General features: G+C 71.4%; 50 protein-coding genes and 2 tRNA genes (1 of these 52 cut by a window edge). 43 read left to right on the top strand and 9 right to left on the bottom strand.

Features of this window, described 5'->3' with window-relative positions:
- Positions 1–313 precede the first annotated feature (313 nt).
- Complete coding sequence (locus AC0VYM_RS26475) at positions 314–1,891, bottom strand: alpha/beta hydrolase (RefSeq protein WP_475456571.1); 1,578 nt, start codon at positions 1,889–1,891, stop codon at positions 314–316.
- Between the two features lie 124 nt (positions 1,892–2,015).
- On the bottom strand, positions 2,016–2,723 hold the full coding sequence (locus tag AC0VYM_RS26470) for a hypothetical protein (protein WP_475456569.1): 708 nt from the start codon (positions 2,721–2,723) through the stop codon (positions 2,016–2,018).
- A gap of 113 nt (positions 2,724–2,836) precedes the next feature.
- On the opposite strand from AC0VYM_RS26470, the gene AC0VYM_RS26465 reads away from it, so the two are divergent.
- The gene (locus AC0VYM_RS26465) at positions 2,837–3,469 is read left to right on the top strand and encodes a TetR/AcrR family transcriptional regulator (RefSeq protein WP_475456567.1); all 633 of its coding nucleotides are present in this window, start codon (positions 2,837–2,839) and stop codon (positions 3,467–3,469) included.
- A 481-nt stretch (positions 3,470–3,950) separates the two neighbouring features.
- On the opposite strand, the gene AC0VYM_RS26460 is transcribed toward AC0VYM_RS26465, so the two are convergent.
- Positions 3,951–4,035 (bottom strand) — tRNA-Leu (locus tag AC0VYM_RS26460).
- A 136-nt stretch (positions 4,036–4,171) separates the two neighbouring features.
- On the opposite strand from AC0VYM_RS26460, the gene AC0VYM_RS26455 reads away from it, so the two are divergent.
- The 6 genes from AC0VYM_RS26455 to tmk all read left to right on the top strand — a co-directional run bounded on the left by AC0VYM_RS26455 (position 4,172) and on the right by tmk (position 15,109).
- A complete protein-coding gene (locus tag AC0VYM_RS26455) occupies positions 4,172–5,494 on the top strand; it encodes a M20/M25/M40 family metallo-hydrolase (protein ID WP_475456565.1) in 1,323 nt (440 codons plus the stop codon).
- A 207-nt stretch (positions 5,495–5,701) separates the two neighbouring features.
- Positions 5,702–6,709 carry a hypothetical protein gene (locus AC0VYM_RS26450; RefSeq protein WP_475456563.1) on the top strand — a complete coding sequence of 336 codons (1,008 nt, stop codon included), beginning with the start codon at positions 5,702–5,704 and terminating at the stop codon, positions 6,707–6,709.
- A 158-nt stretch (positions 6,710–6,867) separates the two neighbouring features.
- Positions 6,868–7,539, top strand: a complete 672-nt coding sequence (locus tag AC0VYM_RS26445) for a chaplin family protein (protein ID WP_475456561.1) — start codon at positions 6,868–6,870, stop codon at positions 7,537–7,539.
- 321 nt (positions 7,540–7,860) lie between these two features.
- On the top strand, positions 7,861–9,162 hold the full coding sequence (locus AC0VYM_RS26440) for a hypothetical protein (RefSeq protein ID WP_475456559.1): 1,302 nt from the start codon (positions 7,861–7,863) through the stop codon (positions 9,160–9,162).
- 716 nt (positions 9,163–9,878) lie between these two features.
- Positions 9,879–12,722, top strand: coding sequence for a type I DNA topoisomerase (gene topA / locus AC0VYM_RS26435; protein ID WP_475456557.1), 2,844 nt, complete (start codon positions 9,879–9,881; stop codon positions 12,720–12,722).
- A 278-nt stretch (positions 12,723–13,000) separates the two neighbouring features.
- A complete protein-coding gene (gene tmk / locus AC0VYM_RS26430; RefSeq protein WP_475456555.1) occupies positions 13,001–15,109 on the top strand; it encodes a dTMP kinase in 2,109 nt (702 codons plus the stop codon).
- 115 nt (positions 15,110–15,224) lie between these two features.
- Here the strand turns inward: tmk and AC0VYM_RS26425 are convergent, their stop codons facing one another.
- A complete protein-coding gene (locus AC0VYM_RS26425; RefSeq protein ID WP_475456553.1) occupies positions 15,225–15,746 on the bottom strand; it encodes a pyridoxamine 5'-phosphate oxidase family protein in 522 nt (173 codons plus the stop codon).
- Between the two features lie 181 nt (positions 15,747–15,927).
- On the opposite strand from AC0VYM_RS26425, the gene AC0VYM_RS26420 reads away from it, so the two are divergent.
- The 6 genes from AC0VYM_RS26420 to AC0VYM_RS26395 all read left to right on the top strand — a co-directional run bounded on the left by AC0VYM_RS26420 (position 15,928) and on the right by AC0VYM_RS26395 (position 24,621).
- On the top strand, positions 15,928–17,100 hold the full coding sequence (locus AC0VYM_RS26420) for a DNA polymerase III subunit delta' (protein ID WP_475456551.1): 1,173 nt from the start codon (positions 15,928–15,930) through the stop codon (positions 17,098–17,100).
- A 144-nt stretch (positions 17,101–17,244) separates the two neighbouring features.
- Positions 17,245–18,795: an alpha/beta hydrolase gene (locus AC0VYM_RS26415; RefSeq protein WP_475463257.1), complete on the top strand. Its 1,551-nt coding sequence runs from the start codon at positions 17,245–17,247 to the stop codon at positions 18,793–18,795.
- Positions 18,796–18,871: 76 nt separating this feature from the next.
- Positions 18,872–18,944: transfer RNA gene (locus AC0VYM_RS26410), tRNA-Thr, on the top strand.
- Between the two features lie 111 nt (positions 18,945–19,055).
- On the top strand, positions 19,056–20,696 hold the full coding sequence (locus AC0VYM_RS26405; protein ID WP_475456549.1) for a right-handed parallel beta-helix repeat-containing protein: 1,641 nt from the start codon (positions 19,056–19,058) through the stop codon (positions 20,694–20,696).
- Positions 20,697–20,872: 176 nt separating this feature from the next.
- Positions 20,873–24,205, top strand: a complete 3,333-nt coding sequence (locus AC0VYM_RS26400) for a right-handed parallel beta-helix repeat-containing protein (RefSeq protein WP_475456547.1) — start codon at positions 20,873–20,875, stop codon at positions 24,203–24,205.
- Between the two features lie 59 nt (positions 24,206–24,264).
- Positions 24,265–24,621 carry a hypothetical protein gene (locus AC0VYM_RS26395; protein ID WP_475456546.1) on the top strand — a complete coding sequence of 119 codons (357 nt, stop codon included), beginning with the start codon at positions 24,265–24,267 and terminating at the stop codon, positions 24,619–24,621.
- Positions 24,622–24,626: 5 nt separating this feature from the next.
- On the opposite strand, the gene AC0VYM_RS26390 is transcribed toward AC0VYM_RS26395, so the two are convergent.
- Both AC0VYM_RS26390 and AC0VYM_RS26385 read right to left on the bottom strand, forming a co-directional pair.
- On the bottom strand, positions 24,627–24,818 hold the full coding sequence (locus AC0VYM_RS26390) for a hypothetical protein (RefSeq protein WP_475463311.1): 192 nt from the start codon (positions 24,816–24,818) through the stop codon (positions 24,627–24,629).
- A 38-nt stretch (positions 24,819–24,856) separates the two neighbouring features.
- On the bottom strand, positions 24,857–25,690 hold the full coding sequence (locus AC0VYM_RS26385; RefSeq protein ID WP_475456544.1) for an exonuclease domain-containing protein: 834 nt from the start codon (positions 25,688–25,690) through the stop codon (positions 24,857–24,859).
- Between the two features lie 172 nt (positions 25,691–25,862).
- On the opposite strand from AC0VYM_RS26385, the gene AC0VYM_RS26380 reads away from it, so the two are divergent.
- Both AC0VYM_RS26380 and AC0VYM_RS26375 read left to right on the top strand, forming a co-directional pair.
- Positions 25,863–26,069, top strand: coding sequence for a hypothetical protein (locus AC0VYM_RS26380; RefSeq protein ID WP_378738801.1), 207 nt, complete (start codon positions 25,863–25,865; stop codon positions 26,067–26,069).
- Positions 26,070–26,127: 58 nt separating this feature from the next.
- A complete protein-coding gene (locus tag AC0VYM_RS26375) occupies positions 26,128–26,517 on the top strand; it encodes a hypothetical protein (RefSeq protein ID WP_026128957.1) in 390 nt (129 codons plus the stop codon).
- A 109-nt stretch (positions 26,518–26,626) separates the two neighbouring features.
- Here the strand turns inward: AC0VYM_RS26375 and AC0VYM_RS26370 are convergent, their stop codons facing one another.
- Entirely contained in the window at positions 26,627–27,166 is a 540-nt protein-coding gene (locus AC0VYM_RS26370; RefSeq protein ID WP_475456541.1) for a hypothetical protein, read from the bottom strand.
- Positions 27,167–27,717: 551 nt separating this feature from the next.
- Here AC0VYM_RS26370 and AC0VYM_RS26365 point away from each other — a divergent pair.
- Together AC0VYM_RS26365 and AC0VYM_RS26360 are read left to right on the top strand one after the other, a co-directional pair.
- On the top strand, positions 27,718–27,957 hold the full coding sequence (locus tag AC0VYM_RS26365; protein WP_475456539.1) for a hypothetical protein: 240 nt from the start codon (positions 27,718–27,720) through the stop codon (positions 27,955–27,957).
- Positions 27,958–28,083: 126 nt separating this feature from the next.
- On the top strand, positions 28,084–28,677 hold the full coding sequence (locus AC0VYM_RS26360; RefSeq protein ID WP_475456537.1) for an RNA polymerase sigma factor: 594 nt from the start codon (positions 28,084–28,086) through the stop codon (positions 28,675–28,677).
- Between the two features lie 64 nt (positions 28,678–28,741).
- On the opposite strand, the gene AC0VYM_RS26355 is transcribed toward AC0VYM_RS26360, so the two are convergent.
- Positions 28,742–29,266, bottom strand: a complete 525-nt coding sequence (locus tag AC0VYM_RS26355; protein ID WP_475456535.1) for an inorganic diphosphatase — start codon at positions 29,264–29,266, stop codon at positions 28,742–28,744.
- Positions 29,267–29,349: 83 nt separating this feature from the next.
- Between AC0VYM_RS26355 and dacB the strand changes: the two genes are divergently transcribed.
- From dacB to AC0VYM_RS26225, 26 genes are all read left to right on the top strand, one after another.
- The gene (gene dacB, locus AC0VYM_RS26350; RefSeq protein ID WP_475456533.1) at positions 29,350–30,696 is read left to right on the top strand and encodes a D-alanyl-D-alanine carboxypeptidase/D-alanyl-D-alanine endopeptidase; all 1,347 of its coding nucleotides are present in this window, start codon (positions 29,350–29,352) and stop codon (positions 30,694–30,696) included.
- A gap of 120 nt (positions 30,697–30,816) precedes the next feature.
- Entirely contained in the window at positions 30,817–31,896 is a 1,080-nt protein-coding gene (locus AC0VYM_RS26345; protein WP_017542895.1) for a zinc-dependent metalloprotease, read from the top strand.
- Entirely contained in the window at positions 31,893–32,861 is a 969-nt protein-coding gene (tilS, locus tag AC0VYM_RS26340; RefSeq protein ID WP_475456531.1) for a tRNA lysidine(34) synthetase TilS, read from the top strand. Before AC0VYM_RS26345 ends, tilS begins: the two co-directional genes overlap by 4 nt.
- Before the next feature lie 109 nt (positions 32,862–32,970).
- Complete coding sequence (gene hpt / locus AC0VYM_RS26335; protein ID WP_475456529.1) at positions 32,971–33,525, top strand: hypoxanthine phosphoribosyltransferase; 555 nt, start codon at positions 32,971–32,973, stop codon at positions 33,523–33,525.
- Positions 33,526–33,772: 247 nt separating this feature from the next.
- On the top strand, positions 33,773–35,776 hold the full coding sequence (gene ftsH, locus AC0VYM_RS26330; RefSeq protein WP_475456527.1) for an ATP-dependent zinc metalloprotease FtsH: 2,004 nt from the start codon (positions 33,773–33,775) through the stop codon (positions 35,774–35,776).
- Positions 35,773–36,366 carry a GTP cyclohydrolase I FolE gene (gene folE, locus AC0VYM_RS26325; RefSeq protein WP_017542899.1) on the top strand — a complete coding sequence of 198 codons (594 nt, stop codon included), beginning with the start codon at positions 35,773–35,775 and terminating at the stop codon, positions 36,364–36,366. The genes ftsH and folE overlap by 4 nt, the downstream gene beginning before the upstream one ends.
- Before the next feature lie 100 nt (positions 36,367–36,466).
- Positions 36,467–37,372, top strand: coding sequence for a dihydropteroate synthase (gene folP, locus AC0VYM_RS26320; RefSeq protein ID WP_475456524.1), 906 nt, complete (start codon positions 36,467–36,469; stop codon positions 37,370–37,372).
- Positions 37,369–37,815, top strand: coding sequence for a nuclear transport factor 2 family protein (locus AC0VYM_RS26315; protein WP_475456522.1), 447 nt, complete (start codon positions 37,369–37,371; stop codon positions 37,813–37,815). Before folP ends, AC0VYM_RS26315 begins: the two co-directional genes overlap by 4 nt.
- Entirely contained in the window at positions 37,815–38,186 is a 372-nt protein-coding gene (gene folB, locus AC0VYM_RS26310) for a dihydroneopterin aldolase (RefSeq protein ID WP_475456520.1), read from the top strand. The genes AC0VYM_RS26315 and folB overlap by 1 nt, the downstream gene beginning before the upstream one ends.
- 53 nt (positions 38,187–38,239) lie before the next feature.
- Positions 38,240–38,734 (top strand): 2-amino-4-hydroxy-6-hydroxymethyldihydropteridine diphosphokinase, encoded by a 495-nt coding sequence (gene folK, locus AC0VYM_RS26305; RefSeq protein WP_475463256.1) that lies wholly within the window; start codon positions 38,240–38,242, stop codon positions 38,732–38,734.
- Positions 38,724–39,215 (top strand): DUF3180 domain-containing protein, encoded by a 492-nt coding sequence (locus tag AC0VYM_RS26300; RefSeq protein WP_475456518.1) that lies wholly within the window; start codon positions 38,724–38,726, stop codon positions 39,213–39,215. The genes folK and AC0VYM_RS26300 overlap by 11 nt, the downstream gene beginning before the upstream one ends.
- Before the next feature lie 175 nt (positions 39,216–39,390).
- Entirely contained in the window at positions 39,391–39,882 is a 492-nt protein-coding gene (locus tag AC0VYM_RS26295; protein WP_475463254.1) for a PH domain-containing protein, read from the top strand.
- Positions 39,883–39,966: 84 nt separating this feature from the next.
- Positions 39,967–41,376 (top strand): PH domain-containing protein, encoded by a 1,410-nt coding sequence (locus tag AC0VYM_RS26290; protein ID WP_475456516.1) that lies wholly within the window; start codon positions 39,967–39,969, stop codon positions 41,374–41,376.
- A 238-nt stretch (positions 41,377–41,614) separates the two neighbouring features.
- Positions 41,615–41,854, top strand: coding sequence for a chaplin family protein (locus AC0VYM_RS26285; RefSeq protein ID WP_352388334.1), 240 nt, complete (start codon positions 41,615–41,617; stop codon positions 41,852–41,854).
- Positions 41,855–42,297: 443 nt separating this feature from the next.
- Positions 42,298–42,534 carry a hypothetical protein gene (locus AC0VYM_RS26280; RefSeq protein WP_475456513.1) on the top strand — a complete coding sequence of 79 codons (237 nt, stop codon included), beginning with the start codon at positions 42,298–42,300 and terminating at the stop codon, positions 42,532–42,534.
- A gap of 164 nt (positions 42,535–42,698) precedes the next feature.
- Positions 42,699–43,583, top strand: a complete 885-nt coding sequence (locus AC0VYM_RS26275) for a Rossmann-like and DUF2520 domain-containing protein (RefSeq protein ID WP_475456511.1) — start codon at positions 42,699–42,701, stop codon at positions 43,581–43,583.
- A 90-nt stretch (positions 43,584–43,673) separates the two neighbouring features.
- Positions 43,674–44,555: a pantoate--beta-alanine ligase gene (gene panC / locus AC0VYM_RS26270; RefSeq protein WP_475456510.1), complete on the top strand. Its 882-nt coding sequence runs from the start codon at positions 43,674–43,676 to the stop codon at positions 44,553–44,555.
- Between the two features lie 43 nt (positions 44,556–44,598).
- The gene (locus AC0VYM_RS26265) at positions 44,599–47,190 is read left to right on the top strand and encodes an L-aspartate oxidase (protein ID WP_475456508.1); all 2,592 of its coding nucleotides are present in this window, start codon (positions 44,599–44,601) and stop codon (positions 47,188–47,190) included.
- A gap of 61 nt (positions 47,191–47,251) precedes the next feature.
- Entirely contained in the window at positions 47,252–48,034 is a 783-nt protein-coding gene (locus AC0VYM_RS26260; RefSeq protein WP_475456506.1) for a type III pantothenate kinase, read from the top strand.
- A gap of 111 nt (positions 48,035–48,145) precedes the next feature.
- A complete protein-coding gene (gene lysX / locus AC0VYM_RS26255) occupies positions 48,146–49,645 on the top strand; it encodes a bifunctional lysylphosphatidylglycerol synthetase/lysine--tRNA ligase LysX (RefSeq protein ID WP_475456504.1) in 1,500 nt (499 codons plus the stop codon).
- Between the two features lie 646 nt (positions 49,646–50,291).
- Positions 50,292–50,615 (top strand): LuxR C-terminal-related transcriptional regulator, encoded by a 324-nt coding sequence (locus tag AC0VYM_RS26250; protein WP_475456502.1) that lies wholly within the window; start codon positions 50,292–50,294, stop codon positions 50,613–50,615.
- 122 nt (positions 50,616–50,737) lie between these two features.
- Positions 50,738–51,319, top strand: a complete 582-nt coding sequence (locus AC0VYM_RS26245) for an amino-acid N-acetyltransferase (RefSeq protein WP_475456500.1) — start codon at positions 50,738–50,740, stop codon at positions 51,317–51,319.
- Positions 51,320–51,768: 449 nt separating this feature from the next.
- Complete coding sequence (locus tag AC0VYM_RS26240) at positions 51,769–52,050, top strand: hypothetical protein (RefSeq protein WP_475456498.1); 282 nt, start codon at positions 51,769–51,771, stop codon at positions 52,048–52,050.
- Positions 52,051–52,266: 216 nt separating this feature from the next.
- On the top strand, positions 52,267–52,605 hold the full coding sequence (locus AC0VYM_RS26235) for a histone-like nucleoid-structuring protein Lsr2 (RefSeq protein ID WP_017542917.1): 339 nt from the start codon (positions 52,267–52,269) through the stop codon (positions 52,603–52,605).
- A gap of 790 nt (positions 52,606–53,395) precedes the next feature.
- Complete coding sequence (locus AC0VYM_RS26230) at positions 53,396–55,900, top strand: ATP-dependent Clp protease ATP-binding subunit (protein ID WP_083927449.1); 2,505 nt, start codon at positions 53,396–53,398, stop codon at positions 55,898–55,900.
- 117 nt (positions 55,901–56,017) lie between these two features.
- Entirely contained in the window at positions 56,018–57,013 is a 996-nt protein-coding gene (locus AC0VYM_RS26225; protein WP_475456495.1) for a DUF3105 domain-containing protein, read from the top strand.
- A 43-nt stretch (positions 57,014–57,056) separates the two neighbouring features.
- Here the strand turns inward: AC0VYM_RS26225 and AC0VYM_RS26220 are convergent, their stop codons facing one another.
- Positions 57,057–57,671 carry the 3' portion of an HhH-GPD family protein gene (locus tag AC0VYM_RS26220; protein ID WP_475456493.1) on the bottom strand. The gene runs 261 nt beyond the window's last position, so the window shows 615 of its 876 coding nt (coding positions 262–876); its start codon lies beyond the right edge, outside the window — the gene reads right to left on this strand; the stop codon is at positions 57,057–57,059.

Raw genomic sequence — 57,671 nt, 5'->3', positions numbered from 1 at the left:
CCTCACACGGACCGAGTCCTCTGGTCTTGAGCACCGACCTGTCCCTGGACGGGCGGTGGCCTGCGATGGATTCTTCCCGTTGGTCCCGCTGGACCACCATCGCGCTGCCCTGGTGTGACGCGACCCGCGTTGACCGGCAGACCACAGCAGCCAGGAGCCGAGGTACTCCGGGACGATCGCACGCCGCCCGGAGCCCGAACCGCCGAGGCTTCGATCGCATGAGGAAACCTTGACCGACGCTTCGATCTGTAGCGTTTGAGCGGCAGAGCGCAGATATGCCTCCGAGGCGGCATCGTTGCCGGAGTCGAGCGTGTCAAAGGCTGCAGCGGGCGTCGGCGGGTGGGGATTCGAGGTCGAGGAGATAGGTGTTGACCACGTCGTCGACGCACTCGCTGCCGCCGAGGAGGTAGGCGCCGTGCTGCTTGCCATCGACGGTGAGCAGGCTTCCGTCGAGGGCTCGCGCCATCGCGACGCCACCCTGGTGCGGCGTCGCGGGGTCGCCGGTGACCGACACGACGAGCGTCTCAGGGAGGCCTTCGACATCGGCGAGCCAGGGCTCGTCGCTCGTGGGCGGTGCGGGCCACGCCTCGCATTCGCTGTGGTAGTTCCCCGCTGTGAACACGTCGAGGTCGAACATCGGCGCGGCCTCTCCGAGCTCGCGTGCGAGCGCGGTCTGTTCCTCCGGCGTCAGGCGGGGCCAGTCCATGCAGCGCACGGCGAGGTTCGTGTCGGTGTCCAGGCCGTAGGCGCCGTCCGGCGTGCGGGCGTAGAAGGCGTCGCGCAGGGCGAGCATCTCGTCGGGGTTCCCTGCCTCGAGCGCGGTCAGGGCGGAGATGACGTCGGGCCAGCTCGCCTCCGAGTACAGGCCGCCGGAGATGGCGAGGTAGACGTCCCAGACGTTGAGGGCTCGGCCATCGGCGGTCGCCGCTGGTGTCTCGATGATCGGCTGGACGATCTCGTGCAGGCGATCGTTCGCAGTCGCGGGATCGGCACCGAGTACGCAGCCGGGTGATTCGGCGCAGAGCGCGGCGAGGTCGTCGAACCGGGCCTGCATGCCGGTGAACTGGGAGATGCGGAACTCGCTCGCCGTCAGGTCGGGCGGGACGGCGCCGTCGAGCACGATCGCACGGACCTTCTCCGGGTAGGTCGCGGCGTACATGGCGCCGAGCTCGGAGCCGTAGCTGTAGCCGAGGTAGGTGAGCTTCTCGTCGCCGAGCACCTCGCGTATGAGGTCCATGTCGCGCACGACATTCGTCGACCCGGCGTTGACGAGGTTCTCGACGCCGCCGGAGCCGTCGGCGCAGCGCTGCGCGATCTCGGCCGCTTGCTCGGCGCTCGTGACCTCGTACACCGCGCCGAACCGCAGCGCGTCGCCCGCGTCGTACTCCTCGTCGGTGTAGCAGTCGAGGGCGGGGGTGGACGACCCGACCCCGCGCGGGTCGAAGCCGACGATGTCGAAACGCTCGGCGACGGGGCTGGCCTGCCACAGCGGCAGGGTGGACGCGACGAGGGTGGTGCCGGAACCTCCGGGGCCTCCCGGGTTGATCAGCAACGAGCCCTCGGCCTCGCCCGTGGCGGGCAGGCGCAGGAGCGCGACCCGCGCCCTCTCCCCGTCCGGCTCGTCGTGGTCGAGTGGAACCTCGACCGAGGCGCATTCGAGCTCCGGGTTCGCGAACAGCTCGGCGTCGGCCGCGCTCGTCGCGGTGTCCTCGCATCCGCCCCAGTCGAGCTCTTGTTCCAGGTAGGAGCCGAGGTCCGTGTCCGCTCCGGAGTCCGGTGGGGGAGAGGCGGACGCGCATCCGGCGAGCGGGAGGAGTACGGCCGTGGCGGCCGCCGCGAGCGCGGTCTCCAGGCGTCGGGATCGATGTGGGCGTGGAAGACGTGATCGCATGCGTATCTCCTTTGTCGAGCCGCAGTCATGTACGAGGGTGCGGCGACGGTTGGCCTGGTGTTCTTGGTCGGACGCACTGAGCTGCTCGATCAGGCAGCGACCCTGACCGGCTGGTGCGGGGATGTCAGCTCCCGATCCCGTCGGTCTCGGCGTCCAGGAGCCGGTGATGGCGGAAGGTGAGTGCTCGTTCGATCCCCGCGAGGCCCGCGGTGATGGTGAGCGCCGTGTTCGCCCATGTCGGCAGGTCGACGGGCGAGACGAACGGGGTGAAGCGATTCGCCCAGAGCGGCAGGTGGGTGACCAGTTCGAGTAGCTGCGGCGCGAGGAGGATCAGATTGACCGTCAGCACGATGACGGCGCCGGCGGCCAGGGCGCGCCCGACCCTGGGGTGCTGCCGGGAAAGTTGAGCGCGCCGGTGCTCGGGCGTCCCCGGTACGGGATCGAGGCGGCGCTGGCCGCCGTCCGCGCTGATCAGGTGGATCCGCTGCATGCCGTACCTGCTCGCGGCGACCTCGATGCTGTCCGATCCGAGCGGGAACCGGACCGGCATGTCGCAGGTCCGCACGTGCCGGGCGCCCCTGTAGAGCGAGGCGCGGCCCGACAGGTGATCGACATCGACCGTCGCCGTCGACGCATCGGGAAGGTCGATCGCGAATCGTGTGCGCTGCAGTGAGAGGGAGGGGCGGAACGGTGGCAACGGCGCTCCCGGATCCGGAGCGGGTGTCGACCATGCTCCCGCGTCGCCGTCGAGCCCGTCGAAGCCGTCGATCCGGCCGTCGCCGTGAGGCCTCTTCCGCGCCGCGCCGGTCCAGGGGTCGTGCCAGTCGCTCACGTCTGGTCCCGTCCCGGGTCGGGGCGGGAGGGAACACCACCACGAAGTCTTTTTGGCATGCTCATGCTAGATAAAGTAGCACAGGCATGCCAAAAAATGGCTAGGATGGTGTCATGCCTAAGAGAGTCGACCCGGAGGTCCGCCGGGAGCAGGTCGCCGATGCCGTGATCGACGAGATCGCCGAGCACGGGATCCGCTCGGTGACCCTCACCCGGATCTCCGCACGCACCGGCCTGGCCATCGGGAGCATCCGGCACTACTTCGGCGACAACGTCCGCGAGGTCATGCGCTTCACGCTGGGCGTCCTCATGCAGCGCGCCGCGCGCCGCGACGCGAGGATGTCAGACGACCCGGTGGCGCGAATCGCGGATGTGATCGTCTTCGCCACGCCGACCGACGAACAGGAGCACCGGGAGAACATCGCCCTGGTCGAATACCGTGTCATGGCGCGCACGGACCCGGAGCTCGCGGCCGACATCGCCGCGACGTCCCTCGCGGCCGAGGAGCTGATCCGCTCGCTGCTGCGCGAAGCGCTGGCCGACCGTGTTGTCGACGAGGAGGCGCTGCACCGCGAGGCGCTCCTGCTGTTCGCCCTGATCGAGGGTCTCTCGTTCAGTTCGGCGCTGTTCTCCGCCCCGTTGCAGGAGACGGACGTCCGCGCCGTCGTGACGGCGACCATGCAACGTCTACGCGACGCCTATCCGCCTTCCGAGAAAGCCGTCGGGGGAGCGGCTGGAGAATCCTGAGGCCGCCGAGGAGTCACGGAACTACGGCTGGCACGTCATGGACACAACGCTCATGTCCGAGCGGAACCGCGTGAGGATCGCCCGGAGGGGGGAGTGTCCTCGCGCAGGAGCAGGTGCTGCGGACGGCAGTTCCTAGCCTCGCTGTTCGAAGCCGATCTGGTCCGCAACCGCGGGCCCTGGAGGAACCTGGCCACTTGGAGATCGCGGTGGCCGAGTACGTGGGCTGGTTCAACCACCGCCGCCCGCACGGTGAGATCGGCCTGGTCCCGTTGGCGTACCCGGTGCTGTCCGCCCGGTGCTCAGCGGCTGCCCTGATCGTTCATCGCGTGACGCCCCGGCCTGCGTTGCGGGGATATCGGGAGCGTCCGAGGGGGCCGGGGGAGTCGAATCCCCGAGCCCGTGACCCGCGGACCCTCGTGGAGGCTCTTCCGCGGGCATGAGAAAACCCCTGCTCGTGGCAGGGGTTTCACTGGTGATCCGGTGTCCGAGGGGGGACTTGAACCCCCACAGCCTTAACGGCCACTAGCACCTCAAGCTAGCGCGTCTACCTATTCCGCCACCCGGACTGGGCTGTTCGGCGTGTGTCGCTCCGAACAGGTTTAACCATAGCAAAGGTCTGGGGCCGCCCGAACCAGTTTTCCGGCGGGGGGTCACCGTGACAGGCTCTAGGCCAAAAGGTGCGTCCTGAGATGGGAGAACCAGATGGTGGAACCAGGCAGGGAACCGAGCGCGGGCGAGGTCGAGGTCGTCGACCTGTGCCGGGAGCTCATCGAGATCGACACCTCCAACTACGGTGACCACTCCGGGCCGGGCGAGCGCAAGGCGGCGGAGTACGTGGCGGCCAGGCTCGACGAGGTCGGGGTGGAGTCGCGGATCTACGAGAAGCACCCCGGGCGCAGCAACGTCGTGGCGCGGATCTCGGGAGAGGACTCCTCTCGTCCGCCCCTCCTCATCCACGGCCACCTGGACGTCGTCCCCGCCGCCCCCGAGGACTGGACCCACCACCCCTTCGCCGGTGAGGTCACCGACGGCTGCGTGTGGGGGCGCGGCGCCGTCGACATGAAGAACATGAACGCGATGGTGCTGGCGATGCTGCGCCAGCGGCTGCGCGAGGGGCGCAGGCCCCCGCGCGACATCGTGCTGGCCTTCCTCGCGGACGAGGAGGCGGGCGGCACCTGGGGCGCCCAGTACCTGGTGGACGAGCACCCCGAGCTGTTCGCCGACTGCGACTCCGCGATCAGCGAGGTCGGCGGCTTCTCCTTCACGGTCAACGAGAACCGGCGCCTCTATCTCGTGGAGACGGCGGAGAAGGGCATCGCGTGGATGAAGCTGACCGCGCGCGGCACCGCCGGGCACGGTTCGATGACCAACAGGGACAACGCCGTCACCGAACTGGCGGCGGCCGTCGCCCGGCTGGGACAGCACGAGTTCCCCGTGCAGCTGACCCCGACCGTGCGGACCTTCCTGGAGGAGATCTGCGAGGAGTTCGGCATCCCCTTCGACGAGAGGGACGTGGACGCCACGGTGGCCCGGCTGGGTCCCATCGCCAAGATGATCGGCGCCACCCTGCGCAACACCCTCAACCCCACGGTGCTCGGCGGCGGCTACAAGGCCAACGTCATCCCCGGTGAGGCCACCGCGCAGGTGGACGGGCGCTTCCTGCCCGGGACCGAGGACGCGTACTTCGCGAAGATCGACGAACTGCTGGGCCCGAAGGTCAGCCGCGACTTCATCCACCACCTGCCCGCCGTGGAGACGCCCTTCGACGGCGGCCTGGTGAACGCCATGTCGGAGTCGCTGCTGGCCGAGGACCCGGGCGCCAAGGCCGTGCCCTACTGCCTCTCAGGCGGCACGGACGCCAAGAGCTTCTCCCGGCTGGGCGTGCGCAACTACGGTTTCGCGCCGCTCAAGCTCCCCCCGGAGCTGGACTTCGCGGGCATGTTCCACGGGGTGGACGAGCGCGTTCCCGTGGACGGCCTCCAGTTCGGCGTGCGGGTGCTGGACCGGTTCGTCGGCATGAGCTGACCTGCAAAACCGCCCATAGCGGGACGGGACGAAAGGCCGCGCCGAGAAGTTCTCGGCGCGGTTCTCTTTTTCGCCCATGGTCACTCACGGTGATGCTAGTGTTGCTTTCAGTTCAGCGGGGCCTCTGTTTACCGGGGCTTCGCGGTGCGACCGTCAGCGGCGTCGCCGCGCGGGACCGTCCAGCAGCAATGACACGAAGGGGCATCCATGGTGCTCGCGAGCCGAGGGTGGCTGGTTTCCTCCAGTCGCGCTGCTCGCAACGCCCGTGGTGCCTACGCTCGGTTGCTGCTCCTGTCCGGCATCGTCGCCGTCGCCTGGCTGGCCGGAGGAATGGGTGTCGCGCACAGCGAGACCGCCTCCGAGTCCGGCGGGCTCGGCGGAAGTGTCCTGGGCGTCGGTGAGCTCACTGACCGCACCGGTCAGGCCGCCGACGAGCTCCGGGACTCCAAGCTCTCCGACACCGCGAGCCGGGCGGCCTCCTCCACGGAGGCCCTCACCGGCGGCGTCGTCCCCCAGGCCTCCTCGCTTTCGAGGAACGCGCTGCGGGAGACCGGCGCGGCGCTGGAGGAGAGCTCGGTGGGCGCCGTCGTCCACGACACCGGTCAGGCCGTCGACGACACCGCTCGCGGGGCCACCGGCCTCGTCGCCGGGGTCGCTCGCACCGGTCAGGGGGTCGTCGACTCCACGGACCAGTCGTTGCGCGAGTCCGCGCTGGTCGACAGTGTGGCCACCAGCCTGAACGACACGGTCGGGCGCGGTGGGATCGACTCCGTGACCGAACCCGGCGGTCCCCTGGGACTGCCGATCCTGGGCTCCGAGGAGGAGCCCGCCGTCTCCGCGCCCACCGCCGAGCGTTCCGACGCCGAGAAGCGGGAGCGCGAGGAGCGGGTGGCGCGCGTCAAGGACGAGGTCGCCGCCCACGTCGCCCAGACCTCGTGGCGTGTGGCCAACGAGGTCGCGGGGAACGCCGGTGACACGGCCTCCGACGACGACTCCGCAGAGCGCATCCGCCTCATCGGCGGTGGCTCCCACCACCAGGTCGGGCCGGACACCACCGGTGCCTCCGCCCCGTCCTTCCCGGCACCCGGTGCCGCTGGTTTCCTCATGGCCCGCGCCGGTCACATGGCGCTTCGGGCCCAGCGGGTCGCCCTTCCCGGCGACCCCACCCTGGTCGTTCGCGATGCCGCGGACGACCCCTCGTACTCCCCCGACTAGCCGCGCTCCCAGACCGCGGCCGGTCCGTGCGCCCTGCGCACAGCCGCCCAGCCGATTCCCGGTGGGCGTGCTCCCTTCCCAAGGCTCCATAGCCGGGAACTCCGTCCGCGGTCACACGAGTAGCCAGCAGGACCTCCTCGTCGACCAAAGGACAGCCGATGACCCAGTCAACCCACCTCCGTTTCGCGGCCCTCGTGGCCACCGGATTCTTCGTCGCCGCCAGCGGCATCGCCCACGCCGACACCACGACCAGCGGTAACGGATCGCTCGGCGGCGGCAACCAGCTCGTCGTCGACGGTGACCTTCCGATCAACCTCTGCGGGAACGCCATCGCGGTCCTGGGCGTCGCCGGTGCCAACTGCACCGACGGCGGGGCCAGCGTCACCGAGACCGGCACCCCGAAGAACCCGCACCCCGGCTACGACGGCCACGAGCCCGGGGAGCCGGGCAAGCCCGGTGAGCCCGAGGAGCCGGGCAAGCCCGGAGAGCCCGGCCAGCCCGGTGAGCCGGAGGAGGACAAGCACGAGCAGCAGAACCCCGACGACGACCCCGTCGTGGGGGACCCCGAGGAGCCCGCGGGGGAGCAGGACAAGGGGCGGGGCGAGGACGGGCAGTCGCCGTCCGAGGAGCCCTCGCCCGCCGCCCCGGGGACCCCCGAGCGGCCCGCCGACGCCGCCTCGCCCTCCGCTCCGTCCGCCGACGAGCAGCGCCTCGCCGTGACCGGCACGGACCAGAGCGGCCTCGCCGCGCTGCTCGCGGGGGCGGTCCTCACGGTCGCCGCGGGCATCGGGCTCCTGCTCTTCGGCAAGCGCCGCAGGGCCCGGGCCTGATCAGCTCCCCGGGCCCCCGGGCCCGGGGGTTGACGCGAGTCCCGCAGCACCGGCCGAGGCCATGTGCTCGGGGTTCACGTCAGCCGCCGCTCAACCAGAGCGGAGCTGATCGACGGGGTGTGGACGTCCGCACGCAGCCAGCGCAGACGGACGCCGCCCACACCCACCAGACCGGCAGACCACGCACCGCCCAGGTGCGGAGCCGACCGGATGATCCCCGGCCTCAGCCAAAGGCCCGCATCCCACCCAGGGGTGTGGAACGGCCTGTGGGCCCGCACAGACACCTTCTCATCAACTCGTTATCTCGAAAGGACTTCCCACATGCGTAAGTGGGCTAGCACCTCCGCGAAGTCCGTGCTCCTCGCGGCCGGCTTCGTCGCTCTGGGCACCGGCGTGGCCTTCGCCGACAGCGACGTCGCCACCAGTGGCAACGGCTCGGTTCTCGGTGGCAACCAGGCCGTCCTGAACGCGGACGTCCCCGTCAACCTCACCGGTAACGCCGTCGGCGCCGTCGCCGGCATCGCGGGTGCCTCCAGCACCGGCAGTGACGCGAAGGTGATCGACCACCACCACAACGAGGTCCACACCTCGGGCAACGGCTCGATCCTGGGCGGCAACCAGCTGGTCGTCGACGGCGACGTGCCGATCAACGTCACCGGCAACGCGATCGGCGCCGTCGGCGGCGTCGCGGGTGCCTCCAGCACCGGCAGCGACTCCAAGGTCCTCCAGGGCGGGCACGGCCACAAGCACAAGCACGGCGAGCCCGACGTCGCCACTTCCGGCAACGGCTCCCTCATCGGCGGCAACCAGATCGTCGGTGACCTGGACGTCCCCGTGAACATCTCCGGCAACGCGATCGGCGCCGTCGGCGGCGTCGCGGGTGCGGCCGCCACGGACGCGGACGCGATCGTCCGCCAGAGCCACGAGGCCCCCGGCGTCGAGCACCAGTCCGCTCCGCTGACCACGGCCGACCTGCTCAGCGAGGCCGTCGGCAACGCGCAGATCCTGCCCGACACCTCCGGCATCGACGCCGGTGTCCTGCGTCAGTCCGCCCCGGTCCGTGAGCACCAGTCGATCGCCACCTCCGGCAACGGCTCCGTGCTCGGCGGCAACCAGGCCGTCGTGGACCTGGACGTCCCCGTGAACGTCGCGGGCAACGCGATCGGCGCCGTCGGCGGTGTCGCGGGTGCGGCCGCCACCGACAGCGACGCCGTCGTCAAGGAGGCCCACCGCGACATCGCGACCTCCGGCAACGGCTCCGTGCTCGGCGGCAACCAGCTGGTCGCCGACGCCGACGTCCCGGTGAACGTCGCGGGCAACTCCGTGGCCGCCGTCGCGGGTATCGCGGGCGCCAGCGCCACCGACGCCGACTCCAAGGTCGTGCACCAGAGCGCGGAGACCGAGCCGCAGGCCTCCGCCCTGGACAGCGTCCCGCTGGTGGACCAGCTGCCCGAGGTTCCCGTCTCCGAGATGCTGCCGGTCGGCTACGACCTGAGCGAGACCGCCGCGCAGTCGGTCGAGGAGCACGCCCCGGAGCGCGCCTCCGAGCTGCCCGACGCCTCCGAGATCCCGTCCGTCGACCCGATCGGTGACCTGCTGGGCGCCGCCGGCATCGGCCTGTAGCTGACAGAACAGGTTCCAGGGTCCGTACGGCGGACGCCTCCGGGCGTTCCTCCGGACACGGTCCGAAGGACCTGCGTGGGGGGTGAGCCCGTACACGGCCACCCGCCGGACCAGGGGGAGTGCGGCCTCCCGTTCCGTTATGGAACGCGGTGGACTGCGGGAAGCCGGACCTCCCTGGCACGGCGGAGGCGGTGCTGCGGGCGGTGTCCCCGCGACCGGCGCCGAAAGAGGTGCCGTGCACGTCCGAAGTGAAGTGGTGGTGAGTCGCCTCCGCGCTCCCATTCCGTTATGGAACGCGGTGGACTGCGGGAGGGTGGGGGTGACGACCGCCGAGCTCAGGACGTGAGCCGAGTCCTCCCGGGAATATCCGGGAGGACTCGCCGCATTCTGGGGGCGGGGACACCCTGAAGCCCCGAAGTGTGATGCAAGTCACTTTGGTGGGGTGTTCCAGGTGCTCGCCAGAGCAGGAGAAGACGTGAGGGAGAGCGGCGCCACGGCCGGTAGTGCAGGTTACGGGCCGGTACCGGCCCGTGTTGCGCTTATTCTGCGGGTGCCGGTGGGAGACGGCCCGACGTCCATGGAGGGCGAGCCCCGAACGAGGGACCAGGCCCGCTCACCGACGGGGGAGAGCCTGTAGTTCGGTTACTGTCGGTTCCCACGGGAACCGAAGGACCGCGGCCGACAGAACACGTAAGGCTAGACGTAGGGGAAACAGCGTGCCACCCACGAAGGGCAGCGCCGGCAAGAACGGCTCGAAGGACAAGGCAAGCCAGGGGGCGGGTACCGCTCTCGTCATCGTCGAGTCACCAGCCAAGGCGAAGACCATCGCCGGATACCTGGGGCGCGGCTACGTCGTGGAGTCCAGCATCGGTCACATCCGTGACCTGCCCACCAAGGCCGCGGAGATCCCCACCAAGTACCGGGGACAGCCCTGGGCACGGCTCGGTGTCGACGTGGACAGCGACTTCGAACCGCTCTATGTCGTCAACTCCGACAAGAAGGCGCACGTCAAGAAGCTCAAGGAGCTCATGGCGGACGCTGACGAACTCCTCCTGGCCACAGATGAGGACCGCGAGGGCGAGGCCATCGCCTGGCACCTGCGCGAGGAACTCAACCCCAGGATCCCCGTCCGCCGGATGGTCTTCAACGAGATCACCAAGGACGCCATCCAGCACGCCGCGAACAACACGCGGGACCTGAACACCCGCCTGGTCAGCGCGCAGGAGACCCGACGCATCCTGGACCGCCTCTACGGCTACGAGGTCTCACCCGTGCTGTGGAAGAAGGTCATGCCGAAGCTCTCGGCGGGCCGCGTACAGTCCGTGGCCACCCGTCTCGTGGTCGAGCGCGAGCGCGAGCGCATGGCGTTCACCTCCGCCGAGTACTGGGACCTCAAGGCGCTCTTCGACGCCACCGAGGCCGGTGTCCCCGACGGCCCCTCCACCTTCCCCGCCACGCTCTTCTCCGTGGACGGCAAGCGGATCGCCTCCGGGCGCGACTTCACCCCCCAGGGCACCATCCGCTCCGACCGCGACGTGCGCCAGCTGGACGAGGCCACCGCCCGCGGTCTGGCCGAGCGCCTGGCCGGTGCCGGGTTCGCCGTGCGGTCGGTGGAGCGCAAGCCCTACCGCCGTTCGCCGTACGCCCCCTTCCGCACCACCACCCTCCAGCAGGAGGCCTCCCGCAAGCTCAACCTGTCCGCGAAGCAGACCATGCAGGTCGCCCAGCGGCTGTACGAGAACGGGTACATCACCTACATGCGTACCGACAGCACCACGCTGTCGGACAGCGCGATCAAGGCCGCCCGCAACCAGGTGCGGCGCCTGTACGGCGGCGACTACCTGCCGGACAAGCCGCGTGTGTACGCCAAGAAGGTCAAGAACGCGCAGGAGGCCCACGAGGCCATCCGCCCCGCGGGCGACACCTTCCGCACACCCAACGAGACCCCGCTGTCCGGTCCCGAACTGCGCCTGTACGACCTCATCTGGAAGCGCACCGTCGCCTGCCAGATGAAGGACGCGGTGGGTGAGTCCGTGTCCGTGCGGATCGAGGGGACCTCCGCCGATGGCGAGGTCGCGGAGTTCGCCGCCAGCGGCAAGGTCATCACCTTCCACGGCTTCCTCAAGGCCTACGTGGAGGGCTCCGACGACCCGGCCGCCGACCTGGACGACCGCGAGCGCCGCCTGCCCGCGATGTCCGAGGAGGACCCGGTCAAGGCGCAGAACCTGGAGGCCGAGGGGCACAGCACCCGGCCGCCCGCGCGCTACACCGAGGCGACCCTGGTCAAGGAGCTGGAGGAGCGGGAGATCGGCCGCCCCTCCACCTACGCCTCGATCATCGGCACGATCCTGGACCGCGGCTACGTGTTCAAGAAGGGCACGGCGCTCGTGCCGTCCTTCCTGGCCTTCGCCGTCGTCCAGCTGCTGGAGCGCCACTTCGGCAACCTGGTGGACTACGAGTTCACCGCGCGCCTGGAGGAGAGCCTCGACGACATCGCCCGGGGCGAGGCCGAGAGCCTGCCGTGGCTGCGCCGGTTCTACTTCGGCGGCGAGGACGCCGAGGGCAACCAGGAGACGGGGCTCAAGGAGCTGGTGGGCGACCACCTCTCCGAGATCGACCCCAAGGAGGTCAGCTCCCTCCCGCTGCCCGGGACCGACATCATGCTGCGGGTGGGGCGCTACGGCCCCTACCTGGACCGCGAGGGCGTCCGGGTCAACGTGCCGGAGGACCTGGCCCCGGACGAGCTGACCGAGGAGAAGGCGGAGGAGCTCTTCGCCCAGCCCAGCGGGGACCGCGAGCTCGGACCCGACCCGGAGACCGGCCGCATGATCGTGGCCAAGACCGGGCGCTACGGCCCCTACGTCACCGAGGTCTTCCCGGAGCCGGAGGAGCCCGAGGGCGAGACCAAGCCCAAGGCGAAGAAGGCCGCCAAGGTCAAGCCGCGCACCAGCTCCCTGCTGAAGGACATGGACCTGGACACGGTCACCCTGGAGGACGCGCTGCGTCTGCTGTCCCTGCCCCGCGTGGTGGGTCAGCTCGACGGCGAGGACGTCACCGCCCAGAACGGCCGCTTCGGTCCCTACCTCAAGAAGGGCACCGACAGCCGCTCCCTGGAGACCGAGGAGCAGATGTTCACGGTCACCCTGGAGGAGGCGCAGGCGATCTTCGCCCAGCCCAAGCAGCGCGGTCGCCGGGCGGCGGCCCCGCCCCTGCGCGAGCTCGGGGAGGACCCGGCCTCGGGCGCCAAGATGGTGGTCAAGGACGGCCGGTTCGGCCCCTACGTCACCGACGGGGAGGTCAACGCCTCCCTGCGCAAGGGCGACGAGGTCGAGTCGATCACCGACGAGCGCGCCGCCGAGCTGCTGGCCGAGCGCCGGGCCAAGGCCCCCGCCAAGAAGAAGGCACCGGCCAAGAAGCCCGCCGCCAAGAAGGCACCGGCGAAGAAGCCCGCCGCGAAGAAGACCACGACCACCACGGTCAAGAAGGCGGCGGCGAAGAAGCCCGCGGCCAAGAAGACCGGTGAGCCGAGGACGACCACGAAGAAGGCCTCCGACGAGTAGTCCCGTCCGGACCCGACCGCGCACGCCCGGGTGCTCCCTCAGGGGGCGCCCGGGCGCGCGGCCTTCCGGCGGCGCCTCCGCCCGTCGCGGGGCCGCCGGAGAGACGTGACGGATACGCGACGCGGGATCCCTGTTCGGGGATGATCTTCCGTACTACGCTGTGCGTGACGGATGGGGACACGAAAACGTGTGTGAACCCTGAACGTTCCCCCCGAATCACCTGGACAGGCGAGCACGCCTGTCAGTTCCTATCCCCCTCGTAGATAATCTTGAGCGCTATGAGCAGATCTGCACCCCTGGGAGCGCCGGCCGAGGCGCAGAACGTCCTCGCGATCACACCCTTCAGAAGGCTGTGGATCTCGCTTTCCCTGTCCAGCCTGGGTGACTGGCTGAGCCTGCTGGCGTTGGTGTCCCTCGCGGCCATCTTCACCGCCGACGGCTCCCCCCTGGCCCAGTACCTCGCCGTCAGCGGCGTCGTCGCCATCAAGCTCGCCCCGGCACTCCTGCTCAGCCCCCTGGCCGGGGCCGTCGCGGACCGCCTGGACCGGCGGTGGACGATGGTCGGCGGCGACGTCCTGCGCGGCCTCCTGTACGTGTCGATCCCCGTGGTCGGCCTGCTGTCCTCCGGTTTCACGCTGCAGTGGCTGCTGATCGCGAGCCTCCTCGCGGAGATCGTCGCGCTCCTGTGGACCCCGGCCCGGGACGCCACCATTCCGACGCTCGTCCCCAAGCGGATGCTCGGCCAGGCCAACAAGCTGACCCTGCTGGCGACCTACGGAGCCGCCCCGGTCGCGGCCCTGCTGTTCGCGGTCCTGGCGTCGATCAGCAACCTGCTGGGCGCGCTCGTGCCGTCCATGGCCAACCCCGAGGCGGACGTCGCCCTCTACCTGAACGCCCTCACCTTCTTCGTCGCGGCGATCGTCGTCGCCGGTCTGCCGCTGCCCAGGCACGCGGTGTCCAAGGGGTCGCTGAGCCCCAACCGGGACGCGAACGTCCTCCACGCGGTCGTCTCCGGCCGCGCGGCGGTCGGCGGCGGTTCGCTCGTGCGCGGTGTGGTGGTCGGACTGGCCGTCACGGCCGCCGCCGGTGGTCTGGTCGTCGGTGTGGGCCGGGCGCACGTGGAGAACCTCGGCGCGGGCAACGCCGGGTTCGGTGTCCTGGTCGCCGCGCTCTTCCTGGGCCTCGGGCTGGGGCTCGTCTCCGGTCCGCGCGTCCTCAAGCAGTTCAGCCGACGCCGCCTGCTCGGGCTGGCCGTCGGCCTGGCCGCCCTGGCACTGCTCTTCACCGGCGCCATCGGTGACATGGTGCTCTCCGCCGTCCTGGCCCTGGTCCTGGGGACCGGCGCGGGGCTGGCGTGGGTGACCGGGACGTCCCTGGTCGGCGTGGAGGTCGAGGAGGAGCAGCGGGGCGCCGCGTTCGCCCTCCTGCACGGCACGGGCAGGCTGGCCCTGCTCGCTGGCGCCGTCCTGGCTCCGCTGGTCGCCGGGTTCGCCGGGGACCACGTGATCCCGCTCGGCGGCCCGCTCAGCTACGACCTGCACGGCAGCGGCCTGGTCCTGATGGCGGGCGGCCTGCTCGCGGTTATCGGCGCGGTTGTCGCGTACCAGCAGGTCAACCGGGACGACCCGGAGGCCGGGGCCGGCCTGGTCCCCGAACTCTTCGCGGCCCTGCGCGGGATCACGCCCACCGCCGACGAGGAGGAGGACGCCCGGATCACGGGAGCCTTCATCGTCCTGGAGGGCGGCGAGGGCGCGGGCAAGTCCACCCAGGTGCGCGAGCTGACGGTGTGGCTGCGCGACCAGGGCTTCGAGGTGGTGGGCACCCGCCAGCCGGGAGCCACCAAGCTCGGCATGCGGCTGCGCGGCATCCTGCTCGACCGCGAGAACTCGCACATCACCAACCGGGCCGAGGTGCTGCTCTACGCGGCGGACAAGGCGGACCACGTCGAGCAGGAGATCCTGCCCGCGCTGCGCCGGGGCGCCGTGGTGATCAGCGACCGCTACGTGGACTCCCTGCTCGCCTACCAGGGCGCCGGGCGCGACCTGGAGGTCGGGGACGTCGGCCGGATCAGTTCGTGGGCCACCCAGGACCTGGTCCCGGACCTGACGGTGCTGCTCGACGTGCGCCCGGAGGACGGGCTGTCGCGTCTGGGCGGACCGGCCGACCGCATCGAGTCGGAGTCGGTGGAGTTCCACGCGCGGGTTCGCAAGGGCTTCCGTGAGCTGGCCGAGCAGGACCCGGACCGCTACCTGGTGCTCGACGCCCGTGAGCCGCAGGAGAAGATCACCCGGGAGATCCAGCGCCGGATGCGTCCGCTGCTGCCCGACCCGGTCGACTCCAGCTCCGAGGCGGTCACCGGGATGATCCCGGTGATCCGTCCCGAGTAGGACCCGGCTCCCGGACGTGTGTGGGCCCCTCCCCGACGGGAGGGGCCCCTTCTCTGTCCGGGGCGGCTGGCGGTGGGCGACGCCAGCCGCCCCGGGAGCGGGTGCCGCCCCGGGCTCAGGGGAACGCGTAGCGGGTCTGGCTGAACACGGGCGCCTTGCCGAAGGCGAAGGCCTTCACCGGGGTGACCCGGACGGTCAGGATCACGGCCCCGCGCACCGCGTCGGGGAGCCCGAACCAGGTGCCGGTCTCGGAGGTGACGGCGGGGCCGTACTTGTCCTCGTAGGCGGTGGCGACCCGGTCCAGCTCGGCCGGGTCGTCCACCGGGGCGCCGGTGCCCTCGACGATCACGTCCGGGCCGCCCTCCAGCGCGTTGTCGCCCGTGCTCATGGCGCAGTGCGGGTTCGCGGCCAGGTTGAGGGCTTTCCGTTCCTCCCGTCCGGTGCAGAAGTACGGGGCGCCGTCCGCCCACACGCCCAGCAGGGGGGTCGCGTGGGGGCGGCCGTCGGGGCGCACGGTCGTCACCCAGTACAGGGGCGCCCCGGCCAGGACGGCGCGGGCCCGCTCCCAGGGAACCGGTGGCGCGTCGGGGCTGCCGAACTCCGGGCAGACCTCGGTCAGGGGTGTTCGTTCGTTCACGGAGACCACCTTCTTCCTCTCACCGGAACAGACTCTCCGAGGAGCGGGGACTCATCGGGGTGCCCCGCCGGTGCGCGGCGCCGGGGCCCGACCGCGGAGGAGGGCCTGTGGAAAACGGCCACGGCGTCGGTGGGGACTCCTATTCTGGAACCAGACATTCCATGTGCTCCGGGGGGCAAGCTTGACGGTCTTCGACGACCTCGTCGGCCAGGAGGCGGCGAGCGCACAGCTGGGCCGGGCGGTCGCGGGCGCGGCCGACCTCCTCGCCGGGGGACGCGGCGCCGGGATGACCCACGCCTGGCTGTTCACCGGCCCGCCGGGGTCCGGTCGGGAGGAGGCGGCCCGCGCCTTCGCCGCCGCCCTCCAGTGCCGGGACGGCGGGTGCGGGCACTGCGACTCCTGCCACCAGGTGCTGACCGGGACCCACCCGGACGTGCTGTACGTGCGGCCCAGCGGGTTGAGCTTCGGTGTGGCCGCCACCCGCGACCTCGTACTCCGCGCCGGGTCCAAGCCCTCCGGCGGGAACTTCCGGATCGTGCTCTTCGAGGACGCCGACCGCGCCACCGAGGCCGCCTCCAACGCCCTCCTCAAGGCGGTGGAGGAGCCCTCCCCGCGCACGGTGTGGCTGCTGTGCACGCCCACCCCGGACGACCTCCTCATCACCATCCGCTCCCGGTGCCGCCTGGTGACGCTGGCCACCCCCGGCACCCGCCAGATCGTTGACGCCCTCGTCCAGCGCGACGGGGTGGATCGGGCGGCCGCCGAATCGGCCGCCCGGGCGGCCGCGGGCCGGGTCGACCGGGCCCGGCAACTGGCCACCGACCCGGAGGCGCGGCGCAGACGGGCGGAGGTCCTGTCCATCCCCGCCGGGCTCGACGGGCTCGGGGCCTGTGTCACCGCCGCCGCGCGCCTGTTCGAGATCGCGGAGGAGGAGTCCAAGGCGCTCACCACGTCCCTCAACGAGAAGGAGAAGGACGAGCTCAAGGCGGCCTTCGGCGAGGGTTCCACCGGCAAGGGCGTGGCCAAGGCGGTCCGTGGCGCGGCGGGGGCCCTCAAGGACCTGGACGAGCGGCAGAAGCGCAGGGCCACCCGGATCAAGCGGGACTCCTACGACAGGGCCCTGCTCGACCTGGCCGCCTTCTACCGGGACGTGCTCACCCTCCAGTTGGGCGCGGCGGTGGAGCGGTCCACGGCCGAGCGCTCGGGGGACCTGGAACGGATCGCCCGCTCCGGCACCCCCGAGTCCACCCTGCGGAGGATCGACGCGATCATGGTCTGCCGTGAGCGGATCGCGGCCAACGTGCACCCGCAGATCGCCATGGAGGCCATGACCTCCGCGCTCCTGGCCGGATAGGGCCGGGGGCCGGGCCGCCGCGGCGACCGGGAGAATGGTTCGGTCACGTGTCGGCGCGACCGTGCACGGTGACGGCGCCGTCCAGGGGCGGGCGCGGGATTCGAGTGAAGGCGGTTACGGGTGGGCACGAGGTATCGGGGTCCGTTGGCGGCGCTGCTCGCCGGGACGGTGCTGGTCTCCGGTTGTACGAGCGACGGCGACGGTGACGCGTCCGGTGACGGCGACGCCACCCGGGTGGAGGTCACCGAGCAGGAACTGGCCTGGGGCGAGTGCGAGAGCGGCCTGCCCGACAGCGAGTGCGCCGTCTTCGAGGTGCCGCTGGACTACGACGAGCCCGACGGCGAACGGATCGAGATCGCCGTCAAGCGCCTGCCCGCCACCGGTGACGACGTCACCGGGTCGCTGCTGGTCAACCCCGGCGGCCCCGGCGGCTCCGGGCACGACTTCGTGGACCACGCCCCCTACACCGTCAGCGAGTCGGTGCGCGCGAGCTTCGACGTGGTCGGCTTCGACCCGCGCGGTGTGGGCCGCAGCACCCCGTTGACCTGCCTGGACGCCGAGGAGATCGACGTCTTCCTGGGCACGGACTACGGGGACGGCGAGGGGGCGGACGACCTCGCGGACCTCGGCCCCGAGGGGCTGGCCGAGATCGAGGCCAACAGCCGGGCGTTCGTCGAGGCCTGCGAGGAGAACGACCCGGAGCTGATGCGCAACATCGGCACCGCCGACGTGGCCCGCGACATGGACGTGCTGCGCGGCCTGCTCGGGGACGAGCGGCTCACCTACCTGGGCGCCTCCTACGGCACCCACATCGGCGCGCAGTACGCCGAGCAGTTCCCCGAGCGCGTGCGGGCCCTGGTGCTCGACGGCGCCGTCGACCCGAGCCAGGACCAGCTCAGCGTGAGCGTGGAGCAGGCCACCGGTTTCGAGACGGCGCTGCGCTCCTTCGTCGAGGACTGCCTCACCCTGCCCGACTGCCCGCTCGGTGCCCGGGGCAGCACCGTGGACGAGGGCATCGCCACGCTGGACTCCTTCCTGGCCGAGGCGGCCGAGGAACCCCTGTCCAACAGCACCGGCGACGGCCGGGAGGTCAACCGGGCCCGCGCCGAACTGGGCGTGCTCGCCGCCCTGTACACGGAGAACTGGTGGCCGCGCGTGCGCGAGGCGCTCACCGACGCGATGGAGGACGGCGACGGCACCGGCCTGCTGCTGCTCGGGGACGACCTGTACGGGCGCGGGGACCTGGCCGAGTACGAGAACTCCACGGCCGCGCTCACCGCGGTCAACTGTTCGGACTCGGTCGCGCCCCGCGAGGTGGAGGCCTACGCCGAGGCGGCGGCCGAAGCGGCCGAGGAGTCTCCGATGTTCGGGCCGATGCTCGCCTGGGGTGCTCTGACCTGCGCGTTCTGGCCAGAGGAGGCGGTGGCGCCGCTCGGGGAGCTCAACGCCGTCGGCGCCGACCCGATCATGGTGGTGGGCACCACGCGTGACTCCGCCACCCCCTACGCCTGGGCCGAGGCGCTCGCGGGCCAGCTGGACTCGGGCTTCCTGGTGACCCGTGACGGCGACGGACACACCGGCTACCGGATGGGCGACACCTGCGTGGACACGGTCGTCGACGAGTACCTGCTGGACCTGGCCGTGCCCGAGGACGGGATGGCCTGTGCCAGCCATCTGGCGGACGACGCCGGATAGCGGGGACCGGTTCGCGCCACTCGCCGGAGGCGCTAGACTGGTTTCTGCTTCGCCACGCGCACAGTCGTGGCGGTGTGCCGCCTTAGCTCAGTCGGCAGAGCGATTCACTCGTAATGAATAGGTCATCGGTTCGATTCCGATAGGCGGCTCCGGCCAGAACGCCACCCCGAACGGGGTGGCGTTTCTCGTTGGTGGGGTCTGACGGTGCGGGGCGTTACGGTACGTGTCAGCCACCCACCCCCCACACCGGGAGCCCTCGGATGTACACCGCCCGGATCTCACCGTCCGACCCGCACGCCTTCGCCTCGTTCGGGGCGGTGCTGCACGACCCGCGCCATGCGCACACGGACCTTTACCTGCACGCGGAGCCGGGCGTCTACACGGAGCCCCGCTGCCTGGAGATCACCACCAGGGTCACGGTCGTCCCCGTCGCCGGTCCCGGCAGCGTGGAGATCGTCGCCGAGGGGGGCGACAGCGTGTTCGCCGTGACCGGCGAGCGGGCGGCACTGGAGCTCTACGGCGTCCAGGTCCGCGGCGCGTCGGGGCATCCCGGGGTCCGCACAGGGCCGGGGACCCGGTTCAGGGCGATCGACACCGTGTTCTCGTCGGGCTCCCAGTTGAGGATCCACGGGGACGGCACGGAGATCGTCAACTGCCGGTTCGAGGGCGGAGGGCTCCACTGGTTGGGCGGGGCGGGCGGTGTCCTGAGGGACACCCACTTCCGGAACGCGTACCTCGCCTTCAAGGACGCCGACGGCCCGGCCGTCAGCTCGGTCGCGTTCTCCAACCTCGTGATCGGTGCCTTCGGCATCGTCGGGTCCACGGTCACGGTCACCGACTGCACCATGGTCAACGCCGAGGTGGACGCGGACTTCACCCTGGGGATCACGCGGGGGTCCGACGTCCGCGTCACCGGTCTCTCGATCAGCGGGGGCGGCAGTTCCGGGGTCATGGTCACGGGCGAGGGCACCCGAGCCGTCCTCACCGACTTCCGGGTGAGCGACTGGGGTGAGGACCGCTACGGGATCGCCGTCGGCACGGGGTCCGTGGCGCACCTCTCCTCCGGCCGGATCTCCGACTCGGCCTCCACCGGCATGGCGGTGAAGGGAACGGTCACCGCCGACCGCCTGGGCTTCGAGAACGTCCGGAGCACCAACGTCCTCGTCCAGGGCGGCCACCTCACGGGGCGGGGACTGCGCTTCGAGGGGATGGGGCAGGCCGCGATCCTGGCCTTCGAGAGCCGGGTCGAGCTGTCCGACGTCGAGTTCGCGGACGCCCACCCGGACTCCTACCTCCCCGCCTCCGAGTCCAGCCTGTACGGGCGCGGGGTGCACGTGCGGGGGAGCCGCCTGGAGGCCGACGGGCTCAGGGGTACCGACCTGGCCGGGCCGGTGGCCACCGTGACCGGCTCCGAGGCGGTCCTGGCCTCGGTGTCCTCCGAACGCACGAGGGGCACGGTCCTGGCCGAGGAGGGCAGCACGGTCACGGTGCGCGGCCTGGAGGCCGCCGGGGACCACGGCGCCGCGGTCCGGTCGCGGACGGGCTCGACCGTGGAGGTCGTCGACGCCCGTGTCTCCGACGTCTCCGGCGTGGCCCTGGCCGCGCACGAGGCGTCGCTCTCCCTGACCTCGGGCGAGGTGAGCGGGGCGAAGGGGGCCGGAGCGCTGGCCGACGACGGCGGCACGGTCACGCTGGAGGACGTGGTGATCAGGGACGGCCGCCACGCCGGGCTGGGCGCCGCCGACGCCACGAGCCGGGTGGCGGCGGCGCGGTGCCGGATCACGGGGAACGCGGGAGCGGGAGTGCGCGCCCATCCGGACGCCGTGGTCGAGACGCGGGACGTCACCTTCCAGGACAACGGCGGAGGGGACCGGGAGCACGTCTCCGGACCCAAGGGGTGACCCCGGATGGATTCGGTCGGGGAGGCCTCCGCTGACCTGCGGTCCGGGGGTTTCTGACCGACCCTGGCCACAGGTGTGTGCGTCGTCCCGGGTTCCCGGCGTCCCAGGTGGATACGGTACCTATCGCAGACCCTCCGGCGCGGCGCCGGGGCCGAAACCCCCATGGGAGTCGATGGATGATCACGGTCCGCGTCTCGAAGACAGATCCCGCCGCCACTTCCTCGCTCGGGAAGGCGGTCCGGGACCACCGTTACGCCGGGGAGGACCTGCACCTGCGCGTCGCACCGGGTGAGTACGTGGAACCCCTCGTCATAGGCGTGCGGGGGCGGGTGGTCGTGACGCCCGACGAGGGCGCCGGGACGGTGACGGTGGCCGCGACCGGTGAGACCAACGTGTTCAACGTGCACGAGGGCGGCAGCCTGGAGCTGCACGGGATCTCCGTACGGAGCGCCTCGGAGGAGTACCCGCCGCTGTACGTCCAGAAGGACGCCCGTCTCCGTGCGGTGGACTGCGTCTTCACCTCGCCCCGGCGGGTCAACGTGGTGGGCGCCCGCGCGGAGATCGTCGGCTGCCGGTTCGAGGAGAGCGGGCTGCTGTGGGACGGCAGCGAGGGCAGCGTGAGCGAGTGCTACTTCGCCGGGGCGGTGATCGCGGTCCAGGGCCGGTGCAGCCCGAAGATCAGCGGGACGGTCTTCACCGGCGCCCACGAGGACTGGCACACGCTGTACGTGGCCAACGCGTCCCCGGAGTTCACCGACTGCGCGCTGGTCGACGGCGGCGGGGTGTACGTGCGGGACCGGGCGCGGGCGGAGTTCACGGACCTGCGGGTCACCGGCTCCTACGACTGGCCCGTGCGGGTCTACGAGCGTTCCAAGGCCACCTTCACCCGCATGGTGGTGGAGGGCGCCCGCAAGGAGGACACCGACGCGTTCTTCGTCCACGGCGACTCCGAGGGAACGCTGAACGACTGCGAGATCACCGACGCCACCCGGACCGGGGTCGCGATCGAGGGCGGCAGACTCACCGTCCGGGGACTGACGGTGACCGGTACCGCCACGGACGCGGTGCTGGTGGACGGTGGCCAGGCCGACGTCACCGACCTGCGGTGCACGCGGATCGGCAAGGCCGCGCTGCTCATCGCGGACGGGGCCCGGGTCACCGTCGCGGGGATGTCCGTGGCCGAGAGCGGCGTGGAGGAGCGCGGCGCCATCGCCTCGGTGCGTTCCCGGTTCGAGGTGAGCGACCTCAGGGTGAGCCGCTGGCACGGCCCGATGGCGATCGTGGTGGGCGGTCGGGGGGACTTCGAGGACATCGTCGGGCACGACGTGGGCTCGGGTATCCACAGCCGCGAGGACGCCACGCTCAAGGTGCGCGGCATGGTGCTGCGCGACGCCCGCGAGGACGGGCTCAACATCCTCGACGGCACCGAGGTCCAGCTCCACCAGGCCGACCTGTCCGACTGCGGTGAGGACGCCGTCTACGTCCAGGGCGGGCACGTCACGGTGCGCTCCTCGACCCTGTCCGGCAGCGGAGAACGCGGGATCAGGGTGGGTGAGGGCGGTGTGGCCGCCCTGGAGGACACCTCGATCCGCGACGGGCGCGGGGACGGGGTCATGGTGGAGGAGGGCGGCCGGGTGCGGTTGGTGCGGTGCACCGTGACCGGCAACGACGAGGAGGGCCTGTGGGCCGCCGACAGCGCCTCGGTGTACCTGGAGGAGAGCACCTTCAGCGACAACGGGGGCGGCGACCTCGACCAGGGCGGCAACGGTGACCGGGCCGCGGCCCGGGTGGCGGGTACGGGGGCGACCCGGCCCGACGAGGGCGGGGCGGCCGCCCAGGAGTCCGGTGACGCGACCGTGCGGGACCGGGCCCGCCCGTTGGAGATCCTGCTCGCCGAACTGGAGGGGCTGGTGGGGTTGGAGCGGGTCAAGAAGGAGGTCCGCGCCCTCGTCAACATCCAGATGGTCAGCGCCAAACGGGTGGAGGCGGGGTTCCCGCCGCTCAACGTGAGCCGCCACCTGGTGCTCTCGGGGCCCTCCGGGGCGGGCAAGGCGACCGTGGCCCGGTTGTACGGGGAGATCCTGCGCTCGCTCGGGCTGCTCAGCCAGGGGCAGTTCGTGACGGCCGGACGGGAGGACCTGGTGGGCGACGGCGCCCAGGGGGCGGCGGACCTGGTGGAGCGGGCCCGGGGCGGTGTGCTGTTCGTGGCCGGGGCGCACGCTCTGGGCCGGGAGCAGGAGGCGGTCGACACCCTGTCCGATCTCATGAAGGAGCTCCGGGACGAGGTGGTGGTGGTCCTCTCCGGCCCCACCGGCGCGATGCGCGCCCTCCTCGACACGAACCCGGCGCTGCGCTCGCGGGTGGCGCGCACGGTGGAGTTCGAGGGCTACTCACCGGAGCAGCTGGGCGGGATCTTCGAGGGCATGGCGCAGGCGCGCGGCTACACCCTGGGGAAGGGGGCGCGCGACCTCCTGCTCCAGCACTTCCGGGGACGGCTCGCGGAGGGTTCCTTCGGCCACGGGCGGGAGGCGCGGGCCGTGTTCGAGGAGGCGCTCCGGGTCCAGGCCGCACGCGTCACGGCGGGCGGCTACCAGACCGTCGCGGACCTCACCCAGATCCGGACCGACGACCTGGAGAGCGTGGTGGCCGAGGGCCTCACGACAGTGGACGGGCCGGTCGACGGCGTCCGGGTGAACGCCCTGCTGGCCGGTCTGGACGGCATGGTGGGGCTCGGGGAGGCCAAACGCCAGGTGAGGGGGCTCACGGAGCTCCTGCGCCGGGCGCGTTCGGAGGGGGATCGGTCCCCGTCCGTGCGGCACCTGGTGTTCCTGGGGGATCCGGGAACCGGGAAGAGCACGGTGGCGCGGCTCTACGGGGAGCTGCTGGCAGCCCTGGGGGTCCTGTCGCGCGGGCACGTGGTGGAGGCCTCGCCGGGGAGCCTGGTGGGCCCGCCGGGACAGCGGGGTCCCGGAAGGGTGGCGCGGCGGACGCGTGCGCTGTTCGAGCGGGCGCGCGGCGGCCTGCTGTTCCTGTCCGACGCGGACGTGCTGAACAGGGACTTCTCCGGTGGGCGCGGGGTCGGTCAGGACGTGGTCGACACCCTGCTGCGGCTCATGGAGGAGCACCGGGACGAGGTCGTGGTGGTCGTGTCCGGCCGGGCGCGGGAGACGACCGGGTTCCTCGCGGACCACCCCGGACTGGCCGCACGGTTCTCCCGGACGGTGGAGTTCCCCTCCTACGACCGGGAGGAGCTGGCCGCCGTCTTCGTGGGGATGGCCGAGCGGGCCGACCTCCTGGTGCCGGAGGCGACCCGGCGGGCGCTCACGGAGGTGGTGGGGGGCGCCGAGGGCAACGGGCACGGGGTGCGCGCGCTGTTCGAGGCCAGCCTGACCAGACAGGCGGGGCGGATCGAGGCGGCGGCGCTGGCGGGGGGCAACCCCGACGTGTCCGAACTCCGGACCCTGCTGCCCGAGGACCTTCCGGACGGGGACCGCGGCTTGGCGGAATGATTACTCCGCGTGAAGGGGTGTTGTGCCTGCTGTGTCCGAAGTATGGGTAGGTGGGCGTTATGAGTCTGATGTTCATGCTGTTCGCCCTGATGGGCGCCGTGGTCGTCGTCGGCGGCGGCTCCTACGCCCTGCGCCGCGTCCTCGCCCACATGGACGCGCGCCTGGAGACCGCGGAACCGGAACCGCCCCCGAGCGTCGAGCCCGACCCGCAGCACGTGGGCGGGTACGTCCCGGTCCAGGGAGACCCGGGCGACCTGCCCGCCGAACTCCGCGCGCGGGTGCGCAACCTGATCGCGCTGGGCCGCACCGACGACGCGGTCCGCGTGGTGCGCACCCGCCTCGGCGGTGACGAGGCGGGTGCGCGCGGGGTCGTGCGGCGCCTGGGCGGCGAGGAACGACCCGCGCTGGAGCCCTGACCGGCTCAGATCCTCTGGCGGTTCTGGAACCAGCCCCACACGGCGGTCGCGACGAAGAGCAGGCCGCCGATCACGGCGAGCCAGAACAGCCCCTTGATCACGACACCGATGATGGCGAGGAGCAGCCAGACGGCGAGCAGGACGAGGACGAGGTAGACCATGTGGACCCCCAGGTGGTCGGCGTTTTCGGTGACCACCTACCCCGGCGCCCCGCCTCCGAAGCGGCCCCGCCCCCTCAGGGCCAGGTGCCGTCGACCACGGTCCCGTGGTCGGGTTTCTCCCGGTCCAGCCACTCCTGCCGCCCGCGGGCGTACTCCAGGGCCCACTCCACCTGGCGCCGGTGCAGTTCGGGCAGGAGCAGGGCGGCGGTCTCGGGGCGGCGGGCCCCGATCTCCACGGCCAGGGCCAGCGCGGCCCGGGCGTCTCCCTCGGCGGTGTGCGCGTCGGTCACCGGCACCCCGTAGTACTCGCACAGGATGCCGAGGGTGCGCCTGCCGCGACGGTAGGGCTCCACGGCGCGGTCGATCACCAGCGGGTCCACGATCGGCCCCGGCGGGCGCCCGAGGGCCGCGGCGAGCGGACTCAGGCCGTGCCGGCGGCGCTCCGCGTCGAGCAGGGTGAGGTCGAAGGGCGCGTTGAAGACGACCAGCCCGTGCCCCCGACCCAGGTGTTCGGCCAGTGCCCCGGTGATCTCCTCCAGGCACTCCGCCGCCGGTCGGCCCTCGGCGCGCGCCCGTTCGGTGGTGACGCCGTGGACGGCCACCGCCCCGGCGGGGATCTCCTTCTCGCCGGGATCGACCAGCCAGGTGCGTGCGCCGCCCCTCCCGTCGGTCAGCGCGGCCGACACCAGGAAGGCGGTGGTCGGGTCGGGGGAGGAGGTCTCGGTGTCGAACCCGAGCAGGTCGGAGGTGTGCCAGCCGGGGTGGTCGCCGCGCGGGGGCGGGACCGGGCGCGGCTCGTGCCCGGCACAGTAGGTGCGCCAGCGCGCGTCCTCCTTGACGACGTGCCCCTCTCCGGTCCCCACCCGGGCCGCGCAGGTGGAACAGGTGCCGGGGTAGCGGTTGCGCATGGATTCCTCTCCGACCGGGCGGTCTCCCGGTGCCTGCCTCGGCGTCCCCGCCGTGAACAGCGACGACACCGGGTTCATCGTAGGCGCGGCGGGTGACGTTCCCGGGCGGAGGAGTGACGGGGCCCATGGGGCGAGTGTGTGCGGACGTCCAATTCTGGGGAAGGGAAGGAGCATGAGTCTGGAAGAGGCATCACGTCAGCTGGAAGCCACCATCCACGACGCGCGGGTCGCGTTCGACTGCATCCTGCTGGAGGAACTGGACCGGGCGCACACCAACGCGATCACCGCCAGGGCCGCCGTGGACGCGGCGGAACAGGCCATCCGGGTGGAACTGGAGAAGCGCACGGCCGAGAAGGAAGAGGCCGACACCCCCGACTGATCGGAGGGCTCCGCGATCTCGGAGCCGTGGACATCGAACATACTTTCGAACAACGGGTATGCTGTGTGGTATGCCCGATCAGTCCCTGACATCGGACTGGCCCGCGAGTGTGCACCCACCCGGGTCGGACTCCTTCGAGCAGACGGCCCTGGAGTGGCTGTTCGACCACGTGCCCGCCGACTACCGGCTGCACGGGGTCCTGCGACGTCATCCCGTGGCCCTCTCCCGCCTGGCCCGCCAGTACGTCTCCGCGACGCTGGACGCGGCCCGGGAGGGGTACCGCACGGCCCGCGTGGACCTACGCGGCCAGCTCCCTCCGCACGCGCTGGACCAGGTGATGAACGCCTACCTCGCGGAGGGGCGGCGGACCGCCGAGGTCCTGCGCGCCGTCGAGGCCGTGGACGGTGCCCTGCGCGCCGCGGCCCCGGACCGGGGCCGCGATGAGTGAGCCCCCGAGTCAGTGCCCCGTACCGGTGTCGTCCGGACCGTTCCGGGGCGCTCCGCTGGCTCCGTGCCGGGCACGGACGCCCCGCCCCGTTCGGTCGGGGAGGGGGTGCTCAGACGCTCACACGGACCAGGACGGCGACCTCGTCGCCGGTGTTCACCAGGTGGTGGTGGCCCTGGTCGGAGCCGCCGACACCGCCCACCACGCGGGTCCGGCCGGGGGCCAGCTCCGCGGCCGAACGCATCTGGCCGTCGGCGCCGGAGGTGATCAGGTGGGCCCGCCCGCTGACCAGGTGCAGGACCTCCATGCCGTGCGGGCGGTCGGAGCGCCGGGCCGGGCCGGGCACGAAGCTGTTCGGTTCGAGGGCCACCGTGGTCACCCGCAGACGGCCCCCCGCATGGCGGCGGGCACTGCGCGGGGCGGGCTGCCAGTGCCCCCTGCGGGTCGGCCACAGGGTCGGCCGACGCAGCGAGGCGGCGGCGCCGCGGGCCGCGGTGACCAGCTGGCCCACGGTGGGCAGACGGCGTTCCGCCAGGTGGGCGTAGCCGGAGGTCCGTCCGGCGTCGACCACGTCACCGATCCCGTCGAGGGAGACCGACGCGGCGCGCGGGCGGGGAGTGTGCTCGGTCGTGGCCAGGACCTGCTGGGGCATCGTGGGAGGATCCTTCACGTGTACGCGGCCGGGTCCGGTGACCGGGGCCGCGAGGATGTCGTCAATGGGCCCCGGAAGACGCGGGGCGGCAGGGGCGCCCGCACCGAACGCACGTTCGGAGAGGACAATCACCCTGGTGGAGTTCGTTCGCGGACCGGTCACACCGGAAGGCGGAGGCCGCTCACGGACTGGTCGGGCGGGGTCGGTCGACTCAGACCCCTCGGCGACGACTCAGCGACGACAACACGGACACGCCGCACGGGCCAGGTGGCAGGAGACCCAGGGGGTCGTGCGAGCCGTGGCGTCGGTGCGGGTGCGCGGATACATGAAGGTAAGGAGACCAGCAAAGTCGGTGGCGCGTCAAGCGAACGCCGGGAATCGTGCGTGTCGGACCACTTACCGGTCTGCCCGGAACGTGTTGCGGGCGGCGTCCCGTGGTGGTGACATGTGGAGCCCGAGAACACGGCGCGTCCGTCGAACCGGAGTCCATCCCCCAGTACAGCCGTAGTGACAGGAGTGGCCGTGCAGCCGTCCGTCCCCAGAGGGCAGCCTTGACCCCCGAGGCTCAGGGACTGTGGGCGCGTGTCCTGGTGCGTGCCCTCGTGGTGGTCGCCGCCGGTGTGATGGCGCTCGGTTTCCTGGGCCCCGGGGCGGCACTGCTGGTCGCCTTCCTGACCGCGCTCACCCACGTGCTGCTGTGGGCCCGCTCCCGCTACGCGGGCTTCCTGTTCGTCGACTCGGGGGACGACCCCCGCGAGGACCGCGACGACCCGCGAGACGCTTCGGACTGAGGTCACACTCGCCCCCGCCGGAAACCCTCCCGGGCAGGTCGGAGCCGGTCCGGAGCCGAGAGAGGGCGGAGACCGCCCCGGCGAGCCGTGGGGCGGCGCGCCGCGCGCGGCGTAGATTCTAGGTCTATGACGGACCGGGACCTCCTGCACGCCCTGCGCTTCGACCGGGCCGACACCGCGGACGCCTACGCGAGGCTCCTCGACGCCTACGGGGACGAGCTGTACCGGCGCTGCATCCTGGTCCTGCGTGACCGGGACGCCGCGCACGTCGTCCTCCGGGACACCCTCATCGCCGCCCGCGCGCACATCGAACACCTGCCGGACGCCGAGCGCCTGGGCGAGTGGCTGCACGCCCTCACGGAGGCGGAGTGCTCCCGCTACCTGGAGAGCCACCGCGCGTGCCGGGCCTGGGACGCGCACCCCCTGGCCCTGCCCGCGCGGACGGACCTCGTCCCGGCGCGGGTCCTCAACGGCATCGGCAGACCGGAACTGGCCGGATACCGCACCCACGTCGCGGCCCGGGCCGACCGCTTCGGCCGCGACGGCTTCCCGCTGCCCCCGGGCGCCGGTCCCCTCGCGGACGGGCCGCTGCCCCGGCTGTCCTTCGTCATCGCCGTGCTGTGCGCGCTGCTGGTCCTCATCCTGGCCGGGTACGCGCTGACCCGTGACCCCGGCCGTGAACTGGGCACGGACGCGCCGCAGATCGCCAAGGCCACCTGACCCCGGGCACGACGAAGGCCCGGCGGGAAACCCCGGCCGGGCCTGACAGACACCGGAACTCCGGTTACTGGGCCTCGTTGGTGATGTGCGAGGAGTCGCCGTGCACACCGGCCTCCTCCGCGCGCTTCACCGACGCGATGATCTCCTGCTCGGCCTCGTGGCGGCCGACCCAGCTGGCGCCCTCGACGGACTTGCCGGGCTCCAGGTCCTTGTACACGGTGAAGAAGTGCTCGATCTCGAGGCGCTCGAACTCGTTCACGTGGTGAATGTCACGCAGGTGCTCCTGGCGCGGGTCCGTCGCCGGGACGCACAGCAGCTTGTCGTCACCGCCGGCCTCGTCGCGCATCCGGAACATGCCGATGGCGCGCGCCCGGATCAGGCAGCCCGGGAACGTCGGGGCCTTGAGCAGGACAAGGGCGTCCAGGGGGTCGCCGTCCTCGCCGAGAGTCCCCTCCACGAAGCCGTAGTCGGCGGGGTAGGTGGTGGAGGTGAACAGCATGCGGTCGAGACGGATACGACCGGTCTCGTGGTCCACCTCGTACTTGTTGCGCTCCCCCTTGGGGATCTCGATCGTAACGTCGAATTCCATGCTGATCTCGGCTCCCAATGCGACTAATGTCGCCGTATAACTACAACGTCAGGCCGCGACACCGACGGAAGGCAGGTCCCCGGGTGCGACGGGTACGAGGCGAGGCGTTCCTCGCGCTGGCCCTGCTCAACATATTCGTGCTGATCACCGGGTTCGTCGCCCTGGACGTGATCGAGGCACGACCGCTGTCGGCGGTGCCCAACCCCGTCACGCGCGCCGACGGCGTGGCGGCGGTTGCACCCACGACCCCGACCCCGGCGGACCCGGCTCGGATCGCGGACATTCTTGATGATCCCATGTCATCGTCCGGGCTCGATGAGGGCCTCTCCGGTTACGTCGTGGACGGTGTGACCGGAGAGACGCTCTTCGAACGCGACGCGGACACCCCCGTGACCCCGGCGTCGACGACGAAGATCGCCACGGCCGTCGCCGTCCTGGACACCGTCGGCCCCGACCACGTGCTGCGGACCGAGGCCTACCTCGACGCCGAGGAGAACCGCGTGGTGCTGCGTGGTGGGGGCGACGTGACACTGACCACGACCGCCGACTCCGCAGACTACCCGCAGGTAGCCACACTGGAGGATCTGGCGGAGGAGACCGCCGCCGCCCTCGACGACCTGGGCCTGGACACCGTGGCCGTCGGCTACGACGACTCGTTGTTCACCGGCCCGGACACCGCACCCGGGTGGAAGCCCAACTACGTCACCGAGGGCAGCACGGCCACCATCCACGCCCTGATGATCGACGGCGGCCGGGTGGACCCCGACATGTCCACCCGCTCCCCGAACCCCCCGCTGGCCGCCGCCGAGGCCTTCGCGGACCAGCTGGAGAAGGCCGGGCTGACCGTCGAGGGCCCGCCCGCCGAGGCCGGTGTCTCCGGTGACCCCGTCGCCTCCGTGGACTCCGTGCCGATGAGCGCCCTGGTCGAGTTCATGATGCTCGCGAGCGACAACAACATGGCCGAGTCCCTGGGCCGGATCACCGCCCTGGAGATGGGTGAGGAGCCCGACCACGCCGGGGCCGCCGCCGCCACCCACCGGGTCATGGACGGCCTGGGCATCGAGGGGGTCCGGCTCTCCGACAACAGCGGCCTGAGCACCAAGAACCGCATCACGCCGCGCGCCCTGGTCCAGCTGGTCAAGACCGCCGCCGACGACCCGCGCCTCAACGCCACCATCACCGGACTGCCCACGGCCCACTCCACCGGGACCCTCGCCGGGCGCTACTCGGAGCACAGCAGCTCCCACGCGGCGGCGGGCCTCGTCCGCGGCAAGACCGGCACCCTGGACGGCGTCAGCACCCTGGCCGGGACCATCCACGACCAGGAGGGCAACGTCTTCGTGTTCGCCCTGATGGCCAACAGCCCCGGCGCGACCGGCCCCCAGATGGACACGTTGGCCGCGGCGCTCAGCCAGTGCGGGTGCGGCTAGAGGACCGGGGACCGGGGAGAGTGATTCGGGCGGGCTCAGGGGTAACCCGGGGTCTGCCCTGAAATAGCTCCCTGATCCCCGTGCTCCCCCGCGTCGCGTGGGTAGGCTGGCGGTGTGACTGTGATCGACTGGGACGTAGCCGTCAACACCGGTGTCCGCCTCGTGCGCCCTGGGCCGCAGGTGGACCTGTCCGACGCACGGCAGGCCGTGGTGCAGTTGCGCGAGCTGTCCACCGTGGCGGCCGGGCACGTGCGTGACTTCACCGGAATGAACCCCCTCGAACCCTCAGGGCCCGCGGTCATCGTCGACCGTCCGGGATGGATTCGAGCCAACGTCGACGGGTTTCGGGTCGTACTCGAACCCGTACTCGAACAGATGGGCGCCGACCGGCTGAACAACAGCCCGGCCGGGAACCTGACCAGCGCGGTCGGTTCGCGGATCACCGGGGTGCAGCTGGGTGCGGTCCTGTCCTACCTGGCCGGGCGGGTCCTCGGCCAGTACGAACTCTTCCTGCCACCGGACCCCGACGGCCACTCGCCGACCGGGCGCCTGACCCTGGTGGCGCCCAACATCGTCAACACCGAGCGGGAGCTGGGCGTCGACCCGCGCGACTTCCGCCTGTGGGTCTGCCTGCACGAGGAGACCCACCGGATGCAGTTCACGGCCACACCGTGGCTGCGCGGGCACGTCCAGGACCTCATGCGGGAACTCCTGCTGTCCACGGAGATGGACGCCTCCGACCTCATCGACCGGCTGCGGCAGGCGGGCGAGGCCGTGGCGGACGCCGTGCGGGGCGGCGAGGGCAACCTCCTCACCGCGTTCCAGACCCCGGAGCAGAGCGCTCTGATGGACCGCGTCACCGCCGTCATGAGCCTGGCCGAGGGCCACGGCGACTACGTGATGGACGCCGTGGGGCCGGACGTCGTCCCCTCGGTGGAGACCATCCGCTCCCGCTTCCAGAAGCGGCGCGAGTCACCCAACCCCCTCGACCGGATCATGCGCCAGCTGCTGGGCATGGACCTCAAGATGAAGCAGTACGAGGAGGGGGCCGCCTTCGTCCGGCAGGTCGTCGCTCAGGTCGGGATGGCCGACTTCAACCGGGTGTGGACCTCGCCCGAGACGCTGCCCACCCTGGAGGAGATCCGCGCCCCGTCGCAGTGGATCGAACGGGTCGTGCGCCCCGCCGCCATCACCGAGTGAGCGGGCCGCCCCCCGCCGTGGCCGCCGTCCGATCGGCGGTCCGGCGGGCGCTGTCCGAGCTGCCCGAGGGGACGACCGCCCTGGTGGCGTGCAGCGGTGGTGCCGACTCCCTGGCCCTGGCCGGCGCACTCGCCTTCGAGGCCCCCCGGATGGGGGTGCGCGCGGGCGGCGTCACCGTCGACCACGGGCTCCAGGAGGGTTCGGACGAACGGGCCGGGGCCGTGGCCGAGGTCATGGCCGGGCTGGGGCTGGACCCCGTGCGGGCGGTCAGCGTACGGGTCGGAGGCTCGGGGGGTCCCGAGGCGGCGGCCCGGCGGGCCCGCTACGACGCTCTGGACGGGGTGGTCGACCAGCTGCGTCCGGCGGTGGTCCTGCTCGGCCACACCCTGGACGACCAGGCGGAGACGGTCCTGCTCGGGCTGGCCCGGGGTTCGGGGGCCCGGTCCCTGGCCGGGATGGCCCGGCGCACCGGCGCCTACCTGCGCCCCCTGCTGGACCTGGACCGCGCCACCGTCCGCGAGGCCTGCTCCCTGACGGGACTGAGCCCGTGGGAGGACCCGCACAACCACGACCCGCGCTTCGCCCGCTCACGGGTGCGGCACGAGGCCCTGCCCGCCCTGGAGGCGGCCCTGGGGCCGGGGATCGCGTCCGCGCTGGCCAGGACCGCCGCCCTGCTGCGTTCGGACGCCGACACCCTCGACGCGCTCGCGGAGGCCCTGCACGAACGGGCCCGGGAGGGCGCGGGGCTGGCCGTGGAACCCCTGGAGGGCGCCGAACCCTCGCTGCGCACCCGCGTGCTGCGCCGCGCCGCCCTCGAATCGGGGTGCCCGGCCAGCGCACTGAACGCACGTCACGTACGTGAGCTGGATCGCCTTGTCACCGAGTGGCGGGGACAGGCCCACATCGACCTCCCCGGCGGGGTTCGGGGGCGTCGGAGCGCTGGTCGGATCGTCTTCGGGAGCTGACCCGGACCCCGAACCCCGGGCCCGGGGCGGCCCTCCGGGCACCGTGGCCTCGTTCGGCACGTTTATCCTGGTTGCCGCAAACGGGGAACCCAGCAGCGAGGACGTGAGCGTGGACGCTAAGGACATGGGCGAGGACCTTGAGAAGGTCCTGGTCACCGAGGAAGAGATCAAGACGCGCCTGGCCGAGCTGGGGGCGCGGATCGACGCCGACTACGCGGGCCGCGACCTGCTGATCGTGGGCGTGCTCAAGGGCGCGGTCATGGTCATGGCCGACCTGGCGCGGGCGCTGCACAACCCCGTCTCCATGGACTGGATGGCGGTGTCCTCCTACGGGGCCGGGACCACCTCCTCGGGTGTCGTGCGCATCCTCAAGGACCTGGAGACCGACATCAAGGACCGCGACGTCCTGATCGTCGAGGACGTCATCGACTCCGGCCTGACCCTCTCCTGGCTGGTCGGCAACCTGAAGTCGCGCGGCCCCCGGTCCGTGGAGATCTGCACCATGGTCCGCAAGCCCCTGGCCTTCGACGTCGACCTCGACGTCAAGTACATCGGCTTCGACCTGCCCAACGAGTTCATCATCGGCTACGGGCTCGACTACGCCGAGAAGTACCGGAACCTGCCGTTCATCGGCACCCTCGCCCCGCACGTCTACGAGAAGTAGCGTTCGGCGCCGCCGCGCGGGGCCCGCGCGGCGGCGGTCGCGGGAACAACGGAGCGGGTCACCGTCGTTGCGTTCATGACGGACCCGTCACCGGCCAGAGCGGTGTGCCCGCTCCGCGCGGCGAGGTGTACCGTCGAATATCCCGGCGTCATCGCAGGGAGCACGTGTCCGATAGGTCCTGCTTCGGAAACTCCTCTGGGGCGGGCGGCCTGGTCAGGAGGGACGGACCCGACAGGGTTCCGCTCACATGAATCTGAAGCGTTTTTTCCGCGGCCCGTGGATCTGGATCCTGGCTGTCGCCCTCATGCTCGTCATCGGCTTCCGCGTGTTCGACGTGGGCGCCGGTCCCCAGCCTGAGGAAGCGGACATCTCGACGGTCTACCAGCTCATCGAGCAGGACAAGGTGGACAACGCCGAGATCGTCGACCGCGACCAGCGCATCCGACTGACCACGGTCGACAAGGACATCCTCGAGGCGTACTGGGTCGAGGGGCAGGGCCTCCAGCTGGCCGACATGCTCCAGGAGTCCAGCGAGAACCCCGACGGGAACCTGAAGGCCTACGAGGTCTCGGTGGCGACCACACCGATCTGGACCACGGCCCTGTTCAGCCTCCTGCCGCTGATCATCATCATCGTCATCTTCTGGTTCATCTTCAGCCAGATGCAGGGCGGCGGCTCCCGGGTCATGCAGTTCGGCAAGTCCAAGGCCAAGCTGATCACCAAGGACACCCCGAAGAACACCTTCGAGGACGTGGCCGGTGCGGACGAGGCCATCGAGGAACTGCACGAGATCAAGGAGTTCCTCCAGAGCCCGGAGAAGTTCCAGTCGATGGGGGCGAAGATCCCCAAGGGCGTCCTGCTCATGGGTCCGCCCGGAACCGGCAAGACCCTCCTGGCCCGCGCCGTCGCCGGTGAGGCCGGGGTCCCGTTCTACTCGATCTCCGGTTCGGACTTCGTCGAGATGTTCGTCGGTGTGGGCGCCTCGCGTGTGCGCGACCTCTTCGAGCAGGCCAAGGCCAACGCCCCCGCGATCATCTTCATCGACGAGATCGACGCCGTCGGCCGCCACCGCGGCGCCGGTATGGGCGGCGGGCACGACGAGCGCGAGCAGACCCTCAACCAGATGCTGGTCGAGATGGACGGCTTCGACGTCAAGGGCGGCGTCATCCTGATCGCCGCCACCAACCGCCCCGACATCCTCGACCCCGCGCTGCTGCGCCCGGGCCGCTTCGACCGCCAGGTCGTCGTGGACCGCCCGGACATGGACGGCCGCAAGGACATCCTCGCCGTGCACGCCAAGGGCAAGCCCATGGCCGAGGACGTCGACTTCACCGTCATCGCCCGCCAGACCTCCGGGATGACCGGCGCCGACCTCGCCAACGTCATCAACGAGGGCGCGCTGCTGTCGGCGCGCGCGGACAGCAAGGTCATCACCCACGCCGTCCTCGAGGAGGCCATCGAGCGCGTGATGGCCGGTCCCGAGCGCAAGACCCGCGTGATGTCGGACCGCGAGAAGAAGGTCATCGCCTACCACGAGGGCGGCCACGCCCTGGTGGGCCACGCGCTGCCCAACGCCGACCCGGTCCACAAGATCACCATCCTGCCGCGCGGCCGCGCCCTCGGCTACACGATGTCGGTGCCGACCGAGGACAAGTTCCTCACCTCCCGCTCGCAGATGATGGACCAGCTGGCCATGATGCTCGGCGGACGCGCCGCCGAGGAGCTCGTCTTCCACGAGCCCACCACGGGCGCCGGGAACGACATCGACAAGGCCACCCAGCTGGCCCGCAACATGGTCACCGAGTACGGCATGAGCGAGCGCCTGGGTGCCCGCAAGTTCGGCTCCGGCAACACCGAGCCCTTCCTGGGCCGGGAGATGTCCCACGCCCGCGAGTACTCCGAGGAGATCGCCTCCCTCATCGACGAGGAGGTGCGCCGCCTCATCGAGTCCGCGCACGACGAGGCCTACGAGGTCCTCGTCGAGTACCGCGACGTGCTCGACGATCTGGTCGTGCAGCTCCTGGAGAAGGAGACGCTCACCAAGAACCAGGTGCTGGAGATCTTCGAGCCGGTCACCAAGCGGCCCTCGCGCGGTTCCTACACCGGCTACGGCAAGCGCCAGCCCTCCAACCGGCCCCCGGTCCACTCCAAGAAGGAGCTGGCCGCGCTGAACGGCGCCGACGTCCAGGGCCCGTCCGACAACGGTCAGCACCCGGAGTCGACCACCACGACAGAAGGAGACCAGGCGTGAGCTCGGACCTGCCCGCCAGACCCGTGGACCGCGAGCGCATCGAGCACGCGGTTCGGGAGATCCTCATCGCGATCGGGGAGGACCCCGACCGCGACGGCCTGACCAAGACCCCCGAGCGGGTCGCACGGGCCTACGAGGAGCAGTTCTCCGGTCTGGGCCAGAAGCCCGGCGACGTCCTCACCACGGTCTTCGAGGCCGACCACGAGGAAATGGTCCTGGTCAAGGACATCGAGCTGTACTCCACCTGCGAGCACCACCTGGTGCCGTTCTTCGGGGTGGCGCACGTGGGCTACATCCCGGGCCCGCACGGACGGATCACCGGGCTGAGCAAGTTCGCCCGCCTCGTGGACGTCTACGCCCGCCGCCCGCAGGTGCAGGAGCGCCTCACCGGGCAGGTCGCGGACGCCATCATGGAGCACCTCGACCCGCGCGGGGTGATAGTGGTCGTCGAGGCCGAGCACCTGTGCATGACCATGCGGGGCGTGCGCAAGCCCGGCGCCAAGACGGTCACCTCCGCGGTGCGGGGCATCTTCCGCAGCAGCGACCGCACCCGCTCCGAGGTCATGAGCCTCATCCTCGACCAGCGCTGACCCGCTTCCGGGCGGCGCCGGGTCACGACTCCGCACCACCGGCCGAGGGGCCGGGGGCCGTGTGCCCCCGGCCCCTCGGCGTACGCGTAGGGTGATGCGCATGGCGCCGAAACACACACTTCCGGGGCTGCCCGACCACGGGCGGTGCCTGGTCATGGGGGTCGTGAACGTCACCCCCGACTCCTTCTCCGACGGCGGGTCCTGGTTCGACCCCGAGCGCGCGATCGACCACGGTCTGCGCCTCGTCGAGGAGGGCGCGGACATCATCGACGTGGGCGGTGAGTCCACCCGTCCGGGAGCCCAACGGGTCTCGTCCCAGGAGGAGCTGCGCCGGGTCGAACCGGTGGTGCGCGAACTCGCCGCGCGCGGGATCGCGGTCAGTGTGGACACGATGCGGGCCGAGGTCGCGGCGAGCGCGGTCGAGGCCGGTGCGGTGCTGGTCAACGACGTCAGCGGCGGTCTCGCGGACCCGGAGATGGCCCGACTCGTCGCTTCTTCCGGTGTCGCCTACGTGTTGATGCACTGGCGTGGGCATAGTCATGACATGCAGAGCCGTGCCGTGTACACGGATGTCGTCCAGGAGGTCCTCGATGAGCTCCGCGACCGTATGGAGGCCATGATCAGTGCAGGTGTCGACCCCGGCCAGATCGTTCTGGACCCGGGTCTGGGATTCTCCAAGCGTCCCGAACAGGCGCACAACTGGGCGCTGCTCCAGAGCCTCGACCGGTTCCACGAGCTGGGCCGGCCCGTCCTCGTGGCGGGATCACGCAAACGCTTCCTCAGCCGTCTCCTCGGAGACGCCAAGGGCGAGGACCGCCCGTTCGTCGAGTGCGACGCGGCCACCGCGGCCGTGACCACCCTGTCCGCCGACCGCGGCGCCTGGGCGGTCCGGGTGCACGACGTCCGTCCGAACGCCGACGCCGTGCGCGTGGCGGCGGCCTGGTCCGACGGCGGGGCCAGCCTCGCCGAGGGCCGGGACCGGACCGTGGACCGGGGGGACGCGTGAAGTCCCGCCAGGAGGTCATGGAGCGCGTGGGCGAGGCCAACGCGCAGTTCTACAGCGCCATCGAGAACGGCGACATCGACCTGATGCGCACCGTGTGGGCGGAGGAGCACGAGGCCCCCGACCTGGTGTGCGTCAACCCCGGGTGGCCGCTCCTGCGCGGCCGCACCGAGATCATGCGCGCTTGGTCGCTGATCATGGCCAACGTCACCTACATCCAGTACGTGCTCACCGAGACGCACATCGGGGTGGGCGGTGACATCGCCATGGTGACGTGCGAGGAGAACGTGCTGACGGCGGAGGACGGCAGCCCCGGGTTCGTCGCGGGCGGTCAGGTGGTCACCACCAACCTGTTCGTCGACACCGACCAGGGCTGGCGCCTGTGGTCGCACCACGCCTCACCGGTGCTGATGGAGGACGACGACGAGGCGGAGGCCGAGGACTGATGCGGGACCGCGTCGTGCTCCGCGGCCTGCGGGCCCGGGGCCACCACGGGGTGTTCGACTTCGAGCGCCGCGACGGCCAGGACTTCGTCGTGGACGCCGTGCTGTACCTGGACACGGCCCCCGCCGCGACCAGCGACGACGTCCGCGACACCGTGCACTACGGCGAGTTGGCCGACCGGCTGGTCGCGGTGGTCACCGGAGAGCCGGTGAACCTGATCGAGACCCTGGCCGAGCGCCTGGCCGGGGTGTGCCTGGCCGAGCCCCTGGTGGAGGGCGTGGAGCTGACGGTGCACAAGCCGTCGGCACCCATCGAGCACGAGTTCGCGGACGTGGCGGTCACCGTCACCCGGGGTCGGAGGGGCGAGTGGTGAGCCCGGCGGCGACGCGGGCCGTGCTCTCCCTGGGGTCTAACCTCGGGGACCGGATGGCCACCCTCCAGGGCGCGGTGGACCTGCTCTCGGCGGGGGAGGGCGTCACCCCGGTGACGGTCTCCCCGGTCTACGAGACGGCCCCGGTGGGCGGGCCCGACCAGGGCGCGTTCCTCAACGCGGTCCTGGTCGTGGACGCCCGTGTCGGGCCCAAGGACCTGTTGGAGCTGGCCCGTTCCGCCGAGCGCGCCTTCGAGCGGGTCCGCGAGGTCCGGTGGGGGCCGCGCACCCTGGACGTGGACGTGATCGCCTTCGGGGACGTGACCGACGACGACCCGGAGCTGACCCTGCCGCACCCGCGCGCGCACCTGCGCGCGTTCGTGCTGCGCCCGTGGCTGGACACGGACCCCGGCGCGGTCCTGCCCGGCCGGGCGCCGGTCGCCACCCTGCTGGCCGGGGTGGAGGCGGCCGACACCGAGGGGGAGCAGGAGCTGACCGTCCGGGAGGACCTGCGCCTCCGGCTGCCCGGGGAGGCCGGACGTGTCCGGTGAGGGCGGGGGCACGCTCGCCCCGACCGGGTGGCGCGTCCCGACCCTGCTGGCGCTCCTCGGAGCGCTGGCGGGGCTGCTGGTCGCCAACTCGGTGAGCGGTCTGCCCCTGATGCCGTGGTCGGCGATCCCGACCCTGCTGCTGCTCGCCCTCGCGGAGGGGTTCACCGCAGGGCGGACCGCGCGCCGGGTCCGCAGGGCGCCCGGGACCGAGCCGATGGAGCCGCTGAGCGCGGCCCGTCTGCTGGCCCTGGCCAAGGCGAGCGCGCTGTTCGCCTCGCTGGCCGTCGGGTACTTCGCCGGGACCGCGCTGTCCGTCACCGGGCGGTTGGAGCTGCCCAGCCACCGCGAGGTGTTCCTGATCGCGCTGGGCACGGCGATCGCCGCGGGTCTGCTGTTGGCCGCCGCGCTCTACCTGGAGCACGCCTGCCGGGTGCCCGAGGACGAGGACGAGGACCGGAACGACCCGCCGGGGCTCGCCTAGCACGGGGCGTGCCCCGGGGCCCGACCCGTCCGGGGCGGGGTCGGAACGCGGTCCACTCCGGGTTCCGGCCGAGCCGTTTCGGGCGGGTCCGGCCCGCTGATGATTGACTGAGCCCGTGGACACCAGTGAACCGACACCGCCGACACCGGAGGGGGCCGCGCCGCCCCCTCGCCCCGTGGACGCCGCCTTCGCCGCGCCCGGGGACACCGACTGGACCCGGGTTCCGGTCGCGCTGGCCTGGTACCGCCGCCTGGTGACGACCGCGGGCTGTCTGGCCACCGGCGCGGTCGGGGCCCTGCTCCTGTTTCTGTGGCGCGGGCCGTGGCCGGCCGTGGTCTGGGCGGCGCTGGTCCTGGTGGCCGCCGTCGCGCTGTGGCTCCTGGCCGGGTGCTTCCAGCGTTCCTGGGGCCACGTCGAGGGGGAAGCCGAGCTGTACCTGACCTACGGGGTGCTGGTGCGGCAGCTGGTGGTGGTCCCCTATGGCCGGATGCAGGTCGTGGACGTCACGACGGACCTGCTCGAACAGGCGCTGGGGATCGCGACGGTGCGCGTGCGCACCGCCGCGAGCACGGCGGACACACGGGTGGTGGGGCTTCCGCTGGCCGACGCAGTCCAGCTGCGCGACCGCCTCGCGGCGCGCAGCGAGACCTTCTCTACGGGGTTGTAAGTGCACGGACAGCCGCAGCCGGGCCCGTGGTCGCGGGGACCGCACCGACCCGGACCGCCGCCCCCGCCCGCCTGGGGCCCGGCGATGCTGCCGCCGCGCCCGGCCTGGGGCCCTCCGGCGCCGCCCCGTCGGCGCGACCCGGCGGACGACGTCACGACGGGGGTCTTCCGGTCGCACTGGCTGATCATCCCGCTCCAGGTCATCGGGGTCACCCTGGTCTTCGTCGCGCTGGTCGGACCGATCCTGAGCCAGTTCGGGCTCGCCTGGGTGTTCGTGCTGGCCGTGGCCGTGGTGTTCGGATCCCTCGCCTACGCGCTTCCCGCGTGGTGGTACGGCTCCTTCGGGCTGCGGGAGGACCATCTGGTGGTGCACAGCGGGCTGTTCCTGCGCAGCTCACGCGAGATCCCGCTGAGCCGCCTCCAGGCGGTGGACGTGGTGCGCCCGCTGCTGATGCAGGTGTTCGGGCTGGCGGAGCTGCGGGTCGAGCTGGCCGGCGGCGACGGGAGCGCCATCCGGCTGCGCTGCCTGCGGTGGAAGGTGGCCGAGCGGATGCGGGTGGCGGTGCTGGCGCACGCCGCCGGACTGTCGGGGCGGGCTCCCGAGGCGCCCGAGTGGCCCTTCTACCGGCTCCCCTTCCTGCTGCTCCTGGGCGCACTGACCTTCCGTGTGCCGGTGCTGCTCTCGTTCGTCCTGCTGCTCCTGCTCCTCACCGCGTTCGTGGTCTTCCTCGAACCCGGAGCGCTGGCGGGGGCCGTCCCGCTCGTCCTGGGGCTGCTGCGCTACTACTGGGGGCCGCTGGCGCGCTACACGGACTTCTACGCGTCGTCGTCCTCGGACGGGCTGAGGCTGCGCTACGGGATGTTCCAGCGGCGCATGCAGACGGTCCCGCCCGGCCGGGTGCAGGCCGTACGCGTGGTGGAACCGCTGCTGTGGCGGGCGCTCGGGGTGGCCCGGGTCGAGGCGACGGTGGCGGGCTACGCGGGCGCGCGCCAGGGCGACTCGACGGCGCTGCTTCCGGTGGCGCCGCGTCGGAGGGCCTTCGCCCTGGTGAACGAGGTGTTCCCGGAGAGCGAGGCGGCGCTGGTGCCGCTGGTGGACAACCGCCTCCTGTTGCCGCAGGCGGTGGGGGTGGACGAGCGGCTGTTCGTGAGCGTGCGCGGACTCCTGTGCCGGGTGACGGAGATCGTGCCGGTGGAGCGGATGCAGGCGCTGCGGCTCTCGGCCGGTCCGGTGGCGCAGCTGAGGGGCCGGGTGACCGTGGACGTGGACACGCCCCCGGGGCCGGTCACGGCGCGGGCGGCCGACCGGGAGGCGGGGGAGGGGCGCCGGTTCCTGGACGCTCTCGTGGAGCACGGAAGACGCGCAAGAGTGCCCTCTGCGGGAACGGAACGGTGGGCAACCCGGGCGACCATGCACGGAGAGTCGGTAACGAGCCGGGACGAGGGTGAGAAAACGGCGGGTTCGAGCGGTGACACCCCCGGGAGTGCAGAGTGACCTGTGTCACATTCAGGGGCCACAGGGGCTCCGGTTCGGGGTTGCATGTCCGACATGTCTTCTCACTCCTGGTGATACCTCCAGGTCAGGACCGGAAAAATCTTTCGCGTTCCGGTCACGTACGGCAACGGAGTATGGCTAAATAGTGGTGAACACGTTGAGTGTTCACTGTCATACACATCGTCAACGTTATCGACCGGTTGGCGCCCCCGCTGACCGGTCTGACGGGAGAAAACACATGCTGAAGAAGGCTCTCGCCGCCACGGCCATCGCCGCTGCCGCTGGCAGCGTCCTGTTCGCCGGCACTCCTGCCATGGCCAACAGCAACGTCTTCACCTCCGGCAACGGCGGCATCCTGAGCGGCAACCAGCTCGTGGCGGATGTCGACGCGCCGATCAACGTCTGCGGCAACGCGATCTCGATCCTGGGTGTCTCCGGCGCCAACTGCACCGGCTCCGGCGCCGTCGTCAAGAACTAAGTGCCGGACTGACTTCCCGGCCCGCCCGGGCGGGGGTGTCCGGTCGGAGACGTCCCGACCGATCCGACCCGGTCCAGGGCCAGCGAGCTTTCCGCGCAGGGGCGCCACTCCGTGACGACGGAGTGGCGCCCTTTCGCGTGCCCGGAGTCCGCTCCGGCCGTGGTGCACACCCGGAACCGGGGTTGGTGTCGGACTGCAACCCCGAACCCCCGTCACTCTGCGCGCACGCGGTGGGGGTCGAAGTCCCCGCCTTTGTCCCGATCGGCACCGGGACGTTCTGCCACCCAGTGTCAACATAGCCCGATTTTCTGTGATCAATGCAGCTCAGGGCATGTTCAGGAGGGCCGTGCGTCGATAGCTTCTTTCTCGACGCCCCAGGGCGCCACCGAAGGGTCACTGCGAGTCCGGCCGGCCCCCCGTCCGGACACTGAAGGAGACAAGAAGTGCTGAAGAAGACGCTCGCCACCGGTGCCGTGCTCCTCGCCTCCGCCGGAGTCCTCCTCTCCGCCGCCCCCGCCGCGGCGCACGGACCCTGGACCCCGCACCACTCCAACGCCAGCGGCAACATCTCCTACATCAAGGACCTGGAGGCCGAGAACGAGGGCTGCGGCAACTCCAACGCGGTCCTCGGCAAGTCCCTGGGCTCCTGCTTCAACTCCGGGGTCATCATCCAGAACTGATCCCGTGGGGCGGGCGCCCTCGCCCGCCCCTCACCCCGCCGCTCACCGCCCCGTCCCCTACCCAGGGGGCGGGGCGGCTGGTCAGGGGTCCGGGAGGGCTATCGTGTGCTCAGAGCACGGTGCGGAGTGAAGCGGACGCACCGGACCACGAGGGGACACGATTCATGGAGACGACCGAGGGGCGTCCCGCCCGCCTGCGCGTCGGCGTGATCGGGGCGGGCCGGGTCGGCTCCGTCCTGGGCGTCGCCCTGGCCCGTGCCGGACACAGGGTCGTGGCCGCATCGGCGGTCTCCGACGCCTCACGGATCCGAGTCGAGGAGCGGCTGCCCGGCGCGCGCGTCCTCGAACCGGCCCAGGTGGCCGAGGCCAGCGACCTCGTTCTGCTCACCGTCCCCGACGACGCGCTCCCCGACCTCGTCGAGGGCCTGGCCGCGACCGGGGCCGACCTGCGCGGCAAGATCCTCGTCCACGCCAGCGGCGCCCACGGCTACGGGATCCTGGCCCCCGCCACCGTCGTCGGCGCGCTCCCGCTGGCCCTGCACCCGGCCATGACCTTCACCGGCCGCGACGAGGACGTCGAACGGCTCGCCAACTGCGCCTTCGGCGTGACCGCGCCGGAACAGCTCCGGCCCATCGCGGAGGCCCTCGTGGTCGAGATGGGTGCCGAGCCCGTGTGGATCGCGGAGGACAAGCGCACCCTCTACCACGCGGCCCTCGCCGGAGGGGCGAACCACCTGGTCACACTGGTCGCCGACAGCGCCTCGCTGCTCTCCGCCGCCGGGGTGCCCGAACCGGGGCGCATGCTCGCCCCCATGCTCAGCGCGGCGCTGGACAACGCCCTGCGCCTGGGCATCCACGGTCTGAGCGGCCCGGTCCTGCGCGGCGACGCCGGGACCGTGGCCGGACACGTCGAGCAGCTGCGCGAGCACGCTCCCGAGAGCGTGGCCAGCTACGTCGAACTGGCCCGGCTCACCGCCGACCGCGCCATCAACGCCGGGATGCTCAAGCCCGAGGACGCCGCCCGACTGCTGGACGTCCTCCGGCGCTGACCGCCCCGGTGCCCCGCGGCCGGGTCACCCCCGGGCCCCGAGGCACCGCCCCGGACCCGACGCGGTCCCGGCCGCCCACCAAGGAGAACCATGTCCGATTCCGCACGGCCCGATCGCGCCACCGGTCCGCTCGTCGTCCGCACCCCGGAGGAACTGCGCCGCGCACTGGCCGACGCGGGCCGGGTGGGGCTGGTCCCCACCATGGGCGCCCTCCACGGCGGCCACCGCAGCCTCATGCGGCTGGCCCGCGAACGCGCCGACACCGTCGTGGTCAGCATCTTCGTCAACCCGCTCCAGTTCGGCCCGAACGAGGACCTGGACCAGTACCCGCGCGACCTGCCCGGGGACACCCGACTGTGCGGCGAGGAGGGCGTGGACGTGGTCTTCGCCCCCGAGACCGCCACCATGTACCCGCGTCCGCAGATGGTCACCGTCGACGCCGGGGCCATGGGGGAGCGCCTGGAGGGCGCCTCGCGCCCCGGCCACTTCACCGGTGTCCTCACCGTGGTCACCAAGCTGTTCCAGCTGGTCCGCCCGGACCTGGCGGTCTTCGGGGCCAAGGACGCCCAGCAGATCGCCCTGGTCCGCCGCATGGTCGCGGACCTCGACCTCCCCGTGGAGATCGTCGGCGCCCCCACCCTCCGCGAACCCGACGGTCTGGCCTCCTCCAGCCGCAACGTCTACCTCACCGAGCGGGACCGGGCCAGCGCCCTCTCCCTGTCCCGCGCCCTGCGCGCGGGCGCCGACGCCGCGCCCGGGGGAGCCGACGCCGTCCGCGCGGCCGCCCGCGCCGTCCTGGACGAGGCCGCCCGGGCCACCCCGCCGGTCGAGCTCGACTACCTCGCCCTGGTCGACCCGGCCACCTTCGCCGACGCCGCCGCCGACCACCGGGGCGACGCCGTCCTGGCCGTCGCCGCCCGGGTGGGCCGGACCCGGCTCATCGACAACGTGACGGTGGCCCTCCGGCCGTGACCGTCCCGCCTCCCTCCTCCACCGCCCCCAGAAGAGAACCCAGATGACACCTGCCAGACAGACCCGGATCGAGGCCCCCGAACCGGGGTGGACCGTCCACGCCGACGTCGCGGTGGTGGGCTCGGGCATCGCCGGGCTGAGCACCGCCCTGCGCTACGTGCGCCGCACGGAGACGGGCCGGGTCGTCCTGGTCACCAAGGACCGGCTCTCCACCGGATCCACGGCCTACGCCCAGGGCGGCATCGCGGCGGCGATGGCGCCCGAGGACGGTCCGGTCGCCCACATGGTCGACACCCTCCTGGCCGGTGCCGGGATGTGCGCCCCCCACGCGGTGCACGTCCTGGCCACCGAGGGGCCCGACGCGCTGCGCTGGCTGATCTCCCTCGGCGCGGAGTTCGACCGGGACGATGACGGGGCGCTGTCCCTGACCCGTGAGGGCGGGCACCGCGCCGACCGGGTGGCCCACGCGGGCGGCGACGCCACCGGAGCCGAGATCCAGCGGGCCCTGGTCCACGCGGTCCTGGCCGAGGAGCGGATCGAGGTCGTCGAACACGCCGTGGCCCTGGACGCCCTGCGCGACCCGGACGGCGGCGCGGTGCTCGGCGCCACCCTGCACGTCATGGGGGAGGGGGAGCGCGACGGCGTCGGCGCCGTCCTGGCGCCCGCCCTCGTCCTGGCCACCGGGGGGATGGGCCAGGTCTTCGCCGCCACCACCAACCCGACCGTGTCCACGGGCGACGGCCTCGCGCTGGCCGCCCGGGCCGGGGCCCGCCTGCGCGACCTGGAGTTCATCCAGTTCCACCCGACCGTGCTCTGGCTCGGACCGGACGCGCGCGGACGCCAGCCCCTGGTCTCCGAGGCCCTGCGCGGCGAGGGCGCCTACCTCGTCGACGCCGGGGGCCGCCGGATCATGGACGGGGTGCACGAGCTCGGAGACCTCGCCCCCCGCGACGTCGTGGCCCGCACCATCGCCCGGACCATGGCCGAACAGGACACCGACCACGTCTACCTGGAGACCCGCCACTTCGGCCGGGCCACCTGGGAGCGCCGCTTCCCGACCATCCTGGCCTCCTGCCGCTCCCACGGCATCGACCCGCTCACCCAGGTCATCCCGGTCGCCCCGGCCGCGCACTACGCCTCCGGCGGGGTGGAGACCGACATCGACGGCCGCACCGGGGTCCCCGGCCTCTGGGCGGTGGGCGAGGTCGCCCGCACCGGAGTGCACGGAGCCAACCGCCTGGCCTCCAACTCCCTCCTGGAGGGGCTGGTCTACGCCGACCGGATCGCCTCCCGGCTGGTCCGGGAGGAGACGCGCGGCACGGGGGCCGCCCGGACCACCGGAACCACCGCACCGTTGGCCGACCCCTCCACCGTCGCCACGGTCCGCGCCCTGATGTCCCGCGACGCCGGGGTCCTGCGCACCGGCGAGGGCCTCGCCGCACTGGTCGACCGGCTCGACGCCCTGGCCGCCCCCACCGCGCGCGTCGCCCCCGGCGTCGCCGCCTGGGAGGCCACCAACCTGCTCACCGTGGCGCGCCTCGTGGCCGCCGCCGCGCTGCACCGCACCGAGAGCCGGGGCGCGCACCAGCGCGCCGACACACCCGAACCCCGGCCCGAGCTGCGCGTGCGGCCCGTGGTCGTCCGACTGGAAGGGGACACGATCGTGACCACCGACGAGATCCGGGAGCCCGAGCTGCCGCCCGCCCTCGTGAGCGAGCTCGACGCCATCGCGTTCCCCCTGGCCCAGCCCGACCCGTCGCCGGAGGCGCGCGCGGAGTTCACCCTTCCGTGGACCGCCCCGCACCAGTCCCACGTGGACACCGTCCGCCGCGCCCTGGCGGAGGACCTCACAGCCGGGCCACGGATCGACGTCACCACCGTGGCGACGATCCCCGCCGACCAGGTCCGCACCGCCCACGTGGTGGCCCGCGCCCACGGCACCGTCAGCGGGCTCCCCCTCGCGGAACTCGTCTTCTGGATGGTGGCCGAGGGCGCCGTGGACGTCTCCCGGGTGGCCCGGGACGGCGACGCCGTCAAGCGCGGCGACGTGCTCATGACCGTCACCGCCCGTACCCGCGACCTGCTCACCGCCGAACGCACCGCGCTCAACCTGCTCACCCACATGTCCGGCATCGCCACCGCCACCCGCACCTGGGTGGACGCCGTGGCCGGTACCGGGGCGCGGATCCGGGACAGCCGGAAGACCACCCCGGGGCTGCGCGCGCTCGACAAGTACGCGGTCCGCTGCGGCGGCGGGGTCAACCACCGCTACTGCCTCAGCGACGCCGGGCTGGTCAAGGACAACCACGTGGTCGCCGCCGGGGGAGTGGCCGAGGCGGTCCGCGCCATCCGCGCGCGCTTCCCGGACCTGCCCCTGGAGGTCGAGGTGGACCGGATCGACCAGATCGAGGACGCGCTGGCCGCCGGGGCGGAGGAGATCCTGCTGGACAACTTCCCCGTGGAGCGGCTCACCGAGGCCGTCGCCCTGGTGGACGGCCGCGCCCGCCTGGAGTCCAGCGGCGGACTCACCCTGGACGTGGCCGCGGACGTCGCCCGCACCGGGGTCGACTACCTGGCGGTCGGGGCGCTCACCCACTCCAGCCCGGCCCTGGATATCGCGCTCGACCTGTTGTGAGGGGCCCACTTGGTGGAAGATTCCTTGGGTACACACCAATTCGACCAGTGAGGCCCCCAGAATGCTGCTCGCGATCGACGTCGGCAACTCCGAGACGGTCTTCGGTCTCTTCGACTCCGACGACCTTCTCGAACACTGGAGAGTGGGAACCGACACCAGACGCACCGCCGACGAGTGGGCGGTGGTCCTGCGCGGGCTCATCGACGGCAGCTCCCTGAACGACCCGAGCGAGGTCGACGGCATCGCGATGTGCTGCTCGGTCCCCTCCGTCCAGCACGAGATGCGGGACATGTTCCGCCGCCACTTCGGGGACCTGCCCGCGGTGATCGTCGAACCCGGTGTGAAGACGGGCGTGCCGATCCGGATGGACAACCCCAAGGAGGTGGGCAGCGACCGGATCATCAACGCGCTGGCCGCCAGCCACCTCTACGGGGGGCCCAGCGTGGTGGTGGACTTCGGGACCGCGACCACCTTCGACGCCGTCAGCGCCAAGGGCGAGTACGTGGGCGGCGCCATCGCCCCGGGGATCGACATCTCGGTGGACGCCCTGTCCCGGCGCGGGGCGCAGCTGCACATGGTCGAGATCGTGAAGCCGCGCTCGGCCATCGCCAAGAACACCACGGAGGCGCTGCGCTCGGGGATCGTCTTCGGGTTCGCCGGGCAGGTCGACGGCATCGTGGACCGCATGGTCGCGGAGCTGACCGACAACCCGGACGACGTCACGGTGGTCGCCACGGGGGGCCTGGCGGGCACGGTGGTCAGCGAGTGCGAGACCGTCGACGTCCACGAGCCCTGGCTCACCCTCACCGGGCTGCGCCTGGTCTTCGAACGCAACGCGGGCTGACCCCCGGGTGGGCGGACCCCCGCGCCCACCCGCCCCACCGCGCTCCGGCCACCACCGCGGACCGCCTCGCCCGGTGCTCCCGGGGGCGCCGACGCCGGTAGGATCGGGCCCGTGAATGACACGCACGACGACTATGACGACCTGCCCGAACAGATGCGGGTCCGGCGGCAGAAGCTGGACCGTCTCCGGGAGGAGGGCACCGACCCCTTCCCCGTGAACTACCCGCGGACGACGTCGATCGGTCCCGTGCGTGAGAAACACCAGGGCCTGGAGCCCGACACCCACACCGGGGCGAGGGTCGCCATCGCCGGTCGCGTCATGCTCTACCGCTCCGGCGGCAAGCTGTGCTTCGCGACCCTGCGCGACGAGACCGGGGACGTGCAGATCATGCTGTCCCTGGACCAGGTCGGCAAGGAGGGCCTGGACGCCTGGAAGGCCGACGTCGACCTCGGTGACCACGTGGGTGTGGAGGGCGAGGTCATCACCTCCCGCCGCGGCGAACTCTCCATCATGGTGAGCGACTGGACGCTGACGGCCAAGTGCCTGCGCCCGCTCCCGGAGAAGCACAAGGGTCTGACCGACCCCGAGGCCCGGGTGCGCCAGCGCTACGTGGACCTCATCGTCAACCCCGAGTCGCAGCAGATGGTGCGCAGCCGCTCGGCCGCCATCCGGGCGATCCGCGAGGGCCTGAGCTCCCGCGACTACATCGAGGTCGAGACCCCGATGCTCATGCGCGTGCACGGCGGCGCCACCGCGCGTCCGTTCGTCACGCACATCAACGCCTACGACATGGACCTGTACCTGCGCATCGCCCCCGAGCTGTCGCTGAAGCGGCTGGTCGTGGGCGGCCTGGAGAAGGTCTTCGAGGTCAACCGGAACTTCCGGAACGAGGGCGCGGACTCCACGCACAACCCCGAGTTCACGATGCTGGAGTTCTACCAGGCCTACGCCGACTACAACGACGTGGCGGAGGTGACCCGCGAGCTCATCCAGGAGGCGGCCCGCGCGGTCTTCGGCTGCACCACGATCGAGCGTGACGGCGAGACCTTCGACCTGGGCGGGGAGTGGCCGCGCGTCACGCTGTACGGCTCGGTCTCCGAGGCCCTGGGCGCCGAGGTCACGCCGAGGACGCCGGTGGAGGAGGTCCGTCGCCTGGCCGAGGCCAAGGGCGTCGAGTTCAGCCACGAGTGGGGTCCGGGCAAGCTGGTGGAGCACGTCTTCGAGGAGCTGGTGGAGCACACGCTCGTCCAGCCCACGTTCGTGTGCGACTTCCCGCTGGAGACGAGCCCGCTCACCCGCCAGCACCGCGAGGACCCGCTCCTCACGGAGAAGTGGGACCTGATCGGGTTCGGGATGGAGCTCGGCACGGGCTTCTCCGAGCTGGTCGACCCGGTCGAGCAGCGCCGCCGCCTGACGGAGCAGTCGCTGATGGCCGCCGACGGAGACCCCGAGGCGATGCAGCTCGACGAGGACTTCCTGCGCGCGCTGGAGTACGGCATGCCGCCCACCGGCGGCGTGGGGATCGGCATCGACCGCCTGCTCATGGCCTTCACCGGCAAGAACATCCGGGAGACGGTGCTCTTCCCGATCGTGAAGCCCTCCGGGGACTAGGGTCCGACCGAAGGACCCACGCGGGGCCGTCGCACCTCAGGTGCGGCGGCCCCGCGTCGTGGGCCCCGTGGGCGCGAGTGTGGCCGAGAACACGAGAGTCGCCTCACCCACGGGTCAGGGGGAGCGAACTCCCCGACAGGGCGGGATGTCCCGGGGGGAAGAACCCGGTTTTTCCCTTGAAAGTTGAGTAATCGGAGCTCCGACAATGGCGGAGTTGGTTTGCGCAGGTCAACACGGGAAGGACATTTCCCGACCCGCGATCATGTGACCCAGGGGCCCTGTGCCATCACTCATGGTGATTTATTGGGCCTTGACGGTATCATCCGCTCCGCTTAGCGTGCTGAGGGCGGACTTCGGTCCGCGTGTTTGCCGAAGTGATCGAGAACAACGGTGAGCCGGGCACGGATCGAGACGCGATCCGTGGAACCCGCCGCACACGTACCCACGATGTGGTCTGTCCGTCCCAGACCCCAGCGACCGGGGTCCGTGTGTCTCGTGCTCCCCTCCTACTCCCACCCCTGTGCCAGAGGGGCTCCGGGAGCGGTCGGGGTGGCTCGGGGCTCGCCCGCGCCGACAGCCAGTCGACGCGCTTGACTCCTCGGTGACGAGTTGATGTTCCGCACTCACATGGATGAGGGAGGACGGAGTGGAACAGGCCACACTCGTACGACGTACCGTTGAGGACCAGAACACCCTCGCGCCGCGGGAGCACAGGGAGAACGTGGTTCCCCTGCAGGCCCGCTCGCGGGAGAACACGCTCAGCGGCCCCTACGCGCCGGTCGAGCTGAGTCACGAGGAGCTCGAACTGCTCGCGGAGATCGCCACCGGTGTCACCACCGAGGTGGCGGCTCGGCACCTCGAACTCAGCGCCCGGACCCTGCGACGTCGCATTCGCAACATCTGCGACGTGCTGGGCGTGAACACACCCATCGAGGCGGTCGTGTGGGCCGCGAGGCGTCAGCTCATCTGATCTGACGCCACCCGGCGGCCGCCGGGAGACACCGCGGGCATACCGGTTCAGCAGACCGAGCCGCCCCCACCGGATGAGGAGCGTTCCGGCGGGAGGTCGCTTGGGCGTAGTCTGGTCCGGCTATGCCCGTTCGTCATGTCCGGGTCCGTCGCGCCAGGACGCGCGACGTCACCCACATCCGCCGCCTCGTCGACACCTACTCCGTCGACCGCCGCGTGCTCTCCAAGAGCACGGTCAACCTCTACGAGGACATCCAGGAGTTCTGGGTGGCCGAGGCGGAGAGCGCTCCCGACCCGGCTCCGGGCGAGGAGCCCGCGCCGGAGGGTGAACTCCGGGTGGTCGGCTGCGGCGCCCTCCACGTCCTCTGGGAGGACCTCGCGGAGGTGCGCACCGTCGCCGTGGACCCCTCCCTGCGCGGTTTCGGCGTCGGACACCGAATCGTGACCGAACTGCTGGACACGGCACGTGAGTTGGGCGTGCGCCGTGTGTTCTGTCTGACATTCGAGACCGGTTTCTTCGCCAAACACGGCTTTGCCCCGATCCAGGGCACCCCGGTCCCGTTCCGTGTCTACGAGGAACTCCTGCGTTCCTATGACGAGGGCGTGGCGGAATTCCTTGACCTGGAGCGGGTCAAACCCAACACCCTGGGGAACACCCGGATGCTTGTGCACCTCGACGGCAGTCCGGCAAGCGTGTCGGGCTAAAGGTTTTCGGTCCGGATAGGGCGAGCTTGGCCTTCGGAACGGTACGCCGCATCCCCCGATGGACGTAGGTCCTTAACCGCACCGGGTGGTATGGGTGTGGAACAAGGCAGGTAATGTGTACCTGCGTCCGTCAGGATCGCCGGTTCCCCGGTTGAAGTGACGACGGGACGTTCGGGATCCCGGATTTGTGGGACACCGTCCGCGATCGTCCGTCTCCGTGGCCGAGGTCTTCCGCGCGCCGGCTGGAACAGACGACCGGACATTGGCCACCATCAGGCTTTGAAGGGCCATCTTCGGTACGTCCGGTGTCAAGCCGGGGGCAAACGATGTCTATGATGTCTGGTATGCGTTTGCCCGGCGGTGCCGGAGCGCCATCCCCCAGCGCAGACCCGACACTGAGTCGGGTATTTGCTGCAATAAGTAACAACCAGGAAGGGTAGGCCGCTTCGATGGGTGACTTTTTGTCATCGGTGCTTCCCCCTGGACTGATCGACGTATTGTCCGCGCTCATCCCGCCCGTGGTTGTCGCGACCGTGTTCTGTGCCTTCGTCATCAAGCTGCTGCGCAAGGAGATGGCGCCGCGCAGGATGGACGGAAGCCTGGTCAGCGACGAGGCGAAGGGTGAGGAGGCCGCCGTCGACAACGGCGCGGCCGGGGTCGAGGAGACCAAGGCGACGAGCGAGACGCCGATTGCCCAGGATGGGGAACGTACCGAATCCGAGGCTCGTTAGATACGGTGCCTGGCTGAACCCGGTCCCCGGCGCCCAGCGCGTTGGGGGTCAGCGTGTGCGGGCCAACTCGTCGGCCCCGCGCTGCTCCGGCGACCCCGAATCCCGCCGATCCGGGTCCAGGTGATTTCTGGCACGCCGGGAATTGTCTTTCGCGTTCTCGCGAGATAGCTTTATATTCAGGTGTGGAGACACCGCTCTGCTGAAAGGTTTGATTCCATGGCACAGAAGGTCCAGGTTTTCCTGGTCGACGACCTCGACGGCGGCGAGGCCGAGGAGACGGTGACGTTCGGTCTCGATGGATCGACGTACGAAATCGACCTCAGCGCGGGTAATGCCGCCAAGCTCCGTGAGGCTCTTACTCCGTTCATTGAGGCCTCCCGCAAGGCCCCCGCGAAGCAGGCCCGCGGTACCGCTCGTCGCGGCACCCGGAATGCTCCCAGCCGTGAGCGCAGCGCCGAGATTCGCGCCTGGGCGAAGGCCGCCGGGAAGCCCGTCAATGAGCGCGGCCGTATCCCCGCTGCCATCGTCGCCGAATACGAGGCCGTCAAGGGTTAGGTTTGCCGCCGCCCAGCGCGGCGGAATAGGGGTGGTCTGGTCGATATTTCGCCCACGCCTCAGCGGGGCCGAGCCCCGGACCCGTTCGTCCCGAGGCCCGTCGGATCGGGCCTGTGACACCGGGACGAGGGGCCTGAGGTTCCTGTGGGTGCGGGCCCCGGCCCGAGCCCGGGCGGGTGTCGGACCGGCGACCGCGGTCCCCGTCGTCACCGACGGCGGAGGGCGCGGGTGGCGTGACACGCGCGGGACCCCCGCCCACGGGGCGGCGAGGTTCACCGGCGTGAGGGCGCGGCACGGTTCCGCGCAGTAGAGGAGAAGCCCGCGAGCGCGAGGAGATTCGGCCCCCGGCCCGCCGCCGGGGTGGCACGCACGCGGGTCGACCCGGGTCACCAGGGTCACTCCGGGAGATGGTTCGGACCATTTCCGCTTGAAGAACAACACGGCTTCCGCTTGTTCGCTTAGAGCCGATAATCCGGCTTACGCACGTGCGGCCCGGGCACTCTCGTGATGGATGGGAGTCCCGGGCCGTTCGCCTTCGGCGTACAGGGAAATCTGACGCGCCAATTGGTAGTTGGATGTTGGGTGAACGCCCTATCGTCGGGGAAAGTCTCTGGCACGGACGGCTGCGGTCGGCCGTACGGAGACGTCCACCCTGTCGGCAGCAGCCGGAAGGGTGGGCGGGTGCGACAGTGCTCCCCGGGGCGGTTAATCCCTGTGGGGCCTATATGCGGAAGAGTCGGGTCGGTCATCGCCGTCCCTGCCTGACCGCTCTGTAGAGGAGCGACGAGACATGTTCGAGAGGTTTACCGACCGCGCGCGGCGAGTGGTGGTTCTGGCTCAGGAAGAAGCCAGGATGCTCAACCACAACTACATCGGTACGGAGCACATCCTGCTCGGCCTCATCCACGAGGGTGAGGGCGTCGCCGCCAAGGCTCTGGAGAGCCTTGGTATCAGCCTCGAAGCGGTTCGGCAGCAGGTCGAGGAGATCATCGGTCAGGGCCAGCAGGCGCCGTCGGGACACATTCCCTTCACCCCGCGCGCCAAGAAGGTCCTTGAGCTGTCGCTGCGCGAGGCGCTTCAGCTCGGCCACAACTACATCGGTACCGAGCACATACTGCTGGGCCTGATCCGCGAGGGCGAGGGCGTCGCCGCCCAGGTCCTCGTGAAGCTCGGCGCGGACCTCAACCGTGTCCGCCAGCAGGTCATCCAGCTGCTGCACGGGTACCAGGGCAAGGAGCCGCAGGCCACCGGCGCCTCCTCCGAGTCCACCCCCTCCACCTCGCTGGTGCTGGACCAGTTCGGCCGCAACCTGACGCAGGCCGCGCGCGAGTCCAAGCTCGACCCGGTCATCGGTCGGGACAAGGAGATCGAGCGGGTCATGCAGGTGCTCTCACGGCGCACCAAGAACAACCCGGTGCTCATCGGTGAGCCCGGTGTCGGTAAGACCGCCGTGGTCGAGGGCCTGGCCCAGAAGATCGTCAAGGGTGAGATCCCCGAGACGCTCAAGGACAAGCAGCTGTACACGCTGGACCTGGGCGCCCTGGTCGCGGGCAGCCGCTACCGCGGTGACTTCGAGGAGCGCCTCAAGAAGGTGCTCAAGGAGATCCGCACCCGCGGTGACATCATCCTCTTCATCGACGAGCTGCACACGCTGGTCGGAGCGGGCGCGGCGGAGGGTGCCATAGACGCCGCCTCCATCCTGAAGCCCATGCTGGCCCGGGGTGAGCTCCAGACCATCGGCGCGACCACGCTCGACGAGTACCGCAAGTACCTGGAGAAGGACGCCGCGCTGGAGCGCCGCTTCCAGCCGATCCAGGTGGACGAGCCGACGATCACGCACGCCATCGAGATCCTCAAGGGCCTGCGTGACCGCTACGAGGCCCACCACCGGGTCTCCATCACGGACAGCGCCCTCGTGGCCGCCGCGCAGCTGGCCGACCGCTACATCAGCGACCGCTTCCTGCCGGACAAGGCGATCGACCTCATCGACGAGGCCGGTTCGCGGATGCGCATCCGCCGGATGACCGCTCCGCCGGACCTGCGCGAGTTCGACGAGAAGATCGCCGGGGTGCGCCGCGACAAGGAGTCGGCCATCGACGAGCAGGACTTCGAGAAGGCCGCGTCCCTGCGCGACGACGAGAAGCAGCTGCTGAACAAGAAGGCGCAGCGGGAGAAGGAGTGGAAGGCCGGCGACATGGACGTCGTGGCCGAGGTCGACGAGGAGCTCATCGCCGAGGTCCTGGCCGCGTCCACCGGCATCCCGGTCTTCAAGCTGACCGAGGAGGAGAGCTCGCGCCTGCTGCGCATGGAGGACGAGCTGCACCGCCGGGTCATCGGCCAGGAGGACGCCATCAAGGCGCTCTCCCAGGCGATCCGCCGTACCCGCGCCGGTCTGAAGGACCCCAAGCGCCCCGGTGGTTCGTTCATCTTCGCCGGTCCGTCCGGTGTGGGTAAGACCGAGCTGTCCAAGACCCTGGCCGAGTTCCTGTTCGGGGACGAGGACTCGCTGATCCAGCTGGACATGTCCGAGTTCATGGAGAAGCACACGGTCTCGCGGCTGTTCGGTTCGCCCCCCGGCTACGTCGGGTACGAGGAGGGCGGCCAGCTCACCGAGAAGGTGCGCCGCAAGCCGTTCTCCGTGGTCCTGTTCGACGAGATCGAGAAGGCCCACAACGACATCTTCAACTCTCTGCTCCAGGTGCTGGAGGAGGGTCGTCTCACCGACGCCCAGGGTCGCAACGTCGACTTCAAGAACACGGTCATCATCATGACGACCAACCTGGGTACGCGGGACATCTCCAAGGGCCAGGCCATGGGCTTCGCCAAGGAGGACGACGCCAACACCAACTACGAGCGGATGAAGGCGAAGGTCAGCGAGGAGCTCAAGACCAACTTCCGGCCGGAGTTCCTCAACCGTGTGGACGACGTCATCGTCTTCCACCAGCTGACCGAGAAGGAGATCTTCCAGATCGTCGACCTGATGATCACGAGCCTGGACAACAGGCTCAAGGAGAAGGACATGGGCATCGAGCTCCGCCCCAAGGCGAAGCAGATCCTGTCCGAGCGCGGGTTCGACCCGGTCCTGGGCGCGCGGCCGCTGCGTCGCACGATCCAGCGGGAGATCGAGGACCAGCTCTCCGAGAAGATCCTCTTCGGCGACATCAAGGCGGGTCAGATCGTCGTGATCGACGCCGAGGGCGAGGGCACGGACGCCAAGTTCACCTTCAAGGGTGTTCCGAAGCCCGCCGCGGTGCCGGACACCCCCGAGGTGGAGTCCGCCGCCAAGGGCGAGTAGTGACGCCCGCCGGTCGCGGACCGGCGGTGGTCTGAGGACGGGGGCATCCCTTCGGGGGGTGCCCCCGTCGTCGTTTTCGGGAGCGGGGGCGGGCACCCGGACGCTAGGGTGCCGTCCGTGGCCAATCCAAACGAACCCCGCCCGGACGGCTCCCTGCCGCCGCAGTCGGCGCCCCTCGGCTCCTCGTTCCCGCAAGGCCCCTCGGGGCCGCACGACGCCTCTCAGGGGCCTCCGGCGGGCCAGGGCCCGCCTCCCGGCCCCCTGCCGCAGGGTCCGCCGCCGCCGTATCCCCCTCAGGGCCAGTACCCGCAGGGTCCGCCCGGGCAGGGGTACCCGCCCCAGTACCCGGGTTCGCCGCCCGGCTTCGCTTCGGGACAGCCTCCGCAGGGCCCGCCTCCGCCCGGATATCCGCCGCACGGGTACCCGGGGGCGTCGGCGCCCCAGCCGGGCCGCCGGTCGGCGGTGCCGTGGCTCATCGTCGGCGGTGTCATCCTGGCGGTGGTCCTGGTGGGCGGCGCGGCGCTCGGCGGTGCCTGGCTGTACGGCGGCGCCGGGGCGTCGGACGAGGCGAGCGGCCCGGAGGGCTCCGGGTCGGAGGGCTCCGGGACGGGCGGCGGCGCGCGCCCCGACGGGGTCGAGACCTTCGAGGGACTGTCCAAGAACCACGTGGACACCGGCGAGACCGTCGACTACGCCCAGTTCCCGCCGGTGGGCGGGGAGCACTACAACTTCTGGCAGAACTGCGGGGTGTACGACGAGCCGGTCCTGACCGAGGCGGCCGTGCACTCCCTGGAGCACGGGGCGGTGTGGATCACCCACGACCCCGGTCTGTCCGACGACGAACTGGCGACGCTGACCGCGCACCACACACCGGGCTCCTACGTGCTGGTCAGCCCGATGGAGGACCTGCCCTCACCGGTGGTGGCCTCGGCCTGGGGCGCCCAGCTCACGCTGGACGACCCCGCCGACCCGCGTCTGACGGACTTCCTGCTGGAGTACGAGCAGAGCCCGGACGCCCCGGAGCCGGGGGCTCCCTGCAGCGGCGCCTTCGACGGCACGCAGGCGGAGTTCGACGCCGAGGGCGCCGGGGAGGTCGACGCCCGGATGGACTGACGGTGCCCACCGGTGGGCACCGGAACGGAGCGGGGCCCACCGGTCAGCCGGGCAGGGCGTAGCGGCCGTCGTCCAGGGGGTCGACCAGACCGTCGGAGACCAGGGCGTCCAGGGCCCTCTCACGCTGGACGCCGTCGTCCCAGACCGCGTCCAGGGCGTCCTTGACCACCGGTTCGCGGGAGGCGCGCAGCACGGCGAGGAGCTTGCCGCGGACCTGGCGGTCGGTGCCCGCGTAGGTCTGTCCGCGCCGGGGCGGGCCGTCGTACGCGGGCTTCCCGGCGAGCTTCCAGGCGCACTGCCCGGCGATGGGGCAGTCCGCGCAGCGCGGCGAGCGGGCCGTGCAGACGAGGGCGCCCAGCTCCATCACCGCCACGCCCCAGCGGGCCGCGACGGAGGGTGTCGGCGGCAGGAGCGTCTCGGCCAGAGAGGTCTCCGCCTTGGTCTGGGTTTTCGGCGGGTACTCGATCCCGGTTTCGGTCCTGGCCAGGACCCGGCGCACGTTGGTGTCCAGAATGGCGTGCCGTTGCCCGTAGGCGAAGCTCGCGACCGCCGCCGCCGTGTACGCGCCGATCCCCGGGAGCGACAGCAGGGTCGCGTGGTCGTCGGGGACCTCGCCGCCGTGCTCCTCCGTGATGGCCACGGCGCAGGCGTGCAGGCG

This window comes from Nocardiopsis sp. iso_237, from assembly GCF_056173345.1.
Note: the sequence above shows the minus strand (reverse complement) of the source record. Positions and strands in the feature narration are given on the sequence as shown.

Bases quoted from the DNA above. Each gene is read 5' to 3' on its own strand.
- AC0VYM_RS26265 (WP_475456508.1), top strand. From the start codon at position 44,599: ATGACACCTGCCAGACAGACCCGGATCGAGGCCCCCGAACCGGGGTGG.
- folB (WP_475456520.1), top strand. From the start codon at position 37,815: ATGCGGGACCGCGTCGTGCTCCGCGGCCTGCGGGCCCGGGGCCACCAC.
- AC0VYM_RS26290 (WP_475456516.1), top strand. From the start codon at position 39,967: ATGCTGCCGCCGCGCCCGGCCTGGGGCCCTCCGGCGCCGCCCCGTCGG.
- AC0VYM_RS26375 (WP_026128957.1), top strand. From the start codon at position 26,128: ATGCTGTGTGGTATGCCCGATCAGTCCCTGACATCGGACTGGCCCGCG.
- AC0VYM_RS26235 (WP_017542917.1), top strand. From the start codon at position 52,267: ATGGCACAGAAGGTCCAGGTTTTCCTGGTCGACGACCTCGACGGCGGC.
- AC0VYM_RS26395 (WP_475456546.1), top strand. From the start codon at position 24,265: ATGAGTCTGATGTTCATGCTGTTCGCCCTGATGGGCGCCGTGGTCGTC.
- AC0VYM_RS26400 (WP_475456547.1), top strand. From the start codon at position 20,873: ATGATCACGGTCCGCGTCTCGAAGACAGATCCCGCCGCCACTTCCTCG.
- AC0VYM_RS26360 (WP_475456537.1), top strand. From the start codon at position 28,084: ATGACGGACCGGGACCTCCTGCACGCCCTGCGCTTCGACCGGGCCGAC.
- AC0VYM_RS26445 (WP_475456561.1), top strand. From the start codon at position 6,868: ATGACCCAGTCAACCCACCTCCGTTTCGCGGCCCTCGTGGCCACCGGA.
- AC0VYM_RS26260 (WP_475456506.1), top strand. From the start codon at position 47,252: ATGCTGCTCGCGATCGACGTCGGCAACTCCGAGACGGTCTTCGGTCTC.
- AC0VYM_RS26385 (WP_475456544.1), bottom strand. From the start codon at position 25,690: ATGCGCAACCGCTACCCCGGCACCTGTTCCACCTGCGCGGCCCGGGTG.
- panC (WP_475456510.1), top strand. From the start codon at position 43,674: ATGTCCGATTCCGCACGGCCCGATCGCGCCACCGGTCCGCTCGTCGTC.
- AC0VYM_RS26450 (WP_475456563.1), top strand. From the start codon at position 5,702: ATGGTGCTCGCGAGCCGAGGGTGGCTGGTTTCCTCCAGTCGCGCTGCT.
- AC0VYM_RS26355 (WP_475456535.1), bottom strand. From the start codon at position 29,266: ATGGAATTCGACGTTACGATCGAGATCCCCAAGGGGGAGCGCAACAAG.
- AC0VYM_RS26465 (WP_475456567.1), top strand. From the start codon at position 2,837: ATGCCTAAGAGAGTCGACCCGGAGGTCCGCCGGGAGCAGGTCGCCGAT.
- AC0VYM_RS26405 (WP_475456549.1), top strand. From the start codon at position 19,056: ATGTACACCGCCCGGATCTCACCGTCCGACCCGCACGCCTTCGCCTCG.
- AC0VYM_RS26475 (WP_475456571.1), bottom strand. From the start codon at position 1,891: ATGCGATCACGTCTTCCACGCCCACATCGATCCCGACGCCTGGAGACC.
- AC0VYM_RS26285 (WP_352388334.1), top strand. From the start codon at position 41,615: ATGCTGAAGAAGGCTCTCGCCGCCACGGCCATCGCCGCTGCCGCTGGC.
- ftsH (WP_475456527.1), top strand. From the start codon at position 33,773: ATGAATCTGAAGCGTTTTTTCCGCGGCCCGTGGATCTGGATCCTGGCT.
- AC0VYM_RS26275 (WP_475456511.1), top strand. From the start codon at position 42,699: ATGGAGACGACCGAGGGGCGTCCCGCCCGCCTGCGCGTCGGCGTGATC.
- AC0VYM_RS26440 (WP_475456559.1), top strand. From the start codon at position 7,861: ATGCGTAAGTGGGCTAGCACCTCCGCGAAGTCCGTGCTCCTCGCGGCC.
- AC0VYM_RS26245 (WP_475456500.1), top strand. From the start codon at position 50,738: ATGCCCGTTCGTCATGTCCGGGTCCGTCGCGCCAGGACGCGCGACGTC.
- AC0VYM_RS26230 (WP_083927449.1), top strand. From the start codon at position 53,396: ATGTTCGAGAGGTTTACCGACCGCGCGCGGCGAGTGGTGGTTCTGGCT.
- tmk (WP_475456555.1), top strand. From the start codon at position 13,001: ATGAGCAGATCTGCACCCCTGGGAGCGCCGGCCGAGGCGCAGAACGTC.
- AC0VYM_RS26455 (WP_475456565.1), top strand. From the start codon at position 4,172: ATGGTGGAACCAGGCAGGGAACCGAGCGCGGGCGAGGTCGAGGTCGTC.
- folP (WP_475456524.1), top strand. From the start codon at position 36,467: ATGGCGCCGAAACACACACTTCCGGGGCTGCCCGACCACGGGCGGTGC.
- folK (WP_475463256.1), top strand. From the start codon at position 38,240: ATGGCCACCCTCCAGGGCGCGGTGGACCTGCTCTCGGCGGGGGAGGGC.
- AC0VYM_RS26380 (WP_378738801.1), top strand. From the start codon at position 25,863: ATGAGTCTGGAAGAGGCATCACGTCAGCTGGAAGCCACCATCCACGAC.
- AC0VYM_RS26370 (WP_475456541.1), bottom strand. From the start codon at position 27,166: ATGCCCCAGCAGGTCCTGGCCACGACCGAGCACACTCCCCGCCCGCGC.
- AC0VYM_RS26240 (WP_475456498.1), top strand. From the start codon at position 51,769: ATGGGTGACTTTTTGTCATCGGTGCTTCCCCCTGGACTGATCGACGTA.